Annotated in this window: 54 protein-coding genes, 1 tRNA gene and 5 pseudogenes (2 of these 60 running past the window's edge); 44 read left to right on the forward strand and 16 right to left on the reverse strand. The window is 59.3% G+C overall.

Annotated elements, in window-relative coordinates; genetic code table 11:
* From G7066_RS15730 to der, 18 genes and pseudogenes are all read left to right on the forward strand, one after another.
* Window positions 1-1,039, forward strand: the 3' portion of a protein-coding gene (locus G7066_RS15730; protein ID WP_244303279.1) for a hypothetical protein. 851 nt of this gene lie to the left of the window's left edge; the window shows 1,039 of its 1,890 coding nt (coding positions 852-1,890); the start codon falls outside the window, past its left edge; it ends in the stop codon at window positions 1,037-1,039.
* Window positions 1,039-2,070 (forward strand): HAD-IIA family hydrolase, encoded by a 1,032-nt coding sequence (locus G7066_RS04240; protein WP_166329315.1) that lies wholly within the window; start codon window positions 1,039-1,041, stop codon window positions 2,068-2,070. Before G7066_RS15730 ends, G7066_RS04240 begins: the two co-directional genes overlap by 1 nt.
* 77 nt (window positions 2,071-2,147) lie before the next feature.
* Window positions 2,148-2,342 (forward strand): hypothetical protein, encoded by a 195-nt coding sequence (locus G7066_RS04245; protein WP_166329317.1) that lies wholly within the window; start codon window positions 2,148-2,150, stop codon window positions 2,340-2,342.
* Entirely contained in the window at window positions 2,329-3,228 is a 900-nt protein-coding gene (locus G7066_RS04250) for a TlyA family RNA methyltransferase (protein ID WP_166329319.1), read from the forward strand. The genes G7066_RS04245 and G7066_RS04250 overlap by 14 nt, the downstream gene beginning before the upstream one ends.
* Window positions 3,225-4,156: pseudogene (locus tag G7066_RS04255) on the forward strand (NAD kinase). The gene G7066_RS04250 and the pseudogene G7066_RS04255 overlap by 4 nt, the downstream one beginning before the upstream one ends.
* On the forward strand, window positions 4,153-5,838 hold the full coding sequence (gene recN / locus G7066_RS04260) for a DNA repair protein RecN (RefSeq protein ID WP_166329321.1): 1,686 nt from the start codon (window positions 4,153-4,155) through the stop codon (window positions 5,836-5,838). The pseudogene G7066_RS04255 and the gene recN overlap by 4 nt, the downstream one beginning before the upstream one ends.
* A 48-nt stretch (window positions 5,839-5,886) precedes the next feature.
* Entirely contained in the window at window positions 5,887-7,143 is a 1,257-nt protein-coding gene (locus G7066_RS04265) for an AI-2E family transporter (RefSeq protein ID WP_166329323.1), read from the forward strand.
* 29 nt (window positions 7,144-7,172) lie between these two features.
* Window positions 7,173-8,885, forward strand: a complete 1,713-nt coding sequence (locus G7066_RS04270; RefSeq protein WP_425280762.1) for a CTP synthase — start codon at window positions 7,173-7,175, stop codon at window positions 8,883-8,885.
* A complete protein-coding gene (locus G7066_RS04275; protein WP_166329325.1) occupies window positions 8,875-9,534 on the forward strand; it encodes an NUDIX domain-containing protein in 660 nt (219 codons plus the stop codon). Before G7066_RS04270 ends, G7066_RS04275 begins: the two co-directional genes overlap by 11 nt.
* Window positions 9,534-10,487, forward strand: a complete 954-nt coding sequence (gene xerD / locus G7066_RS04280; RefSeq protein ID WP_166329327.1) for a site-specific tyrosine recombinase XerD — start codon at window positions 9,534-9,536, stop codon at window positions 10,485-10,487. Before G7066_RS04275 ends, xerD begins: the two co-directional genes overlap by 1 nt.
* Before the next feature lie 221 nt (window positions 10,488-10,708).
* On the forward strand, window positions 10,709-13,333 hold the full coding sequence (locus G7066_RS04285; RefSeq protein WP_166329329.1) for an Ig-like domain repeat protein: 2,625 nt from the start codon (window positions 10,709-10,711) through the stop codon (window positions 13,331-13,333).
* A gap of 148 nt (window positions 13,334-13,481) precedes the next feature.
* Window positions 13,482-14,336: a ParA family protein gene (locus tag G7066_RS04290; RefSeq protein ID WP_166329331.1), complete on the forward strand. Its 855-nt coding sequence runs from the start codon at window positions 13,482-13,484 to the stop codon at window positions 14,334-14,336.
* An 11-nt stretch (window positions 14,337-14,347) separates the two neighbouring features.
* Window positions 14,348-15,181 carry a segregation and condensation protein A gene (locus tag G7066_RS04295; RefSeq protein WP_166329333.1) on the forward strand — a complete coding sequence of 278 codons (834 nt, stop codon included), beginning with the start codon at window positions 14,348-14,350 and terminating at the stop codon, window positions 15,179-15,181.
* Between the two features lie 37 nt (window positions 15,182-15,218).
* Window positions 15,219-15,832, forward strand: a pseudogene (gene scpB, locus G7066_RS04300) (SMC-Scp complex subunit ScpB).
* Between the two features lie 121 nt (window positions 15,833-15,953).
* Window positions 15,954-16,697 (forward strand): annotated as a pseudogene (locus G7066_RS15735) (pseudouridine synthase); the annotation flags it as partial.
* A gap of 244 nt (window positions 16,698-16,941) precedes the next feature.
* Window positions 16,942-18,090, forward strand: a complete 1,149-nt coding sequence (locus tag G7066_RS04310) for a prephenate dehydrogenase (RefSeq protein ID WP_166329337.1) — start codon at window positions 16,942-16,944, stop codon at window positions 18,088-18,090.
* Complete coding sequence (gene cmk, locus G7066_RS04315) at window positions 18,075-18,833, forward strand: (d)CMP kinase (RefSeq protein WP_166329339.1); 759 nt, start codon at window positions 18,075-18,077, stop codon at window positions 18,831-18,833. The genes G7066_RS04310 and cmk overlap by 16 nt, the downstream gene beginning before the upstream one ends.
* The gene (gene der, locus G7066_RS04320) at window positions 18,830-20,422 is read left to right on the forward strand and encodes a ribosome biogenesis GTPase Der (RefSeq protein ID WP_166329341.1); all 1,593 of its coding nucleotides are present in this window, start codon (window positions 18,830-18,832) and stop codon (window positions 20,420-20,422) included. Before cmk ends, der begins: the two co-directional genes overlap by 4 nt.
* A 104-nt stretch (window positions 20,423-20,526) precedes the next feature.
* On the opposite strand, the gene G7066_RS15220 is transcribed toward der, so the two are convergent.
* The 4 genes from G7066_RS15220 to G7066_RS04335 all read right to left on the reverse strand — a co-directional run bounded on the left by G7066_RS15220 (window position 20,527) and on the right by G7066_RS04335 (window position 23,261).
* On the reverse strand, window positions 20,527-20,937 hold the full coding sequence (locus G7066_RS15220) for a DUF4190 domain-containing protein (RefSeq protein ID WP_205881524.1): 411 nt from the start codon (window positions 20,935-20,937) through the stop codon (window positions 20,527-20,529).
* A gap of 141 nt (window positions 20,938-21,078) precedes the next feature.
* Window positions 21,079-21,948: an MFS transporter gene (locus tag G7066_RS17335; RefSeq protein WP_341873855.1), complete on the reverse strand. Its 870-nt coding sequence runs from the start codon at window positions 21,946-21,948 to the stop codon at window positions 21,079-21,081.
* Window positions 21,949-21,979: 31 nt separating this feature from the next.
* Window positions 21,980-22,636, reverse strand: coding sequence for an MFS transporter (locus tag G7066_RS17340; protein WP_341873856.1), 657 nt, complete (start codon window positions 22,634-22,636; stop codon window positions 21,980-21,982).
* A gap of 55 nt (window positions 22,637-22,691) precedes the next feature.
* Window positions 22,692-23,261 carry a TetR/AcrR family transcriptional regulator gene (locus G7066_RS04335; RefSeq protein ID WP_244303280.1) on the reverse strand — a complete coding sequence of 190 codons (570 nt, stop codon included), beginning with the start codon at window positions 23,259-23,261 and terminating at the stop codon, window positions 22,692-22,694.
* Window positions 23,262-23,454: 193 nt separating this feature from the next.
* Between G7066_RS04335 and rraA the strand changes: the two genes are divergently transcribed.
* Window positions 23,455-23,925, forward strand: coding sequence for a ribonuclease E activity regulator RraA (rraA, locus tag G7066_RS04340; protein WP_166329345.1), 471 nt, complete (start codon window positions 23,455-23,457; stop codon window positions 23,923-23,925).
* Window positions 23,926-24,107: 182 nt separating this feature from the next.
* On the opposite strand, the gene G7066_RS04345 is transcribed toward rraA, so the two are convergent.
* Both G7066_RS04345 and G7066_RS04350 read right to left on the reverse strand, forming a co-directional pair.
* Window positions 24,108-25,043: an NUDIX domain-containing protein gene (locus G7066_RS04345; protein ID WP_166329347.1), complete on the reverse strand. Its 936-nt coding sequence runs from the start codon at window positions 25,041-25,043 to the stop codon at window positions 24,108-24,110.
* 40 nt (window positions 25,044-25,083) lie between these two features.
* Complete coding sequence (locus G7066_RS04350) at window positions 25,084-25,434, reverse strand: zinc ribbon domain-containing protein YjdM (protein ID WP_166329349.1); 351 nt, start codon at window positions 25,432-25,434, stop codon at window positions 25,084-25,086.
* Between the two features lie 62 nt (window positions 25,435-25,496).
* On the opposite strand from G7066_RS04350, the pseudogene G7066_RS04355 reads away from it, so the two are divergent.
* The 6 genes and pseudogenes from G7066_RS04355 to G7066_RS15745 all read left to right on the forward strand — a co-directional run bounded on the left by G7066_RS04355 (window position 25,497) and on the right by G7066_RS15745 (window position 28,547).
* Window positions 25,497-25,933 (forward strand): annotated as a pseudogene (locus G7066_RS04355) (pyridoxamine 5'-phosphate oxidase family protein).
* Between the two features lie 970 nt (window positions 25,934-26,903).
* A tRNA-OTHER gene (locus G7066_RS04360) sits at window positions 26,904-26,979 on the forward strand.
* Between the two features lie 474 nt (window positions 26,980-27,453).
* Window positions 27,454-27,636, forward strand: coding sequence for a hypothetical protein (locus tag G7066_RS15740; protein WP_244303281.1), 183 nt, complete (start codon window positions 27,454-27,456; stop codon window positions 27,634-27,636).
* Complete coding sequence (locus tag G7066_RS17750) at window positions 27,612-27,953, forward strand: IS3 family transposase (protein WP_166329353.1); 342 nt, start codon at window positions 27,612-27,614, stop codon at window positions 27,951-27,953. The genes G7066_RS15740 and G7066_RS17750 overlap by 25 nt, the downstream gene beginning before the upstream one ends.
* A 7-nt stretch (window positions 27,954-27,960) precedes the next feature.
* Window positions 27,961-28,350, forward strand: a pseudogene (locus G7066_RS17755) (DDE-type integrase/transposase/recombinase); the annotation flags it as partial.
* 59 nt (window positions 28,351-28,409) lie between these two features.
* On the forward strand, window positions 28,410-28,547 hold the full coding sequence (locus tag G7066_RS15745) for an IS3 family transposase (RefSeq protein WP_244303282.1): 138 nt from the start codon (window positions 28,410-28,412) through the stop codon (window positions 28,545-28,547).
* A gap of 220 nt (window positions 28,548-28,767) precedes the next feature.
* On the opposite strand, the gene G7066_RS04380 is transcribed toward G7066_RS15745, so the two are convergent.
* Complete coding sequence (locus G7066_RS04380; protein ID WP_166329355.1) at window positions 28,768-28,977, reverse strand: hypothetical protein; 210 nt, start codon at window positions 28,975-28,977, stop codon at window positions 28,768-28,770.
* Window positions 28,978-29,044: 67 nt separating this feature from the next.
* Between G7066_RS04380 and G7066_RS04385 the strand changes: the two genes are divergently transcribed.
* Both G7066_RS04385 and G7066_RS04390 read left to right on the forward strand, forming a co-directional pair.
* Window positions 29,045-29,203 carry a helix-turn-helix domain-containing protein gene (locus G7066_RS04385; protein WP_166329357.1) on the forward strand — a complete coding sequence of 53 codons (159 nt, stop codon included), beginning with the start codon at window positions 29,045-29,047 and terminating at the stop codon, window positions 29,201-29,203.
* Window positions 29,204-29,205: 2 nt separating this feature from the next.
* Window positions 29,206-29,607 (forward strand): hypothetical protein, encoded by a 402-nt coding sequence (locus tag G7066_RS04390; RefSeq protein WP_166329359.1) that lies wholly within the window; start codon window positions 29,206-29,208, stop codon window positions 29,605-29,607.
* 26 nt (window positions 29,608-29,633) lie between these two features.
* On the opposite strand, the gene G7066_RS04395 is transcribed toward G7066_RS04390, so the two are convergent.
* Window positions 29,634-30,314: a hypothetical protein gene (locus tag G7066_RS04395; RefSeq protein WP_166329361.1), complete on the reverse strand. Its 681-nt coding sequence runs from the start codon at window positions 30,312-30,314 to the stop codon at window positions 29,634-29,636.
* A 543-nt stretch (window positions 30,315-30,857) separates the two neighbouring features.
* On the opposite strand from G7066_RS04395, the gene G7066_RS15750 reads away from it, so the two are divergent.
* Complete coding sequence (locus G7066_RS15750) at window positions 30,858-32,561, forward strand: S-layer homology domain-containing protein (RefSeq protein ID WP_244303283.1); 1,704 nt, start codon at window positions 30,858-30,860, stop codon at window positions 32,559-32,561.
* Between the two features lie 1,335 nt (window positions 32,562-33,896).
* On the opposite strand, the gene G7066_RS04405 is transcribed toward G7066_RS15750, so the two are convergent.
* Together G7066_RS04405 and G7066_RS04410 are read right to left on the reverse strand one after the other, a co-directional pair.
* On the reverse strand, window positions 33,897-34,553 hold the full coding sequence (locus tag G7066_RS04405) for a response regulator (protein WP_166329363.1): 657 nt from the start codon (window positions 34,551-34,553) through the stop codon (window positions 33,897-33,899).
* Window positions 34,550-35,653, reverse strand: coding sequence for a histidine kinase (locus G7066_RS04410; RefSeq protein WP_166329365.1), 1,104 nt, complete (start codon window positions 35,651-35,653; stop codon window positions 34,550-34,552). Before G7066_RS04410 ends, G7066_RS04405 begins: the two co-directional genes overlap by 4 nt.
* A 337-nt stretch (window positions 35,654-35,990) precedes the next feature.
* Between G7066_RS04410 and G7066_RS04415 the strand changes: the two genes are divergently transcribed.
* The 4 genes from G7066_RS04415 to G7066_RS04430 are packed head-to-tail and all read left to right on the forward strand — an operon-like array spanning window position 35,991 to window position 39,653.
* A complete protein-coding gene (locus G7066_RS04415; protein WP_166329367.1) occupies window positions 35,991-36,425 on the forward strand; it encodes a hypothetical protein in 435 nt (144 codons plus the stop codon).
* On the forward strand, window positions 36,368-37,423 hold the full coding sequence (locus G7066_RS04420; RefSeq protein WP_166329369.1) for a hypothetical protein: 1,056 nt from the start codon (window positions 36,368-36,370) through the stop codon (window positions 37,421-37,423). The genes G7066_RS04415 and G7066_RS04420 overlap by 58 nt, the downstream gene beginning before the upstream one ends.
* Window positions 37,420-39,162, forward strand: a complete 1,743-nt coding sequence (locus G7066_RS04425; protein WP_166329371.1) for a DUF7507 domain-containing protein — start codon at window positions 37,420-37,422, stop codon at window positions 39,160-39,162. The genes G7066_RS04420 and G7066_RS04425 overlap by 4 nt, the downstream gene beginning before the upstream one ends.
* Window positions 39,159-39,653: a hypothetical protein gene (locus G7066_RS04430; protein ID WP_166329373.1), complete on the forward strand. Its 495-nt coding sequence runs from the start codon at window positions 39,159-39,161 to the stop codon at window positions 39,651-39,653. The genes G7066_RS04425 and G7066_RS04430 overlap by 4 nt, the downstream gene beginning before the upstream one ends.
* A gap of 1,421 nt (window positions 39,654-41,074) precedes the next feature.
* Here G7066_RS04430 and G7066_RS04435 read toward each other — a convergent pair.
* Entirely contained in the window at window positions 41,075-42,130 is a 1,056-nt protein-coding gene (locus G7066_RS04435; protein ID WP_166329375.1) for a helix-turn-helix domain-containing protein, read from the reverse strand.
* Window positions 42,131-42,741: 611 nt separating this feature from the next.
* Between G7066_RS04435 and G7066_RS04440 the strand changes: the two genes are divergently transcribed.
* A complete protein-coding gene (locus G7066_RS04440) occupies window positions 42,742-42,921 on the forward strand; it encodes a hypothetical protein (protein ID WP_166329377.1) in 180 nt (59 codons plus the stop codon).
* Between the two features lie 44 nt (window positions 42,922-42,965).
* Here G7066_RS04440 and G7066_RS04445 read toward each other — a convergent pair whose 3' ends face one another.
* Window positions 42,966-43,658: an AAA family ATPase gene (locus G7066_RS04445; protein WP_166329379.1), complete on the reverse strand. Its 693-nt coding sequence runs from the start codon at window positions 43,656-43,658 to the stop codon at window positions 42,966-42,968.
* 548 nt (window positions 43,659-44,206) lie between these two features.
* On the opposite strand from G7066_RS04445, the gene G7066_RS04450 reads away from it, so the two are divergent.
* Entirely contained in the window at window positions 44,207-44,638 is a 432-nt protein-coding gene (locus G7066_RS04450; protein ID WP_280116262.1) for an MFS transporter, read from the forward strand.
* A gap of 511 nt (window positions 44,639-45,149) precedes the next feature.
* Here the strand turns inward: G7066_RS04450 and G7066_RS04455 are convergent.
* Entirely contained in the window at window positions 45,150-45,623 is a 474-nt protein-coding gene (locus G7066_RS04455) for an aminoacyl-tRNA deacylase (protein WP_166329381.1), read from the reverse strand.
* A gap of 430 nt (window positions 45,624-46,053) precedes the next feature.
* Between G7066_RS04455 and glsA the strand changes: the two genes are divergently transcribed.
* From glsA to G7066_RS15760, 7 genes are all read left to right on the forward strand, one after another.
* Window positions 46,054-47,079 (forward strand): glutaminase A, encoded by a 1,026-nt coding sequence (gene glsA / locus G7066_RS04460; protein WP_425280763.1) that lies wholly within the window; start codon window positions 46,054-46,056, stop codon window positions 47,077-47,079.
* Window positions 47,076-48,758, forward strand: coding sequence for an MFS transporter (locus tag G7066_RS04465; RefSeq protein WP_244303285.1), 1,683 nt, complete (start codon window positions 47,076-47,078; stop codon window positions 48,756-48,758). The genes glsA and G7066_RS04465 overlap by 4 nt, the downstream gene beginning before the upstream one ends.
* A gap of 342 nt (window positions 48,759-49,100) precedes the next feature.
* The gene (locus G7066_RS04470; protein ID WP_166329385.1) at window positions 49,101-51,365 is read left to right on the forward strand and encodes a DUF7507 domain-containing protein; all 2,265 of its coding nucleotides are present in this window, start codon (window positions 49,101-49,103) and stop codon (window positions 51,363-51,365) included.
* A 10-nt stretch (window positions 51,366-51,375) separates the two neighbouring features.
* Complete coding sequence (locus G7066_RS04475; RefSeq protein ID WP_166329387.1) at window positions 51,376-51,552, forward strand: hypothetical protein; 177 nt, start codon at window positions 51,376-51,378, stop codon at window positions 51,550-51,552.
* A gap of 479 nt (window positions 51,553-52,031) precedes the next feature.
* Window positions 52,032-52,448 (forward strand): hypothetical protein, encoded by a 417-nt coding sequence (locus G7066_RS04480; RefSeq protein WP_166329389.1) that lies wholly within the window; start codon window positions 52,032-52,034, stop codon window positions 52,446-52,448.
* A 14-nt stretch (window positions 52,449-52,462) separates the two neighbouring features.
* Complete coding sequence (locus G7066_RS15755; protein WP_244303286.1) at window positions 52,463-53,332, forward strand: SLC13 family permease; 870 nt, start codon at window positions 52,463-52,465, stop codon at window positions 53,330-53,332.
* Between the two features lie 53 nt (window positions 53,333-53,385).
* Entirely contained in the window at window positions 53,386-54,018 is a 633-nt protein-coding gene (locus tag G7066_RS15760) for an SLC13 family permease (RefSeq protein WP_244303287.1), read from the forward strand.
* 22 nt (window positions 54,019-54,040) lie between these two features.
* On the opposite strand, the gene G7066_RS04490 is transcribed toward G7066_RS15760, so the two are convergent.
* Together G7066_RS04490 and G7066_RS04495 are read right to left on the reverse strand one after the other, a co-directional pair.
* Entirely contained in the window at window positions 54,041-54,334 is a 294-nt protein-coding gene (locus tag G7066_RS04490; RefSeq protein WP_166329391.1) for an SHOCT domain-containing protein, read from the reverse strand.
* Window positions 54,331-54,771, reverse strand: coding sequence for a DUF6325 family protein (locus G7066_RS04495; RefSeq protein WP_166329393.1), 441 nt, complete (start codon window positions 54,769-54,771; stop codon window positions 54,331-54,333). Before G7066_RS04495 ends, G7066_RS04490 begins: the two co-directional genes overlap by 4 nt.
* A gap of 77 nt (window positions 54,772-54,848) precedes the next feature.
* Between G7066_RS04495 and G7066_RS04500 the strand changes: the two genes are divergently transcribed.
* The 3 genes from G7066_RS04500 to G7066_RS04510 all read left to right on the forward strand — a co-directional run bounded on the left by G7066_RS04500 (window position 54,849) and on the right by G7066_RS04510 (window position 57,162).
* Window positions 54,849-55,340 (forward strand): DUF805 domain-containing protein, encoded by a 492-nt coding sequence (locus tag G7066_RS04500; RefSeq protein ID WP_166329395.1) that lies wholly within the window; start codon window positions 54,849-54,851, stop codon window positions 55,338-55,340.
* Window positions 55,341-55,461: 121 nt separating this feature from the next.
* The gene (locus tag G7066_RS04505; protein ID WP_166329397.1) at window positions 55,462-56,622 is read left to right on the forward strand and encodes a calcium:cation antiporter; all 1,161 of its coding nucleotides are present in this window, start codon (window positions 55,462-55,464) and stop codon (window positions 56,620-56,622) included.
* 96 nt (window positions 56,623-56,718) lie between these two features.
* Complete coding sequence (locus G7066_RS04510) at window positions 56,719-57,162, forward strand: MarR family transcriptional regulator (RefSeq protein WP_244303288.1); 444 nt, start codon at window positions 56,719-56,721, stop codon at window positions 57,160-57,162.
* Between the two features lie 25 nt (window positions 57,163-57,187).
* Here the strand turns inward: G7066_RS04510 and G7066_RS04515 are convergent, their stop codons facing one another.
* Window positions 57,188-57,671: the 3' portion of a flavin monoamine oxidase family protein gene (locus tag G7066_RS04515; protein WP_166329399.1), read on the reverse strand. The gene runs 848 nt beyond the window's last position; 484 of the gene's 1,332 nt are visible here — the last part of the coding sequence; its start codon lies beyond the right edge, outside the window; it ends in the stop codon at window positions 57,188-57,190.

Below are 57,671 nucleotides of genomic sequence, written 5' to 3' on the forward strand. Positions count from 1 at the left end.
TCGCCCCGTGCGAGCCAGTCACCAAGACCCGGTGATTCCCGAAGAGGTTCAGCCTCGCGACCTGCACCCCGCAGCACGTAACGAACTCAAGACGCTGCAAGCCGATATTCAGGAGCGGGTAGCGCGGCACCTCGCGATGGTCGCGTTCCTTATTGAAGAGGATCCCGAGCTCGCGCACCAGCACGCACTCTCGGCAAGTCGCCGTGCGGGCCGGATCCCGGTCACTCGCGAAACCCTCGCTATCACCGCCTACCGCACCGGCGATTTTGCGCTCGCTCTGCGTGAATTGCGCACCTATCGACGCCTAAGCGGACTCGACAACCACGTTGCGTTGATGGTCGACTGCGAGCGCGGTCTTGGCCGCCCCGAGCGTGCGATCGAGACGGGTCTTGCGGCAGACGCATCGACGCTGGATACCGAGCAGCGTGTGCACCTCGCAATTGCGATGTCCGGTGCGCGTCTCGACTTGGGCCAGACTCAGCAGGCACTCTTCGAACTGGAGATTCCTGAGCTCAACCCCGCGAAGGCCTTCTCCTGGAGCTCACACCTGTTTGGCGCCTATGCCGCGGTGCTCGAGGATCTTGGACGTGAGAGCGAAGCCGCAGAGTGGGAGGCTCGTTCGGAGCAAGCCGCAAACGCGGTGCAGAACCTTGTCGGGGCACACGACGAGCTTGAGGTCTTTGAGATCTATGAGACAGAGTACGATGCGGTCGAAGAAACTGACGAAGACTTCAGCGACGACACCGATGCTGCGCAGGACGCAGACCCAACCGGCGACGCGGATGTTTCCAAAGACACAGGCCTTTCTCAAGACACAGACGCTGCCGACGAGGGGGACGACTCTGTTGGCGAGGCGATCCTCGAAGATTCGGCGTTCGCTGACAGCGCGGATGAGTCTGCAGGAAATGATGCAGAGCCTGCGGTCGCCGACATTTCGATCGAAGACGAGGTCGATGAGTTGCTTGCCGAGGCTGGAATCATTGACAGTGATGAGCTGAGCGCAGAAAACCAGGACGGAAACGAACAGGAGGCTAAATAATGGCCTTCTGGAACAAGAGCTCGGCGTTTGATCCCGCTCCAATCGAGGGGAGGCAACTGCTCCTCACCGACCTTGACGGAGTTGTGTACCGCGGGCCGGGCGCGATCCCGAACGCTGTGGAGCAGCTGAACCGGGCAGAGATCCGCCTCGGGTATCTCACAAACAACGCCTCCCGTAGCGACCGCGCAGTGGCCGAACAGCTGCGCGGGTTCGGTCTGCGGGCCGAGGCGTCTGACGTGGTGACCTCACCTCAGGCCGCGGTTGCGTTGCTCGCGGAAACGATCCAGCGCGGTTCTCGTGTGCTCGTGGTTGGTGGTGAGGGCCTCACCGATGAACTCAGCAAAGCTGGCTTCGAGATCACGCGGAGCGCCGACGACAATCCTGCTGCGGTAGTGCAGGGGTTTGATCCCTCCGTCGGTTGGGAACATCTCGCAGAGGCTGCCTTTGCACTTGCTGAGGAGTCGGGCCGCGATCCGCTTCCCTGGATCGCTACCAATACCGACTGGACGATTCCGGTTGCTCGTGGCCTTGCGCCGGGCAACGGCACGCTCGTGTCAGCTGTGCACACTGCTGTGCAGCGCCTGCCTGTTTTTGCGGGCAAACCTGAGACGCCGATCTACGAGGCCGCATTTGAGCGATTTGGCACCCGAAACGCGTTGATGATCGGCGATCGTCTCGATACCGACATTAAGGGAGCGCGCGCCGCGGGCATCGCCTCCGTGCATGTGCTCACCGGTGTGGACCGGCCGAAGCAGCTTGTTGCGGCATCGAAAGATATGCAGCCCGACTACATCGTCGCGTCGCTTGCTGAACTGCACGAACCATACCCATCGGTGGAGACGCTGAAAGACGGGTCAGTGCGGGTCGGCAGCGCGCGCGTGCGCATGGACGGCCATATCGCTTCGGTGGTTGCCGAGGGGGACTCGCAGATCAACCTGCTGCGTGCAGGTTGTGCGGCGATTTGGGCTTCGGGGCTCGCGATCTATGGACTTCAGGTTCCTGAGATTCTCTATGAGGATCACTGGCGCTAAAAGGATTCAGCTGGGACTTCTGAGCGCAGCTTGTGGAAAACCCCGTCCGTGTCGGAGGGGATGACTAGGCTTGAACCATGAGCAGAATCGAGGACCAGTTGACCGAGACTGAGGCGAGCAAGCCTGCAGCTGCGCGACCCTCTGAAGACGGTTTGCTCGGTCGTATCGAGCTCATCGAAGCTCAACCACTCGAACAGCGCGCGGCGCAGTTCGAGCAGGTCCACGACGAACTGCTCGCTGAGTTGCAGCGGGGTGACCATGGTGGCGCCTGATACCTGGCAAGAGGCGAACCCAGAAACTCAGCGCTCGGCCGTGTGGGACGGGGAAACCGAGCGGCTTGACCGTGCGCTGCCTGAGTTAGGTCTTGCCAGGTCCCGTAGCCAAGCCAGCGAAATGATCCTCGCGGGAAAGGTGGCGCTCAATGGTGCCATCGTGATGAAGGCCGGGGCGAAGACGGTTCATGGATCCCGAGTTGAGGTCAGCCTCAGTGACCACTACGTGAGCCGGGCCGCTCACAAGCTTCTTCGAGCACTCGACGAGTTTCCAGTGGACCCGGCGGGTAAGCTCGCGCTTGACCTCGGTGCCTCTACGGGAGGCTTCACCCAGGTGCTGCTTGAGCGTGGCGCCAGAGCCGTACAGGCGATTGATGTGGGGCACGCGCAGCTCGTTTCAGAGCTGCGTAAAGACGACCGTGTGCGTGTGGTCGAGGGCTGCAACGCGCGGGAGCTGACGGCTGAGAGCCTGACCGAACTGACGGGAATCGCGGATGCGCCGGAGTTGGTGGTTGCTGACCTGTCTTTCATTTCTTTGGGTCTGATTCTGCCCGCAATTGCCCGGGTGGTGGGCTCGCAAGCCGACGTTGTGCTGCTCATTAAGCCTCAGTTCGAGGTTGGACGGGTGCGCGATGGGGTCGTCACCGACCCTCAGCTGCGTGCCGAAGCGATCAGGATCGTGCTCCGCGCCGCTGCAGAGAATGGGTTCGCCGCAAGTGCCCTCGCTCGCTCCCCGATTCTTGGTGGGCAGGGCAACCAAGAATACCTGGGACACTTCACGCGCACGGGCGGGCTCGATCCGGCAGAATGGGAAGCGCGGATTACGGAACTGGCTGCGGGCCACTTCGAACCCGACACTAAATCCAAAACGAACGGAGCGGCATGACCACGGTGCATGGTGAGCGGGCACGACGAATTCTTGTCGTCTCCCACACGCACCGCGAAGAAGCGGTCGCTGCCACGATTGAGGTAGTTTCTGCGCTGCACGAGGCCGGGGTGGATCTGGTGCTTGAAGCGCAGGATCGCGAAGACTTCGGCTCGTACTTTGACACTTCTGGTACAGCAGAACTCGGTAATGACGTTGCCGTTGAAGACTTAGAAATTGCCCTTGTGCTTGGCGGTGACGGCACCATCTTGCGCGCTGCCGAACTGATTCGCGGCTCAGAATGCCCCATCGTGGGCGTCAATCTCGGGCACGTCGGATTTCTCGCCGAGATGGAGAGCTACGATCTTGCCTCCACGATTGACCGAGTGCTACGACGCGATTACACGGTCGAGGAGCGGCTCACAATCGAGGTACGCGCCACGCTCGACGGTGAAGTGATCGCAGAGACCTGGGCGCTGAATGAAGCGAGCGTTGAAAAGCGTCGGCGCATGCTTGAGGTCGCTGTGGGCGTCGACGATCGTCCGCTCTCGTCTTTCGCCTGCGATGGTGTGGTCTTGGCGACTCCAACAGGTTCAACCGCGTACGCGTTCTCTGCCGGAGGGCCGGTTGTATGGCCCGGAGTGCAAGCGATGCTGCTCGTGCCGATTGCCGCGCACGCACTGTTTAACAAGCCTCTGGTCACAGGTCCCGATTCTGAATTGACCGTGCGAATTCTGCCGGAAAACGTCGGACCGGGGTTCTCTGGTGCGATGGGCGTCGCCGCACGGAACTGCCTGCGGGCTCCGTGGTGAGTGTTCGACGCTCCCAGCATTCGGTGCGGCTCGCTCGGCTGAACGAGGCGGTGTTCTCCGACAGGTTGGTTCGTAAGTTCCACTTGCCCGTTGACGGCTGGCGAGGCACACGTAGGGGCACAGGGAGTGTCGCATGATTGAAGAACTGAGGATCAGAGACCTCGGCGTGATCGTCGACACAACGCTGGCGCTGGGGCCAGGATTTACTGCGATCACCGGTGAGACTGGCGCTGGCAAGACCATGGTCGTCAGTGCGCTTGGACTGCTCATGGGAGCGCGCGCGGACGCCAGTGCCGTGCGAAACGGGGCTGCTCAGGCTCGAGTGAGTGGTATTGTTCGCACTAGCGATCCGCAGGTCGCCGAGATCGTCGACGAGCTCGGTGGAGACGTCGAGGAGGGCGAACTGCTGATGGGTCGCAGTGTGAGCTCTGAGGGGCGAAGCCGGGCGAGTGTCGGCGGCGCCAATGCTCCCGCGGGCAGCCTGGTGCGTCTTGCAGAACGCCTCTTTGCGGTGCATGGCCAGTCTGAACAGCTGCGGCTCCGATCCCTCGCCGCGCAGCGTGACACCCTCGACCGGTTCGGCGGCGAAGAGATTTCGCGCGTGCTCAGCACCTACCGCGAGGTTCACCGGGAACGACAGACACTTGCCGCCCAAGTTTCAGGCCTTCGTGATGCGCTCGAAGAACGCATCATCGAAGCCACCCGTTTGCGAGCCGAGCTCGACGAGATCGCCGGCATTGATCCGCAACCTGACGAAGAGACAGAGCTGGCCGAGCGGATCGAGCTACTGAATAACGTCGAGGCTTTGCGGGCAGCCACCTCGACGGCTCACGAGGCACTTGCAACGGAGTCAGATGATCCACTGAGCCGCGATGCCGGAGGGCTGGTGGACTCCGCGATTCGTGAGATTGAACGCGTCGCAGGGTTTGATCGACGGCTTGAAGCCACCCTTGAGACCCTGCGCAGCGCAAGCTTTCAAATAGCTGACGCGGCACGTGAGCTCGCCGCCTACGCGGGAGACCTCGACCAAGAAGGACCCGGTGAACTTGCGCGGGCCAACGAGCGTTTTGCGATGCTCGGAGTGCTGTTTCGACAGTACGGCCCGAACTCCGCCGCCGTGATCGATTACGCCGAGACAGGCGCGCGACGCCTCGCCGAGCTTGACGGTGACGACGCAACCATCGAGGAGCTCGAATCGCGACTCGCTGCGGCAACTCAACACGAGGCCGACCTTGCTGCCGAACTCACGCGGTTGCGCACGGACGCGGCCGTGGAACTTTCGGAGCGTGTGACAGCCGAACTGCGACAGCTCGCACTTCCTGACGCCGAGTTTGTTGGCGAGGTGAAACCACTCGACGAGTTCGGCGGGTCAGGGGCAGACGAGGTGCAGTTTTTGCTGAGCCCGCACCCCGGAACATCGCCGCGGCCAATCGCAAAGAGTGCCTCTGGTGGTGAGCTCTCGCGTGTCATGTTGGCGCTTGAGGTTGTTGTTGCTGCGGTTGACCCCGTGCCAACATTTGTCTTCGACGAGGTTGATTCTGGTGTTGGTGGTGCCGCCGCCATTGAGATAGGTCGAAGGTTGGCGCGGCTGGCCCGAACGTCGCAAGTCATAGTGGTGACGCACCTCGCCCAAGTCGCTGCCTTTGCGAATAATCACCTGCGTGTGGTGAAAGATTCGAGCGGTGGGTTTACGGAGAGCAGCTGTCGCAGGCTTGATGGTGACGAACGCCTTGCAGAGATGGCGCGCCTGCTCTCGGGGCTCAGTGATTCAGCGAGCGCGCTCGAGCACGCAGCTGAGTTGCTTGAACTGCCAAAGTAACCCACTCCAGACGACGTAAATGTCCTTGGCGGCTGATACGCTCCATCCATGGTTAAGTTCTGGGGACGACGCGGCAATAAAGTCCAGCCCGACAAAGAAGGTGATAGTGCTGCGCAGGCAGCCTATCTAGACACGCACCCTGATGTCGTGCACGTTGACCTCGAGCAACTCGACGCAGAGACTCGTGCGATGTACCGTGACTCGCGCGAGGCAGCGGCAGATGCGCAAGAAGAACGCGCGAAGGCTCCCGTAAAGGAGTTTTTGGTCCGTAGCCCATTCCAGCTTGGATTCACCGTCACTCTGGGTGTACTGGTCGCCCTGTTGTTTGGCACCATGGTTGGGCAGCTCAGCTCAATCATTATGTATGTGGTAGCCGCCCTGTTTGTTGCGCTCGGACTCGATCCCGTCGTGCGTTGGCTGGAGCGCAAGGGGCTCAAACGACCACTTGGGATAGGGGTGGTGTTTGCGAGCTTTGTGCTTGTTATTGCGGGGTTGCTCGCGATTATTATCCCGATGATTGCGAACCAGGTTACCCAGCTCATTAAGAGTGCACCAACCCTCGTCAGGGATATCACAAACCAACCCTGGTTTTCCGACCTTAATGACCGCTTTGGGCAGTTCATTGATTTCGATGGTCTCCTCAAGATGGGGCAGGATCTCGTAAGCAAGCCAGAAAACTGGGCGCAGGTTGCTGGCGGAGTGTGGCAAGCAGGTATCGGCATCGCCAACGGACTTACCGCGGGTTTGATCGTGCTGATCCTGACCCTCTATTTCCTCGCGTCGTTGAAGACCATTAAGCGGGCGTTCTACACGCTTGTGCCGCGCTCAGGGCGCTCGAAGGTCATCGACATTACCGAGCAAGTCACGAAGTCCGTCGGCGGTTACATCAGTGGCATGGTCACACTCGCGTTTATTAACTCAGTGCTCGGCTTCATCATGATGACGATTGTTGGTGTGCCGTTCGCTGGCCTAGTGGCGGTCGGCGTGTTTATGCTCGCGCTGATCCCCCTGATCGGTTCCCTGATGGCAACCGTGCTCGTGGCACTGGTCGGGTTGTTCGACTCGCCGACGACGGCCCTCGTCGCCGCAATTTATTACTTGATCTACATGCAGATCGAAGCGTACTTGCTCACACCGCGCATCATGAATCGGGTGGTTTCTGTGCCGGGTGCCCTTGTTGTTATTGGCGCGCTTGCGGGTGGCACACTGCTCGGGTTGCTTGGTGCGCTCATCTCCATCCCAGTGACGGCTATGGTGCTGATGATCATCAAACAGGTGTGGGTGCCCAGACAAGAGCTTCGGTAACACAAACGCTTACACGACACGTGAGTTCACTGATAGGATTGAAGCCCGTGGGAGTAGACAAGAACGCGGACCAGGCCGGTATCACCAAACACATCTTTGTGACCGGGGGTGTTGTCTCATCGCTCGGTAAGGGTCTTACCGCTGCGAGCCTCGGAAATCTGTTGACTGCGCGCGGCTTGAGGGTCGTTATGCAGAAGCTTGATCCCTATCTCAATGTTGATCCTGGAACAATGAACCCGTTCCAGCACGGTGAGGTGTTTGTCACCGACGATGGGGCCGAGACAGATCTCGATATTGGTCACTATGAGCGATTCCTTGGCATTAATCTGTCGCAGGCCGCCAACGTGACGACGGGGCAGATTTACTCCACCGTTATCGCGAAGGAACGCCGTGGTGAGTACCTGGGAGACACCGTTCAGGTGATCCCACACATCACTAACGAGATCAAGCGTCGTATGCGCCTGCAGGCTTCCGAGACCCCGCAGCCTGACGTGATCATTACCGAGGTGGGCGGCACCGTCGGTGACATTGAATCGCAGCCCTTCCTTGAGGCTGCGCGTCAGGTACGCCACGAACTCGGCCGCAACAACGTCTTTTTTGTGCACGTTTCGCTTGTGCCATTTATGGGTGCTTCCGGCGAGCAGAAGACCAAACCAACCCAGCACTCAGTTGCGGCCCTGCGCTCCATCGGCATCCAGCCCGACGCGCTTGTGCTTCGCAGTGATCGCCCGGTGACCAGCGACAACCTTCGTAAGATCGCGCTCATGTGCGATGTTGACGAGAGCGCCGTAGTTAATGCGATCGACGTCAAGAGCATCTACGACCTCCCGAAGCTGCTGAACAGCCAGAAGCTGGACCAGACCATCGTTGAGAACCTGCAGCTCGACGATCGTGCGACCGAGGTTGTCTGGTCCGGATGGCAGCCGGTGCTCGACGCTGTTCACCACCCCAAGGGGGAAGTGACGCTCGCGCTCGTCGGCAAGTACATAGATCTGCCAGACGCATACCTTTCGGTTACCGAAGCGCTGCGTGCTGGCGGTTTTGCTCACTCGACGAAGGTCAACATTAAGTGGGTCGCCTCCGATGACTGCGAGACGCCAGAGGGCGCGTTCGAAGCGCTGGGCGACGTCAACGGCATTTGCGTGCCCGGTGGGTTTGGAGTGCGAGGCATCGAGGGCAAGCTCGGTGCACTGCGATTCGCTCGTGAGAACGGTATTCCGACCCTGGGCCTGTGCCTCGGCTTGCAGTGCATGGTGATCGAGTACGCACGAAACGCTGCAGGCCTCGAGGGGGCCTCCTCAACCGAGTTTGATCCAGAGACCCCGGTTCCCGTCATCGCTACGATGGACGAGCAAGTCGACATCATCGATGGCGGCGACCTGGGCGGTACCATGCGCCTCGGCATCTACGAGGCGAAGCTCGCCGAGGGATCCCTCGCGGCCAGCCTCTACGGCGCAAACACGTCGAAGGAACGGCATCGTCACCGCTATGAGGTCAACAACCGCTACCGCGATCAGATTGGCGAGGCAGGACTCTCGTTCTCCGGCACCAGCCCAGACGGCCAGCTCGTTGAGTACGTAGAGCTGCCCACAACGGTGCACCCCTTCTACATCGCTACCCAGGCGCACCCCGAGCTGCGGTCGCGCCCGGGCCGCCCGCACCCGCTGTTTGCGGGGCTCGTGGAAGCCGCAATCGAACGTCGTGAGGCCGCACGCCTCTTCGAGGTAGAGAGTGGCGACTAACAACTCAGACGTGGGCTCGTCGCTTATCGACGAGCCGGCTGCGCCGCGAGTACTCGACACCGAAGTGCTCGTGCGCGGCCATGTCTGGGATATTCGTCGCGACAGGTTTGAATTTGGTGGGGTCACGCTCGAGCGTGACTACATGGATCATCCGGGGGCCGTCGCGGTGCTCGCGCTCGACACTGAAGATCGTGTGCTGCTGATCAAACAGTATCGGCACCCCATTGCACATCGCGACTGGGAGATCCCCGCTGGCCTTATGGACATGCCCGGCGAATCCGGTTTGCGGACCGCCCAACGGGAACTGGCCGAGGAAGTGGACCTGGGGGCCGAACGCTGGGATTTGTTGCTAGATCTCTTTCTCTCGCCTGGAGGATCCAGCGAGGCAATGCGCGTGTTTCTTGCTCGCGATCTCCACACGGTCGACCACGATTACGCGCGTAGTGAAGAGGAGGCCGAGTTTGTGCCGCACTGGGTGCCGCTCGAAGACGCCGTTGCTGCGGTGCTTGATGGCAGCGTCAAGAACGCGGTTACGGCGAGTGCCGTGCTCGCCGCCCTGGCGGCAAAAGGCAGGGGTTGGAAGACGCTGCGCGATCCCCAGTTGCCCTGGACCGCCCGCGAGTCCTCGCGGGGAGAACGTTCGGCCTAATGGACCTGACCGCATCGCAGGGAGCGCAACGGTACCTGCGCTATGTCGCCATAGAACGTGGGCTTTCTGCAAACAGTCAGGCTGCCTATCGCAGAGATCTTGAGGCGTATACCGCGTGGCTGGAAACACGGGAGCTCGAGAACCTTGCCGAGGTCACTCAAGACACCCTCGCAAGCTATGTGGCAGAACTCGCGGCGCAGGGCTTGGCCTCGGCATCGATCACTCGTCGTCTGTCGACGGTGCGGGGAATGCACCGGTTTCTTTTCGACGAGGGGCTGCTCCCGGAGAATGTGGCGACGACCGTGCGCACGCCAAGGCGGGCCCAGCGCCTGCCAAAGGCACTACCAATCGAAGAGGTTGAGGCCCTGCTTGCCGCTGCCGGGGGCGAGGATCCCGTTGCTCTGCGAAACCGTGCGCTTCTTGAGCTGCTTTACGCGAGTGGTGCACGCGTGAGTGAGGTCACCGCGCTTGACGTTGACGACCTGCTTGCTGCGCCCGATCAGGATGACGCCTGGGGAGATCCTGAACACGCACTAGAGGAGGGCGGGTTCTTGCGGGTCACGGGCAAAGGAGCGAAACAGCGAATCGTGCCCTACGGTAGTTACGCCGGGCGTGCGCTCGCCGCCTATCTGGTCAGGGCGCGTCCCGCGATGGTGGCTCACGGACGAGGAACCCCCGCGCTGTTCGTGGGGCCGCGTGGCGCGAGACTTTCGCGGCAGAGCGCCTGGCTTGTGATTCGTGCGGCTGCAAAGCGCGCCGGCATTACGGACGAGGTGTCGCCGCACACGCTTCGCCATTCTTTTGCGACCCACCTGCTTGCCGGTGGGGCAGACGTGCGCACGGTGCAGGAGCTGCTGGGCCACGCATCCGTGACCACAACGCAGATCTACACTCAGGTGACGGCAGACACGCTGCGAGAACGCTATCTCGAGGCGCACCCGCGCGCAAAGTAGCCCGCGACTTTATCTCCCAGGAAAGTGTGCGAGGATTGATGCCTCGGTGACATCAGTCTTTGAGTTGACACATGGTGCCGGGCGGATTGACTGGGGAGTCTCCATCTATGGAAGCGATGATTCGCTGTGCCATGGCTGTCTTCCTGTCTTGTCTGCTTGTTTGGGAAACGCGCGCCATGCTTTCGTCGCCGAGGCAAACTCTTTTGGGGGGAAGTTTAATTTTGAGTGCACATTTTGCGACCGCTCACTCGAGCCGATTTGTGTTCACCTCGGCTGTGTTGATTGCGGGGCTGGCTTTTGGTGCGGTAGCGCCGGTTGGTAGTGTGGCGCCTGCAAACGCCGTTGGCCAGGAAGCTTTTGATGCCGCGGTGCCGACGAAGACCCCTGGTCTCGTGGGAAACATTCCGCTTGACCATAACGATCTTGCCGCCGCGACTACCAATGCGCCTCCGGCTCAGCAGACCCGATCGAGTCGTGCCGCACTCCCAGACGACAACGAACTGGTGGATATGCCGGATGCTGCGCTGAGATCAGCGGTGCGTGCTCAAGTTGGCGGCTCCGGTGCCTTGACGAGAGGGGATCTGCGCAAGCTCGACGTGCTAAAACCAAAGAGTGCTGGGATAACCGACCTTACTGGTCTTGAGTATGCGTCGAAGCTACGGTTAGTGGACCTGAGTGGAAACCCAATCGCAACGATTGAACCAATGCGGGGTCTGTCTGCGGTCCAGCAACTTAATCTCTCGAGCACACTGATCAGTGACATTGATCCTGTGTCAACAATGCCACTCATCGACTACCTCCAGTTTAACTGGACAGAGGTTGCTGACCTTGAGCCGCTACGTGGAAAAACTCTTCTGTGGCGCATTGAGCTTGCGGGAACAAAAGTCGCTGACCTCGACCCTGTGAGCGGCATCACCAATCTCATTGAACTGTATTTCCAAGAGACTCCGGTAAGTGACTTGAGCCCGCTGGCTACCCGCACCAAACTCATTACGCTCTCAGCCCCAAACACCGAGGTCTCCGACCTCTCTCCAGTCGCGGGATTCCAAAACCTTGAGATTGTGAATGTTAACGGGGCGAGGGTGTCTGATCTCACTATGATCGACACCTGGCCTGCTCTCAGGCAGGTCGGGTTTCTCAACCAGCGTGTTGCTGGCGCACCCGCAGTAGCGTCTGTGACTGAAACGACGTACCGCAGGGCAGTGGCGACAGCTGAGCCGTTTAGGATGCTTGAGGGTGTGGTGCTCACCACATCATCTGGAGCCACTACGACTCCTGAGGGAGTTACCGTGTGGTCGGGCCTCGCCGACGGCGCGACAGCGCTGACGACTAAGGTCGCGGGTGATCCGTGGCCGGGATCGGGTGCCACCTACTCGGCGACGCTCACCTACTCCCTGTCGCGAGCTGACTTCGTCGAAGCTCCGCCAACAGCATCTTTGGATCGGGCCTACAATTTTCAGTTGAGCGTCACTGATGGTTTTCTTGATGGGCCCTTTGCGCTGACGAGTGGAGAGGTGCCCGGACTTACGGTGGACGCCACCGGAAAGATTTCCGGGACACCAACTGAACTGGGAACGTTCCCGATCACCGTGACCCGCACGGATGCGTTCGGCAACGTGATCACGGGAACATTCACGTTTACTGTCGCAGAACCGGTCGACGTAACAATCACCGGAAATGATGTTGAAGTGACTTACGGTCAGGCCACGACGATTGACGTCAGCGTGGTTGACCCTCCGGATCCTGTGAGCGCAGTTGTTGAGATTGATGGGGCCACCTATGGCCCGATCGCCCTTGAGGGCAATTCTGTCGAGCTGAGCTTTCCAATTCCTGCTGCCGCGCACTCCGCGGGAGAGCACTCCGTGTCGATGTCTGTTGTTGACACCGAGACTGGGAAGCTCGTATTTGCATCGGGCTCGGCGAAACTGACGGTGAAGCAGGCATCGACCACGACTGCTGTTGCCCTCAACAAGGATCAGAAGTCTGTCGCTGGCAAGGTAACGGGTCAACACGGCACTATCCCAACTGGCGCTGTCACGCTCACGTCTGCGGGCAAGAGTATTGGCACCGCAACGGTCGCGAACGACGGTAGTTACAGTGCAACGCTTACGAACTGGTCGATCCCCAAGGCTAAAGAGACCCGAACAATTGTGGCTGAGTACGCGGGAGATAAGAACCACGCGGCCTCGAAAGTGTCGGTCAAGGTGACGGTCGCGCCAACTGCAGTGAACCCGGGTCCCTGCGCTGCTCCTCGCAAGGTGCCCGTGTTCGCCGATACGTCGCTGTCGCACAAGTTCTACAAAGAGATCGACTGGATGGAGTGCATGAAGTACTCCACCGGATGGCGTCAGCCGGTGGGTAAGCCGCTCTACAAGCCTCAGAATAACCTGGAGCGTCAAGCAATGGCGGCGTTCATCTATCGCATGGAAGCTCCCAAGAACTACAAAGCTCCCAAAGTCTCTCCGTTCGCTGACGTGAAGCCAGGCGATTCTTTCTACAAAGAGATCGCGTGGATGTACGAGGCTGGTCTCTCCACTGGCTGGAAAGAGCCTTCTGGTAAGCCGACGTTCCGCCCCTACAACTCACTCTCGCGTGAGGCCATGGCAGCGTTCATTTACCGCATGGAGGCCCCGAAGGGATATAAGGCTCCTGTAGTGTCGCCTATGACGGATATGAAACCCGGCATGTCGTTCTACAAGGAGATCTCGTGGATGTATGACGAGGGGCTCTCAACGGGCAACCGAGTTGGTGCGACGAAGGAATACTGGCCGAAGGACGAACTTTCGCGACAGGCGATGGCGGCGTTTATTTACCGGCTTGTGCTGAACTATAGGCCCAGCAAGTAATTCGCGTTTCGGTAACAACTGCGCGGGCCGGGGGAGAAGAGTGCTTGCGCGGTATTTACTCGCCTCGCCCGCTCACTTGTTGGGGCAGCTGGGTGCCATTCCCCACGATAGGATGGAGCGTCGGAGAACGTAACGAAAGGGGGCCGGGATGGCGAAAGACCAGGTAGTGCTGGGGCCAACCGGTCGACCCGAAACGATTATTCCCGCGCCAAAGCCACTCGCGCAGCACGGGCCAGCCCGCATCATCGCGATGTGTAACCAAAAAGGTGGCGTCGGCAAGACCACAACGACCATCAACCTGGGTGCCGCTCTCGCGCGTTACGGACGTCGTGTGTTGCTCGTTGATTTTGATCCGCAGGGCGCGCTCTCTGCCGGGCTTGGGGTACAGGCACACGATGTGCCCACCATCTACGACCTCATTCTTGGCAAAGAGAAGGATCCCCAAGAGGTGATCCAGCACACCGAGACCAAAAACCTCGATGTGATCCCCGCCAATATTGACCTGTCTGCCGCCGAAGTTCACCTCGTGACCGAGGTCGCCCGCGAGCAGATTCTCGCGGGTGTGCTGCGCAAGGTCGCGGCCGACTACGACGTGATTCTGATCGATTGCCAGCCGTCACTCGGCCTGCTCACGGTCAACGCTCTGACCGCAAGTCACGGCGTGCTGATCCCGCTTGCCTGCGAATTCTTCGCCTTGCGCGGCGTCGCGCTGCTGATCGAAACGGTCGAGAAGGTTCGGGATCGTCTCAACCCCCAGATCGAGGTCGACGGAATTATCGCGACCATGTATGACTCCCGCACGCTGCACGCACGCGAGGTGCTTGAGCGCGTGGTCGATACCTTCGGCGACACGGTCTTCGACACCGTCATCAGCCGTACCGTGAAACTGCCTGATGCCTCGGTCGCCGCGAAGTCAATCTTCGATTACGCGCCTACGAACCTCGCCTCTGAGGCTTATCTGAAGCTCGCCCGTGAGGTCGTGCAGCGGGGCGTTGTCGCTTAACGCGGGTCGCAATGGACGAAAACGTGGGCAACGCAGACAGCGTCGCCACTGTGGAGGACGGCGCAGGGTTTCACGTCACACTTGAGGTGTTCGACGGCCCTTTTGACCTACTTCTAAATCTCATCGGCAAGCACGAGCTAGACATCACCGAAGTCGCACTGAGCCTTGTGACCGATGAGTTTATTGCCTATCTGGCAACGCTCGAGGGGGAGGGGATCGAACTGCTCGACCGCGCCTCCGAGTTTCTGGTGGTCGCAGCGACACTGCTCGACCTGAAGATTGCAAGCCTGCTGCCGCAGGGCGAAGTGGTGGATGCCGAAGATATTGCTCTGCTCGAAGCGCGGGATCTGCTTTTTGCACGCCTGCTGCAGTATCGAGCCTTCAAACAGGCGAGCGATTGGTTCAAACGGCAGCTTGAAGCCGAGGAGACCCGGCACCCGCGATTGGTGCCGCTCGATGCAAAGTATCGAGAACAAACTCCCGAGCTGGTGTGGAGCCTGTCCGCAGAAGACTTTGCGGCGATCGCGATGCTGGCGTTTGCGCCGCGCGAGATCCCGACCGTGGGCCTTGACCACCTGCACGCGCCGCTTGTGTCGATTCGCGAGCAGGCGGCCATAGTGGTGTCGGCGCTGCGCTCTGGCGGCGTGCATCGCTTTCGGGAGCTGATCGCTGGTGTCTCGGAGCGAGGAGTGATCGTGGCGAGGTTTCTTGCAATCCTCGAGCTGTATCGACGCGCCGCGGTGAGTTTCGAGCAGGCTGAACCGCTGGGAGAACTGAGCGTGCAATGGGTCGGCGAAAGCTGGTCTGACGACGAACTTGCAACACTGGGGAGCGACTATGACTAGTGGAAACGTGACTGATGTGAACAGCGCCACTGACGTGCTGGAAAACGAATCTGAAGAATTCGAAGAGCCTTCGACCGAGCTAAGTCGTGCCCGCGAGGCCCACTCGCTCGCTCAGCAGCTCGAAGCGCTGCTTATCGTCGCCGACGAGCCCTTAGCGCCGTGACGCTGGCGACAGCCACTGACCGCCCCGTGCGTGAAGTGCGCGCCGCACTCAAGTCGCTGATCGCTGATTTTGAGGGCACGGAAACGGGATCCCCGCGTGGATTTGAGCTGCGCGAGGTCGCGGGTGGTTACCGCTTCTACGTGCGCGAGAGCCTCGACCCTGTTGTTGCGGACTTCGTGCAGCAGCAGACGCCGTCAAAGCTGTCGCAGGCTGCACTCGAGACGCTCGCCGTGATCGCGTACCGGCAACCTATCTCGCGCGGTGCGATCGCATCGGTTCGCGCGGTGAACGTTGACTCGGTTGTGCGCACCCTGCTGGGTCGCGGGCTGATCACGGAGGTTGGGCAGGATCCCGAAACTACCGCAACACTGTATGGAACCTCCGAGGCTCTGCTGGGGCACTTGGGCATTGGCGATGTTTCCGAGCTGCCGCCTATTGCGCCACTGCTCGACGACGGATCGGAAGGATTCGATAATGAACAGTTCTAGGGAAGATTTCGGGGGCTCATTCTCCGTCGACGGTGAAACCGTTGAGGTGGATCTCGCCGAGTTCGGGTGGGATCGACCGAGCGCTGCCTCGGCCAAACCCGACCACAATGACGACGGTCGAATTCGCCTGCAGAAAGCCCTCGCCACCGCGGGAGTGGCCTCGCGTCGCGCCTGTGAAACGCTGATTACCAGTGGTCGGGTTGAGGTAAACGGCGAGGTGCAGCGCGAGCTGGGGTCGCGCATCAACCCCGAAACCGACACCGTGCGTGTTGACGGCGTTGTTGTGCAGATGGACGTTTCCAAGCGATACTTTGTGCTCAATAAACCACGCGGAGTGGTCTCGACGATGCGCGATGAAGGCGGACGACCCGACCTGCGTGAGTTCACGGAGGAGATTGAAGACCGGCTCTACAATGTTGGCAGGCTCGATACCGATACGAGCGGCCTGCTGATCCTGACCAACGACGGTGAGCTCGCCCACAAGCTCGCCCACCCGAGCTTCGGTGTGCAGAAAACCTACGTCGCGAAGGTTCGTGGCCGCGTCACCGGCGAAACGCTGCAGCGCCTGCGAGAAGGCGTTGAGCTGAAAGACGGTCCGATCCGGGCGGATCGTGCGAAGCTGCTGCCTGGCGGTTCCAGTAAGACCCACTCGTTGATTGAGGTGACCCTGCACTCGGGACGCAACCGCATCGTGCGGCGCATGCTCGCCGAGGTGGGGCACCCGGTCGAAGAGCTGGTGCGTCGGCAGTTTGGGCCACTGCACTTGGGCACGCTGCGGGTTGGTGAAATGCGCGAGCTGTCCGCTGGCGAGCGCGGCGCGCTGCTGTCTGCGGCTGACGAGGATGGTCAGTATCCAGAGCAGCCAGGTGGCGGTGACCGCGGGCAGGACCGCGGCGCCCAGGGCGGGCGGCAGGATCGTGGACGCGGCGCCGTGACGGGTGGCCGACCGGGCGATGGCAAGGGCGCTCGTGGCATGCGCGGGATTGCCGCGAAAGGCAACCCCCACAACCGTCGCGGCGCGAGTGGGGCAGGCGGCGGCTTACAGGGACGCGGTGGCCGCAGTTCGGACGACGGCGGGTACCGCGGTAAGCCGAGACAGGGGGATCACGATGAGCGCAGCAGGTAGTCAATTCTTGAAAGCGCCGAACAGCACGCTCGATGAGAGCGCTCCGAGCGCACTCGCCGCGCGCGTTCGTAGCGCGGTGCACGTGATCGGTGCCGGACTTCTCGGTGCGAGCGTTGGGCTCGGGCTGCGTGAGCGCGGTGTTGACGTGACGCTTGAGGATCAGTCACCAACGACCGTGGCGCTCGCCGCCGATTATGGGGCTGGGCGACTGCGCACCGCGCAGGATCCCGAACCGGCGCTTGTCGTTGTTGCGACCCCACCCGATGTCACCGCCGACGTGATTGAGCGTGCGCTGACCACGTACCCGAACGCCGTTGTCACGGACGTTGCCAGCGTCAAACTCGCCCCGTACCTGGAACTGTTGCGACGCGGACTCGACCTCAAGAACTACGTCGGCTCACACCCGATGGCCGGCCGGGAACGTGGCGGGGCGATCATGGCACGCGCCGATCTGTTTGTGGCGCGCCCCTGGGTCATTTGCCGAGACCACGAGACCCCCGCCGAGGCGCTGGCACTCGTGGAAGACGTTGCCCTCGATCTTGGCGCGACCCCGCTTGAAATGACCCCGGAGGAGCACGACCGGTCGGTCGGTCTGGTATCGCACCTGCCGCAGGTGATTTCGAGTCTGCTGGCGGCACGGTTGATTCCCGCGAGCGAGCAAGCGGTTGGCCTGGCCGGTGCCGGCCTGCGCGATACGACCCGCATTGCGTCGAGCGACCCCGAGCTGTGGGTGCAGATTCTCGGCGCGAATCGCGCGCCGGTGGTAGACCTGCTCGACGCGTTTGGAAAAGACCTTGCCAGCTTTGCCGATGCACTGCGCGACCCCGAGCAGACTGGAGCGAAGCGGCGCATTGCCGACTTGCTGTCTTCGGGGAACCGGGGCGTTGCGCGCATTCCCGGTAAGCACGGATCTTCTGAGCGATTCACCTCGATCATGGTGTTGATCGACGATACGCCGGGCCAGCTTGGCCGCCTGCTCACCGAACTCGGAGAACTGGGCATTAATATGGAAGACTTGCGTCTTGAGCACTCGCCAGGTGCGCAAATCGGCTTCGCGGAGATCGCGGTGCTGCCGGAGGTCGCCGAACGTGCGGTTACGGATCTCGTCGAACGCGGATGGAGGACGCTGTGAGTGATGCTGTGAACACTGGCGGTTCTGGCGCGGCCGCGCCGATCCTCGTCGCTATTGACGGACCGGCTGGCAGCGGCAAATCGAGTGTGTCTCGTGCCGCCGCTGAGCGGCTCGGGTTTGGGCTCCTCGACACCGGTGCCGCGTACCGCGCGCTTGCTTGGGCGGCGCTCGAAAATGAACTCGATCTCGACGACGAGGTTCTGGTTGCGGAACTCGTCGAAAGCTGGGGATACGTGACAACACTGGTCGGAGAGCCCGCCATAGAGGTGGTGCTTCCGGCCGCTATCGGGGTCAAGGGTCACGATGTGACCGATGCAATTCGGGATCCTGCGATCAGCGGTCAGGTGTCGCGGGTGTCGAAGCACCCCGTCGTTCGGGCCCGGTTGAACGAGATGTTTCGTCGCATCGTCGCTGAATCAGAGTTGCCCGGTGTGATCATCGAGGGGCGCGACATTACTACCGTGGTGGCGCCAGACGCGCCGGTGCGGATCTTGATGACGGCCTCGCCTGAGGTGCGTGCCGCGCGCCGCGCTGGTGAGCTGCAGGGAGCAGACCACGAGCAGGTGCTGGCAGACATCATGGCGCGGGACGCAAAAGATGTGTTGGTCGTCGACTTTATGAACCCCGCTCCCGGGGTGACGCTCATTGACACGAGCGATTTGGATTTTGGGCAGTCAGTTCAGGCTGTCATCGATGTGGTGCAGGCGGCGCAATCGACCGCTGCGGAAGAGAGTGGAAAATGAGCGAGCAGAAGCCTGGAACGGGTGCCGAGCAAGATGGGCCCGAGGTTATTGTTGCATCGGGTGATAGCGAAGGGTTCATCTTCAATGGTCAGGTTCTCGTAAATGAGGACGGCGATGTGATCGCAGGTGAGGGAGTCGACGACTCGGTGACCGATGAGGAGCGCCTGCGTGCGATGCGCTCGAACCTCGACGCGTTTGAACTTGAGGACGATGACATCGCGATCATCGGTGAAGACGGCGAGTTTTTGGGCTTCCGCGAGCCGACCTCTGAGGCCCTGCCGGTTGTCGCCATTGTTGGTCGCCCGAACGTTGGTAAGTCGGCGCTGGTCAACCGTATCCTCGGACGCCGCGAAGCCGTAGTTGAAGACGTGCCTGGGGTCACGCGCGATCGTGTGACTTACCCTGCCGAGTGGAATGGCATCCGTTTCTCTTTGGTCGATACCGGCGGCTGGGAGCCTGATGCGAAAGGCATCGATGCTTCGGTCGCGCTGCAGGCTGAGGTTGCCATCGAGCTGTGCGATGTCGTGATGTTTGTGGTCGACTCGCGTGTAGGCCCGACCGCCACTGACGAGCGTGTCGTACAGCTGCTGCGCCGCACGAACAAGCCGGTCTTCCTGGTCGCGAACAAGGTTGACGACGCTGTGCTCGACCCCGAGGCCGCACAACTGTGGTCGCTCGGGCTGGGCGAGCCGCACGCCGTGTCGGCGCTGCACGGTCGCGGTGTCGCCGACCTGCTCGACCAGGTCATCGCCGCTCTTCCTGAAGAGTCGGCGGTTGCACAGCCGAAGCTGCTTGGGCCACGCCGAGTGGCGCTGCTTGGGCGCCCAAACGTCGGCAAGTCAAGCCTTCTGAACAAGGCCGCAGGTGAAGAGCGTGCGGTTGTCAGCGATATTGCCGGCACCACGCGTGATCCCGTCGATGAGCAAGTGGAGATTGCTGGCCGAGTGTGGACCTTTGTCGACACCGCCGGTATTCGTCGACGTGTGCACATGCAGAAGGGCGCTGATTTCTACGCCTCGCTGCGCACCGCCGCCGCCCTCGAAAAGGCCGAGGTCGCTGTTGTGCTGATCGATGTAACCGAGTCGATTAGCGACCAGGATCTGCGCATCATCGACCTGGTGCTTGAGTCGGGCCGTGCGCTCGTGCTGGCGTTCAACAAGTGGGATCTGCTTGACGACGAGCGCCGACGTTATCTCGAGCGCGAGATTGAACAGGATCTGGCCCACGTGGAGTGGGCTCCACGTGTTAACATCTCGGCTCGCACCGGACGTCACCTTGAGAAGCTGGTGCCCGCGCTGGAGATGGCTCTCGATTCGTGGGATACGCGGATCCCGACTGCCAAATTCAACGGCTTTGTTGCCGAGTTGGTGCAGGAGTTCCCTCACCCGCTGCGTGGTGGCAAGCAGCCGCGCATTCTGTTTGGTACTCAGGTGCAAAACCGTCCGCCAACATTTGTGCTGTTCACCTCGGGATTCCTTGACCCAGGCTACCGCCGCTTTATCACGCGCCGCTTGCGCGAAACCTACGGTTTCGAGGGCAGCCCCATCGTGATCAACATGCGCATCCGCGAGAAGCGCCTGCGCCGCTAGTCTTAGGCGGATCTGGCTGGCCTTCGCACCGAGAGAGCCCACTTTTACATCGTTCGTTTGAACTGAATGATGTAAAAGTGGGCTCTCTCGGTGTTTTGGGAGGACTACGCCAGAACGAAGGGGAGCGCGAAGATGCCAGCGGCGATGGCCATCGAAATGACGAGGATCCCCACCGCGGTGATTGCCAGGATAACGCCGTTGATCCAGACACCCCAGAGAGCGAGTGTGCGCTCGGAGGTGCCGCGGCGCAGCGCGAGCATGCCAAGAACGAAGCCTATGATCGGGGCGACGAACGTCCAGCCGGCGACCACAGACGCGATCCCGAGCACAAAGCTCGTGATAGCAAAGCCACGGTTCGAAGTCGCGCTTGGCCCGGGCGCTGATGTGGCTGCGGGAGTCGGTGTTGCAGTGTTTTCTGAGTCCGGAACGGTGAACTCAGTGGGCTCAGTGCTCTGCGTAGGCACGGTGCCGGTGTTTGCCGGGGCCTCGATTGCTGCGAAAGTGGTGGTGGTCATGATGATCCTCCCTGTTGATGGTCTTGGATCGCCTTGAGTGGTTCGACCCTGATACCAACAAAGTTACGCGCGATCGGCGGTACCGCACGTCCTGCTGCGGTACCGCCCCGTCGTACCTCGGTACCGGTTTCGCGCCGATAGCTAGTGCGAACCAGTGAGGGTGGTGCCCTTCGGAGCAATGAGGAACACGACGGCTGCAACCGCGAGCATGAGGCCACCACCCACGAGCCCGGTGACCTGTAGTGCATGGGTGAACGCGATACCCGCGCCCTGGGCAAGGTCAGGTAGCCCAAGGTCAGCGGCGATTGCCATCGCCGCTCCGAGAGACTCCCGTGACTGGTCAGCGAGTTCGGGTTTGAGGCCGTCGAGTAGTCCCGAAGCAGTGAACTCTGATCGATACAGCAGCGCTGAAATGCTGCCGAGGATCGCGACTCCGAGCACAGCTCCCAGCTCATAAGAGGTTTCTTCGAGCGCGCCTGCGTTGCCTGCCTTCTCTTCCGGGGAGCCCTGCATGATCATGGCAGAACCAATCGCGAGGGAACCTGTACCCGCTCCCACGAGGGCCAGCGCGATCAATACAGTGGTGCTGTTGAGTTGTCCCGGTTGAAGGCCTACGGCCAGCATGCCAATACCCGCGAGTCCAACGCCGCCTGCAAGCACCGCACGGGCACCAATCACTCGGGCGAGAGGCGGTGCCGTGAGCGAAGCAACTGCCCCTGCAATCGCCACAGGGAAGAGCCGGATACCGGCCTCGACGGGAGAGGCGCCATCGACGAGCTGCATCCACTGCGCGATCAGTAACAGTGCGGCAACCATCGCAAATGTCGAGCCGAGGGCGGCGATGATACCCGCTGAGAACTCGCGATTGCGGAAAAGCTGCAGATCGAGCAGCGGCTCGGGGCTGCGCAGGCATCGCACAATGAACCATGCAAGAAGTGCAGCGCCGACCCCAAAGCCGACGAGCGCGGGGAGGCGAAAGTTGCTTCTTTGCCGAAGGTCTTCACTGCCCACACCACCAGAGTCATGCCCACGAGTGAGAGCATCACCGCGAGTGGATCCAGTTTGCCTGGTTTCGCGACTCTTGATTCGGGTAGTATCCAGATCCCTGCGATAACACCCGCGAGCATGAGGGGAACGTTGATAAGGAAAGCCGCGTGCCAGGAGAAGTGCTCGAGCAATACCCCGCCAACGAGGGGCCAACGGCAGCGCCAAGGCCCGATACTGCCGCCCAGATGCTGAGGGCGGTGGCGCGTTCTTTGGGGTCGACGAAGATGATGCGGATGAGTGAGAGCGTCACCGGCATAATCATCGCGCCGCCAACACCGAGGATCGCGCGGATTGCGATGACACCCTCTGCGCTTGTGGCAAAAAGCACGAGCAATGATGCCGCGGCAAAAATCGAGTAACCAACCATCAGCATGCGCTTGCGGCCCCAGCGGTCCGCGATGGCGGCGAAGGAAACGAGCAAACCCGCAAGCACGAGCGAGTAGATGTCGACGATCCATAGCTGCTGGTCTGAAGTTGGGTGGAGCTCTGCAGCCATCTCAGGAAGCGCAATATTCAGGATTGTCATGTCCATGGTGATGACGAGCAGGCTCGCGGTGAGCACAGCGAGCGCGGCCCAGCGCCTTGCTGGGGCCAGTGAAACGGACGATGCGCCGAGGGTGTTTACAGGCGACTGATCGGAGCTGGCGGACATACGTTGAGGCCTTTCGGAACTGTTCTGGTGTGTGGCAGTTGAGAAGCGATCGCGTCTACTCGGGTAGGGGCATAGTTGCCAAGGCACGAATTGTTGCGGCGAGCTCGACCGCGCCCAGTGGGGTATCGTGCAGTCCCGCGTGGATGGTCGCCCCGTCGAGATAGACGGAGATAGCGGTCGCTCGTGTTCGCCCGATTTGCTCGGCCAGCATGTCAGTGAGCCGATCTCCCCAGCGAAGAGCCAGCTCACGGAGCCGAGGATCGGTGGTGCCCGCTGTGGTGAGGGCAATTTCTGCCTGCACTGCCCTCGAATCGCAAAGGAACTCTGAAAGTTCGGCCACGATCCTCTCTGGGGCTGTTTCGATATCGGCCACGTAGCTCTTTACCTTTTCGAGCTCGTGGTCAATTTCGGTTGCGAGTTGCTGGAGCGCCGCTTCGCGGAGTTCATCGATGGAACTGAAGTACTGCGTGGTCGAGCCGAGCGGGACTTCTGCACGCGCAGCAATCGCGCGGTGCGTTACTGCTGCGGCGCCGGTTTCGATGATCAGCTCGGCCGCTGCCGCGAGGATTTCGCGGCGGCGCGCCTCGGGATCGCGGCGGCGGCGAGCGGCGGGTGTTGACGACATGGCGATTCCTTGTAGGGTGGCGTGACTGCGTGAGGGTGCCTCACTGAGTGTACATTCGTACATGTACTTTTGTACATTAAGTTTGAATGTGACGCAACTTTTCAACACGACACTGCCGAATGTCTGGGGCAACGGGTAGCGTGGGTTCTGCCCCGGAGCCAGTCGGCTGTGGGATCAGAAGGGGAGACAAGACATGGCCCAGATCAGTACCGCAGACCTGTACGATGAGCGCGGCGAAGAACTAGAATCGGTTGCGCTGCAGTTTCAGAACATTGGTGGTGTAACCGGGTTTAGTGGCACGGTGCGCACGGTGAAGTGCTTTCAAGACAACGCGCTGCTGAAGAGTCTGCTTTCAACGCCGGGAGACGGTGCGGTGCTGGTTATTGATGGAGGTGGCTCGCTGCAGACGGCCCTTGTCGGTGACATTATCGCGGCGCTTGCGGTCGACAATGGTTGGGCCGGGCTCATCGTGAATGGTGCGATTCGGGATCGGGTGGCCATCGGGACCCTTCCCTTCGGAGTGAAAGCCCTCGGGTCTAATCCCGCAAAGTCGACCAAAACCGGAGAGGGTGAGGTAGACGTGCCGGTCGAGATTGGTGGGGTGCAGTTTTTGCCCGGTGCCACGGTGTGGTGCGACGAAGACGGAATACTTGTCGGTTTTTGATAGCAACGGCTGCGTGGGGCGGTAACGTGTGAGGGTGAGTTCACCGCTGAACGGAGAGAGAATCGTGCCTGCTTCGATGCGGCCATGGGTTGTGTTCGCGACGTGCATTTTAGTGTCGGCTGTGCACGTGGTTGCTCGGTTTTTGGAGCTTCCGCTGGACGCCCCAAGGTAACCGCTGTTGTCTATGGTTTGTTGCTCGTCGGCACGGCCGCGGTCGCCTCGGAAATCTCGGGAAGCACCAGCAGCAGCTTGCTAACGCTGCGGGTTGTGGCTGCCCCCGCTGCGAGGCAGCGTGTTTTGAGTTCGACGTCACTCGTGACAACGGTCGATGTTGCGCCGGCTGACGAGAGGCGCTCGACCTGTGCGACGATCTCGTCGTCACCAAGCTCAGGGGCAGAGACAACTCGCACGTGGTCGCCGTCTGCAACGCCGCGCGCGACTCCCTCAACCACCATCACCCAGTCCGGATAAGCGAGATCGAGCCCAGGGATGACCGTCTCGGGGAGATTAAAGAACCCCGAGCGCATCCCGCGCCCGCTCAGAGCGAGCGACTCGATGCGATCGCGCAGGCCCTCGGCGGCGGCACGACGATCTTTCCACCAACCGTTGGGCACACTGCCGATAACGTTCGCGGCGTCGACCACCACCACCGGGGTCGCGCGAAGCAGGGGGCGCAGGATCGGCCAACTCGCTGCAAACGCTGGGTGCAGTGGATGCCGATCAACCTGATCGAGCGAAACCCAAGCGAGAGCGTGGCTCTCGGCATCGGTGATTTCTGGTTCGAAGGGAGTGGTGACTTCTGCGATGAGGGTGGTGTACTTCCAGCCGCCGCGATCGAGTACGTGTGTGTAGCGAGGGATAACCGCGTTATTGGGCACGCCGGCTTCCTCTTGAGCCTCGCGGATTGCCGCGTCTACCGTGGATTCGTGTTCGTGAAGAGCGCCGCCGGGAATGCCCCAGGTGTCACCGTGGTCGCTCCAGGTAACGCGGTGCTGCAGCAGAATCGCATCGCGAGAGCGATCGTAGGCCAGCAGGCCGGCCGCGCCGAAGCGCCCCCAGTACCGCGCGCCATCGGCAGCGGTGACCCACGCATCACCGAGGTTTCGAAGGTCGCTCATGGCACTAGCGTAACTGGCGGTGTTGCAAAGCGAGAAGGAATTACGCCTTCTTTACGACGCTCGATTTGAGTTGCATCGGACCAAACCCGTCGACTTTGCAGTCGATGTCGTGGCCGTCGACACCATCGATCAGACGGATGCTCTTGACCTTGGTGCCAGCCTTGAGTGTGCCGCCGCCTTTTACCTTGAGATCTTTTGCAATGGTGACTGCATCGCCGTCTTGCAGAACGTTGCCAACAGCGTCCCGGATTGGAGCGTCGGCTTCTTCCGTTTCAGCCGCTGCCGATTCGGGTGACCACTCGTGCGCGCACTCGGGGCAAATGAGCAGTGCGCCCATCTCGTAACTGTAAACGCTGCCGCACTTGGGGCAGGGCGGGAGTTCTTCGCTCATGTCTCAATCCTAGCTGTCGGACAGCTCTTCCCAATCAGGGCGGATCGCGCAAGAATATGAACATGAATCCCAATTCATCCCCCATAGCAGTTCTCAGTGACGCAGAGTGTTGGGAGCACCTATCGACGCAGCGTGTCGGAAGGCTCGTAACCCGAGTCGGTGACGTGGTCGATATTGTGCCCATCAACTTTGTTGTTGATGGCAACACCGTCGTGTTTCGAACTGCCCCGGCAGCAAGCTCAGCGAGTTGACCGTGAACAGTTCTGTGCTGTTTGAAACGGACGCCTTTGGTGAGAGTTCTGGCTGGAGTGTGGTGCTGCGTGGTAAGGCCCGCGCACTTGAGACCGAGGCTGAGATCGCCGAGGCCGAGCAACTGCCGCTGAAGACCTTTGTTCCGACGGTGAAACGCGTGTTTGTGCGGATCGAAGAAGCAACCGTTACAGGGAGGGGTTTCGTGTTTGGTGCGGAGCCGGATCACGCCGCCATACATACTGAGTAGTTCAAGCCGGAGCTAAGAGGGTGCGTTGGCTCGAGCTTCCTTAGAGAGGAGTGGGTGGCGAGTAGGATCTCGTGGCGGTGCTGCGGGGGTACCCTCAACGGAGTGGCTTCACTCTTGAAGGGCTTGCGGAGCGCTTGGCAGTTTCGTTCCGCGCAGTCAGCAACGTCGAATGGGATGTGTGGCGCAGCTCGCATCGCCGCACGATCGGAGCCTTCGAGAGGGCGCAGGAACTCAAACCGCACCAGACTCAGACCCTGCCCAGTGCTATCTGAAAGCTGGAACCGCTCAATCACTTGGAACAGTCGGGTCGCTGCCGCCGCCACGCTTGATTGCCGATTGCACTGGGAGAACGTCGGAACCGCAACGGGCAACCCACCCAGGTGCTCACGGAGACCGAGGGCCCGATCCCTCATCGCGTGTGATGACGCGGAGGGTGAGGCTCAGATTCGACCGCTGCTTCCGGTCCACGGTGAATTGGCATTGGTGCTGGCGAGTCATTTGCACCGGTTCACCCGTTTGTGGCCCGACCCCCCATACCTGGGACAGATTGTGGGAAGTGGTAAGAGGCTTCCAGGAGCCACTGGATGAACCGCGGTCTTTGGGCTGGAATCTTTTTCTGAGCGCGCGGTGAGAGTCGGAAACGGGGAGCATCTGCGGGCACTCGGTCACTGCGACGAAGCATTGAAGACTCTGGAGGAGGCAGTTCGCAAGTGCGCGGAATTCAGTTCTCTCGCGCCGCACCTGCGTGAGTTTGCGAGAGTCAACGTGGCGAGGATCGCTAGCCCTGCTTATCGGGCGAGCGGGGATCTGACCACCGCGACCGTAGTGATATTGACGCAGTGGATCGTGCCCTGCGTGACGCAGCACACAGCTTTCCGTCGGTGGTCAAATGAGTCTCCAAGATGTGGGTAAGATAGAGGGGTTGCTTCAGCGAGGAACTCACTCCGGTGGGTGTCGAACTGAATAACAACGGGCTGTGGCGCAGCTTGGTAGCGCACTTGACTGGGGTCAAGGGGTCGCAGGTTCAAATCCTGTCAGCCCGACCATTGTGATGTCTCAGGACATCACGGACACCTGAACCCGCGGAAACGCGGGTTCAGGTGTTTTTTCGTTGGTAGTCCTTTCGCGGGTCGATCATGGCTTATAGGCCAAAAGAGGCTTCGGACTGTTTTCCGTACCATTTGGAGAACATCATGAGAGTGTCTTACACGCCAGCCCAACGCGAGACAGCGATCGCAACCTATCGACGCCTGGGATCGTACGCGCAAACACAACGCGCGCTCGGGTATCCCTCTCGCCATGTCTTGCACGACTGGGTGAGAGAAGGCCCGCCGAGCTCGCATCCCAGGCCCCCAGCACGGCCGCCACGTCACTACTCGTGGGAGTTCAAAGCCCGCGCGGTTGAACGTGTACTTGCTGGCGAAGCAGTAAAAGAAGTCGCCGCTGATCTGCGTATGACCACGCATGTCCAAATCTATAAATGGGTGCAGAATTGGCGTACGCATGGTGAGCGAGGGGTGATGAGTAGAGCAGAGAAAGCGAAAGCAGACGGGTTTCCCACTCGTGCGAGCCTGGAGCGTGGTTTGCCCGATGACGTTGACGAGTTGAAACGCTTAGCGGCTGATCTGATGGTGCAGCGGGCGGTGCTCGAACGCGAACTGGAGCTTGTAAAAAAGACGTGGGCGTCATCCCGGGACAACTGACAAACCTGCACAAGACACAGATCGTTGACGCGTTACGAACGAGCTACCCGTTGCAGGCGCTGCTGCGCCTGCTTGATCTGCGCCCGAGCAGTTACCAGTACTGCAGGAAAGTCTTGGAACGCCCCGTCCCGCATTGGGAGCTACGCGCTCAGATCAGGCAGATCTCGCGTGACAGCATGCACACCTACGGGTCGCCCAGGATCTGGTTTGCGTTGCGCAACATCGGTGTACGAGTCTCGGAGAAAGTGGTGCGGAGACTCATGAAGGAAGAACGCATCCCGGTGTACTACGCGCGAACGAAAGTACACAAGTTATGAGGGTGAGATCACCCCTGCCCCGGTCGACCATGTGAAACGGAAGTTTCGGGCAGAGAATCCGAACGAAGTATGGGTCACTGACGTGACCGAGTTCGCAGGGCCTGACGGGAAGGTGTACTTGAGTCCCATGATCGATTGCTTCGACGGGAAAGTCGTGGCGTGGAACACGCTGCGGTCTCCAAGTAAGGCCCTCACGCAAGGAATGCTCGCAGATGCTATTAGTACCCTTCCTGCCGCCTATCGGGAAGAGTTACGCGATGATGCAACGGCTGCGATGCTTGCGGTTCATACCGACCGAGGTGGGCATTATCGCGGGGCCGAATGGATCGAAAAGATGAATAGTGCAGGGCTCACTCGTTCCATGGGCAGGAAAGGAAAGAGCGGGGATAACGCGGCGTGTGAAGGATTCTTCGGGCGCATGAAAACAGAAATGTTCTACGGTCGAGTTTGGGGAACGTGGCCCAGATCGAAGCCGCGATCGAGCAGTACATGCATTTTTATAACAACGAACGCATCAAGACCAGGCTTGGTGGTGCCACCATCGCCGAGTATCGTGCCACAGTAGAGACAGAATCGTCCAAGAAACAGTCCTAACCCCTTCTGGCCTATAACCCGTCTTTTCGCGGGTCGATCATGAACTCGGCGAGGACGTCTCTGTCGTGGGTGATCACGGTGGCAGTAGTTCCGTGGACGAGACAGATTAACTTCGACGTGGGCGTGTGCGCGGCCGATGCCGAGGTGTTTCAGTTTTCCGGCATAGTGGAGAGTGATCGTGGGGTTATGTCGCAAAACGTGGGGATGAGGTCGGGCGTGTCTAGCCGCGACCGACCCATCCCGTGCGGTTCCAGAGCCCTTCTCCCGCGTCGAGTCCTGTGTCGTAGAGTGCCGGCGCATCTGGTGCGTCGTCGATTATCGCTCGTTGCTTGCGGGTTACGGGGGTTGCGGTCTGTGTTGCTTGATGGAGCGGGCGTTCGTGGAGCGTGAGGAACCATTCGGCTGCGCGTCTGCGGTGTTCTTCACGCATTCCCCGATGACGTCGCAGAAGGTCACGAAGCCCAGCGTTGACACCGCCTCGCACTATCTATCGAGTTATGGCAGAGCCACGAGAGGCTTACGAAGCGCGGGCCATTGCTCGTCATGAGCGTATTCGTGAGCTCCGCTCAGAGGGCAAAAGCTACCGTGCGATCGCGGCCGAGCTCAACGTGTCGATCGGCACCGTCCACTACGCACTCAACAAAGCCGCAGCGTAAGCATGACCACCCGCCCACGACTCACTGTTACCCAGGCGGTCGCAGCATTCAACGTCACCAAACGAACCCTGCAACGCGGCCTCGCAGCAGGCGATTTAGACGGTGCAACCAAAGACAATTCCAGGCAATGGCCAATCCCCGTTGAAGCGCTCCACGCACTTGGTTTTGTTGCGCGACAAGCCACGCCAAACGGTGCGTCACCCACGCCAGATGGCGCGTCAGAGATCACGTCACTACGCTCCATCCTGCACGACACCCAACAACAGCTCGAAACAGAACGACGCCTCAGAGAAGCCGCAGAAACGAACGCCAACGATCTCAGGACCGCCATGCGAATGCTCAAAGCCACAGCAGCGACTCCGGCACCGCTTCGCACAAATAGGCGCCGCTGGTGGCAGGGCTGACTCATCACCTACGCCACACAGAGTGTCTAGTCCTCAGATTTTCGGTTACCTGCGTACCGTGCACGAACAAAAAGCCCCGCGCCTAAAGCCCCAGCAACAACGGAACCCCACAACAGCACCAGCAAAGCGGCACCACCAGTCTCAGCAAGCTCCTCGGGTGGAGCCGTCGCCTCCGGCGTGACTGTGGTCGAAGTTGTCGGCGGCGGCGTTGTCGGCGGCACCGTAGGAACCTCACCCAGCACTGTAAAATTAGACTCTGATTTCCCACTATAAAAAGCCTGATCATCGCTAGCGCAATGAAAAGTTATGCTGTAGCTCCCTGGATACGCTTCGGACGGGATGGTCACCTTCTCGGAAGATTTTCCTTCATCATCAAAGGTCAAACTTTTCGAAAATTGCCAATAGAACTCTTGCTCTTCAAAATTGAGATAGTAAAAGTAAATATCCACATCAGTGAGATGAACCCTGGGATCTGAGCACTGCCCCGTGACCGTCACCGACTCACCCGGATGAGCTTGGAGTGGAGCAACCGTATACCCATTGACCGAACTCTCATCTACCTCTGAGGCATCGGAAGACACGGCCTCTTCAACCTGTGCTGTGCTGTTCGAGCCAACACCACTCTCAGTACCCGCTGAAGTGTCTTCTTCCGCGTGCGATTCTACCCCCAGAACGCTACGAGCGCCACTGCTAACACGCTGGCGCATGCTAGTTGCCAGATAACAAATTTGAGGGTGGAAAGCTTCGTCGTGAGATCGAACATACAAGCAAATCTACACACCTGCTGACCAAAACACATATCAGCGCAACCTTTACCCCAACAACACTCACGGGAAAGTATGCATGCCTGGGCGTTAAGAACAATAATTAGATTTGATTTTCTGTGTTTTTCAACCAATGATTATCATTGGAATAGACAACAGCGTCTATCCAATGACTGGAGAAATTATGCGCAAAAGAATTCCCCCTATCCTTGCCACAGTGCTCGCATTCAGTTTGAGCTTCACTGCCGCTTCCCCAGCCCTGGCGGAAGAGTCCAACACAGATACCGAACCCACTACCGAAGTCACCCCGACCCCGAAAACGGGGAAGAAGGAAGCGACCCCGCCACACCCAGCACCGAGGCTCCAGCTCCACTCGGGGACACTGAAACTCCGTGGTTTAACGAAGAGCCCCCGCCCTTCGAAGTTGAAGAGCTCGTCGAAGCTGCTGCGGAGGTTGCCCCGGAAGATTCCATTCAGGAACGAATCGTGTCTCTCGACACCAATTCAGCACTCACCTCGCTAGTCTCGCCTGAAACTCTTTTAGAAGCAGTTCCTGGTGAACGCATCATCGTAGACGCGCAGCAAATCGAGCTCGCCCTCAAACTCTTCGGCGACGAAACCGATGTCATTGATATCGAAGAAGTCGCAATCACCCTCCCACACGACAACGACCTTCCCACCGTTGAGGTCCTCGGCGCAAAAACCGAGAATGGTGACGCGCAAGCTAGTGCCTCGTTTGTGTTCTTGCCCGATGACACCGGAAGCTTTGTTCTGACTGGTGGAGTTCAAGAGCCTGGCGAACCCGATGTTATGGTCCAAGAAGTCGCAGAGGACGTGTACCGCATCGATCAGGTCTCCGCCAGTGACGTGCTTCCTGACGAAGGCTTCGACGACACAGTTGCAGATCTACCTGCATCATCTACCCTGTCTCCGGATTTCCCAGTCGCAGCTGCACCAGCATCTGGGATCATGACAGTGGAACTCGTGGCAGGGTTCGCGAACGGCACCGGAACACTGAGCGCGATGCGCACCGAGATCAACACCCGCGTTGCGCAAACCAACCAAGCACTCGCCCACTCACAAGCCAAAACACGCATCGCACTCATCGGGACCAAGGCTGTCCCCTACACCCAAACCAACAAATTCAAGACCGACATAGATAACTTTTATGACGGAAAGTTCGGCACCAAAACTCTTCTGGATTATCGGGATTCGACTGGCGCGGATCTTGCCGCACTCATCGTGCCAAACATGACCAACGCATGTGGCATCGGACATCTCCCTGATGCTATTGGAAAATCGCCTTCAGCGTCGCTCACCGTCACAGCAAAACCTTGCTTCAACAACTACACGTTTACACACGAGGTTGGCCACAACCTCGGCGCGAACCACGACCCTGACGGCCTAGCACGGAACGGCAAGAAACCATACCCGTATGCCTATAGCCAGGGAATCGCGATCCCCGGCGCAGCTAGCGACGTAATGGGGTACGCCTGCACCCCCATCTGCCCCAGGGCGCTTCAGTTCTCAAACCCAAGAATCCCTCTCATCGGGTTCCCCTCAATCCCATCCGGCGTCACAAACAAACAAGACAACGTCCGCAGCATGGACGAACAAGCCTCTCGTATCGCGAGCTACCGCCAATCCGCAATCGCCACGGACGTCCCCAAAACACACCGGTTCTACACCGAGATCACCTGGCTCGTGAATCGTGGCATCACCACCGGCTACGCAGACGGCACCTTCCGTCCCAGCGAAGACCTCGACCGTGGCGCTATGGCCGCATTCCTCTACCGAATGAGCGGCAAGCCTGCATTCACACCACCAGCCACGTCACCATTCACAGACGTGCCTAAAACCCACAAGTTCTACAAAGAGATCACCTGGATGAAAGCCAAGGGAATCACCTCGGGCTACGCGGACGGAACATTTAAACCGCTCGATAACGTCTCGCGGTCTGCCATGTCAGCGTTCCTCTACCGGTTTAACGGCAAGCCAGCGTTCACGCCACCCAGCACGTCACCATTCAGTGATGTGCCTAAAACCCATCAGTTCTACAAAGAGATCACCTGGATGAAAGCCAAGGGAATCAGCACCGGAAACGCCGACGGAACATTCGCTCCAAGTAGCGCAGTCACCCGCGAAGCAATGGCCGCATTCCTCTACCGATACGACCAAAAACTCGGCTAACCACAACAATGAGCACGGCGTGGGGGTCCAGCAACTCAACGTTGCTGGACCCCCCCCACGTTTTTCCACACCGGCTCATCAGCTACCTGCCCTTTCTTGCTCACTCACCACAAGCAAACCCACACCCTTTCACTCCACGAACTCGCAACCTTTCACACCGCAAACACCACACTTCACCCACCCCAACTTTCGCCGGAGTTTTACCCATACACGACTGGCATTTGACGGTTCCCGCGTCCCGCGTTCCGTGACATCGATTTTGAACTCTTCCGAGTATCTCGCCATGGTCTACCTCCTCTCAGTCAGCCCCGCAGAACCAACGGATAATAGTCAATCAAACCAACAGCAGGCCCTTTGAGGGGGGGCAGAGACGCCCGGAGAATCAAGGACCTGGGCTGAACCGTCTACCTGGGGGTCAATGGGTCGCAGGTTCAGATCCTGTTATCCCGACCAATGTGATGTCTCAGGACATCACGGACACCTGAACCCGCGGAAACGCGGGTTCAGGTGTTTTTTCGTTGGTAGTCCTTTTCGGGGTTGATCACGAATTCGGGTTACCGGCCAAAAATAGGGATTGCCCCGCGCGTGTTCACGTGCGACCGGCCCATTCGGCGCGGATCCAGAGTCCTTCTTCTGCACTGGTGCCAGTGTCGTAGGCGCTGACAGGTGGGGGATCTTTTCTAGGTCTGGGGTTTCGGGGTCTGATGTTGATGCGTTCGTGACGATGAATTTGTCGACAGGTTCGATGGGGAGTTCGCGGAGTGTAAAAACCATTCGGCAGCGCGGGCCCGGTCATGCCCCGATGACTGCGGAGCACATGCCTGATACCGTTGTTGATGCCGCCTTCCAACGGGTGAAGTGGTGCGAACGTTGCCGTAATCAATATGCGTGAACGGGGTGCCGTCTCGGATGTGTTTCGCGAGGAGTTACTAGGCTTTGCGAAGCCTGTCGTGCGTGAACCAAGAAGTACAGCCGTCGTAGGTGCGTTCTTGCGCGAGGGTGCCGTAGGCCTGCCATCATGATTTCAAGCTTGAGACGCCACTTGATAGCGTCATCGGGTTCATAGATGTCCGAGAGGGCACGGAGTCTTCGGGCTGCGTCACTTCGTTTGCAGACGCTTGATGTTTCGCAGTTGGGACACCACTGCCTTTGGGCACCTGCTGCGTGGGTATGCGGCTAGCTCAGTTTCCCATCCAAACGTTCTGACCGCCCCCCAATTACGAAGAGCCACTTTTACATGATCTGGCTCGACAGAATCATGTAAAAGCACGCTCTCGGCGGGGCGGAGTAAGGGGAAGGAAGATCCGGATACTATCAGACCCAAACATCCAACACCTACCGCGTGAGCCCAGCCTCGTACCCAATAATGGCCGCCTGGGTGCGGTTGGTCACGGCGAGTTTGGTCATGATCGCGGTGACATGGGTCTTGACGGTTCCCACGGCCAGGTGAAGCGTGCGCGCGATTTCCGCGTTTGTCAGGCCGTTTGTGAGGCACTCCAAAACGTCTCGTTCGCGGTCCGTGAGCGCGCCGACCTGCTCCCTTGCTTCCCCCGTGTTGCCTAGCTGGGGTCCCATCACCTCAAGCAGCCTGCGCGTGACCGCGGGGGCGAGTGTGGTGTTGCCGTCGCGCGCGGCTCGAACGGCTCCGTGCAGTTCTTCGAGGGTGCAGTCCTTCAGTAGGTACCCGGCGGCTCCGAGTTTGATAGCGGGTAACAGGTACTCATCGAACTGAAAGGCGGTGAGGATCACCACGGCGATGTCGGGTGAGGTTCGGCGAATTTCAGCGAGGGCCTCAAGCCCGTTCATTCGAGGCATCTGCATGTCAAGCAGCACAACATCGGGTCGGTGCTCGCTGATCAGGCGAAGCGCCATCTGGCCGTCCTCAGCTTGCGCAACCACGCTGATGTCGGGTGCGGCCTGCAGCATCTGCGTGATCCCGGCGCGAGCCAGTGGTTCGTCGTCGGTGAGCAAAACTCGAATCTGATCAGTCATGATGCCCTCCCTGGTAACTCGGCGTGAACAGTAAAGCCACCGTCTGAGGTGGTCTCTGCAACAAACGTGCCACCCAAGAGATCAACGCGCTCGCGCATACCCCGCAGCCCCTGGCCTCCCGTGGTGAGCGCCGAGAGAGGCCGCGCCGCTGGCCGGTTGCTGACGGTTACGGTGAGCGCGGTCTGATCACCGTGCACGGTGACGGTGGTAGTGGCTCCCGGGGCATGCCGCACCGCATTTGTCAGCGCCTCGCGAATCAGCCTCACCGCGGTTCGCTCAGCGATGTCGAAGCCCGCGGGGTAGTTGGCCACATCAATACTCACCTGCACCGGTTGCCCCACCGCTCGCGCATCGGCAGCGAGGCTCTCGATGGTGGAGAGACTGAATTCGTCAGCCGGTTCTTGCCGACCGGTCAGTTGCAGTACCTCTCGCATCTCATCGAGCGTTTGGCGGCCCTGGGCTGAGAGATCCTCAAGTCCCGTCAATAGTTCGGTATCGCTGGTTTGTGTCCGCAGTACCTGCGTTCCCATGACCAGCAGCGTCAGCCGGTGGGCGACAACGTCGTGCATCTCGCGCACCAGCCGCGCGCGCTCAACCTCGCGGGCTGATTCCTCTGCGGCTGCCACCCGTGCCTGCGCGGCGGCGCGCTCTACTTCCAGCTGAGACCTGCGCGTGCGCCCGACTAACCACGGCACCAAGACCGCCACAAGTAACTGGGCCAACAACAATACGGTGCTGCGGTCGAAAAGGTTCCACCAGATCGGAACCACCGCGATTGTCGCGACCGTTACTAATGCCGCTGATGCCCACCGGTTGGCCACAAACCGGCCGACGGCGTGGAGTGCTGTCACGGCAGCAACAACAGGGGACAAAAAGCTGAGCCCGATCAGTGCGATGGCGATCACGGCAGGGAAGCGGCTTCGCCAGTAACTTATGAGCGCGGCAAACAACTGGACCATGATGTCGAGTGCAATGTTGGTTTCGTACCCATCCCAGGCTCGGTAGAGAACGTATCCCACGCCCAGGGCGCCAGAAGAGCACGCGAGCACCACCTCGGTTCGGCGCTTCGCCTCTGTGTCAACACTGAACAGTGACCCCACATGCACAAGTGTACGGTTTCATGCACCACAATTTCTGGCGCAAAGCCATCCAATATGAACCCCCATTGAGGACCGCAGTTCCCCACCTGATTCTGTCAGTCGCTTTTGGTCCGCCCAAGGGTCAAAGGTCTTTGAGGCCCTACGACTTAAGTGCTACTCGGCGACAACAATGCGAGACAAGTTGCGACCTTTGGCCGATGTGCCGAGTTGCGATTCTGCGCCATTCTTGAAGGGCAACATACGAGATTTTCGTCGGTGTGACCGACCCTCGGTTGCTTGACGTAAGCGGTTCTGATGGGAATTTCGCTTATGCACTTCGTACTTCGATGGGGGATAGATGTATCGTTCACGCAAACGTCCGCGTGCTCTGGCTGTTTCGACGGGTGATGTTCTGCGGCGTTTGTTCGTGAGGATCGCCGCGTTTGCCGTTGTGGCTGCGGTGGCGACCGGGGCAGGGCTCGTTGCTGGATTGACTCCCGCGTCCGCTGCAACCGGTGAGTACACGGTTGAACTGAGCGCGCCTGAGTCGATTGCCGTTCGTCAGGGTTTCTCCTACAACGTCACCGTGCTGACACCCGAGGCCGATGCCACCTTGCCCGCAACCGGGATTGTGCTGACCGCACAGCTGCCCAAGGGGTTGCGCTTTGATTCCGTGCCCTACGGCGGTACAAACGTTGTAGCAAGCGCCCCCTATACGATGAGGCCACCAACCTGGTGCAGCTGGCCCTTCGCGACCTCACCGAGGGGATCAGCGCGATCGTCTTCACCGTGACGCAGGTGGATACCGCGGTTATGGACGCCTCGACGGTGTTTGACACGACGATTACGGCTACCGCCACGAGCTCGGGCATTGTGCCCACCGATTCCGCCTCGACTCGTGTGGTGGGCGATCTAAGCTACCGTCCGGTCAAGGCGCACTCCACCGTTATTGGCAGCTCAAACCGTGACGTCACTTATACCTTTGATGTGGTGACGAACGACGCCACGCAGACCGGCCAAACCTTCACCTCGTGGGGTCAGCGCTTTACCGACAAGCTTCCCGCGGGTGCGGTGGTCACCGACAGCTTCTCCACAATTGGGGGAACCTGGACAACCTCCGGTGATCCTGCCACTGGGCAGACGATGACGTGGGAGCGGACCGGCACAGCTTATGGCCCTTCGACGGTCAGCATGGTGCCTGGCAACCAGCGAGTTGGGATAACCGTGCACTATCCGGCCGATGCTTTTCCCGAGGGATCCCGTCCCCCGACCAACACTGTGCATCTTGACGTGAGCGACCACAGCGGTCAGTGGGAATCACGCACGAACGCGCAGACACAGGGCCCCGCGTTTGGGCCAGGTACCAATGGCCAGCAGGTAGCGATTGAAACCAACGCACACTTTGCGACGGGCCAAGACACCGCCCTGTGGGGCAACGCGCAGTGGTTGGCGCAGTACGGCGTCAAAGCGTCGTACCTGAGCTCTGCTGATAATGAAGCGCTGAACACCATGGTGGTTGAGAACTCCTCGGCACTTGATGCGGACACCGCCGTGTTTTTTGAGCACAGCGACATTCGACGGCTCGCGGTGCTGTTCAACCCGACGCTGAAGGCCGCGAATGTGCCCTACTCGGTGGAATACACCACCACGGCTGGGTCGCAGTGGAAGACATACGGCACGGGACTCACCACCGCTAACGATCTGCGTATGAACTTTGTGCCGCAGGGGTCGACCGGCTGGTCCTCAGATAACTACAACCTCACGCAGTTTCTTCCCTGGGCGAGACCGTGACCGGGTGGCGCATTAACGTCTCATCGGGTGCCGGGCAGGCCAGAATTCCGAGCGGTGCTCAACTGCAGGTTGCTCCCTCGTACGTCCCCCTGTACACCGGTGCCGCCGGTGGAAGCAACACCTACAAGAACACCGCGGTTGTCAACGCGACGGCCCAAAACGGCGCAGCGCTGAACGAGGCGGCCGACAGTGCAACGCCGAGCGTCGTTGACCGTGTCCCGATCGTGAGTCACGTGCTGCAGACACCCTCAACTCTCACGGTGGGTGAGTCGTCGAACTACCTCGTCAATATTTCGAATCAGGATCCCGCGCGTTCCTACAGCGACTCGGTCATGAAGGTCGTGCTGCCCGTTGGGGTCTTCTACGACGCCACCGCTGGCGTAACTCCGGCCTACGCGAAGACGCCGACCTCGGGTGTCACTGTACTGACACCGGGCAACGGGCTGACCGTGACGACCGAGACCGTGACGGACACCGATGGCGAGCACCAGGTTGTGGTGTTTGTCTTTGATTCGCTTGAGAGCTTGAGGATCTCAGGGCAGCCGCAGGAACGAAACGACTCGTACGGCTTCAGGTACTACGTGCCGGTGCAGGTTTTGCCGCAAGCGTATGATCCGAAGACGACCTCGGTAGACGTGCGCAACTACGCCTACACCAACGACGCCACTCACACCGCGACAACCATGGGCTTCTTCCCCTCGTATTATGCCGCCGACAAGTTCGACTTCAACCCAAACCTGGCGAACATCGCGCTAGCAAGCCAAACCTCTCGCGTGGCAACCTCGGGCGGGTTGCTCATTGGCAAGCTGGTGCGCTCTGAAACCGACGCCGACTGGGCGCTGTCTGCCAAGACGGCGACCCCGGGCAGCGCGCAGTGGCAGGTCTATGTCTCGAACGTGCTCGCTGACCCCGTCACTGATCTGGAGCTTTTTGATCGCATGCCGTACCGCGGCGACGACCGCGGTTCGGCCTTCGACGAGAAACTGGCGGGGCCCGTCACCGGAAACCCGGAGGGTTCCACCATTGAGTATTCGAAGGATGCCACCACAGCTGCTAACGGTACGTGGTCTAGTGATCCAATTGGAGCAACCGCAGTGCGAGTGCGCTTGGACACTCTCGCACCGGGGGAGCGCTTCACGCTTGTGATTAGCTCTGTGACCGATGCCTCCGCTCTGCGGGCGGGTTCTAGCGCTACGAACAGCGTCAGCGCGAGCGCGATCTACCACGGCGCGGTTCGCGAGTTCTCCTCGAACGATGCGGTGCTTGCCGTCGAGGCTGCTCCGTCCATGTCGCTCGTCAAGAAGACCAACGGTGTCGCCTACAACCAGGCTCCGGGTGCCCGCGTGGTCACAGGCAGTGATGTCGTTTGGACGTACGAGGTGGCTAACACGGGCAACGCGCCGCTGGATCAGGTTGCCGTCGACGATGAGTTCACTGATGGTTCGGGCGTTGCAGGTGTGTTCAGCGCAACCTCACCTGAAAAGGGTACTTTGCAACCGGGTGAAACACGCACGTTTACTGCCACCGCGGTTGCCGTCGAGGGGCAGTACCACAACGTCGCAACGGCGACTGCTGTGGCCGTTGACGATGCTGGGGTACCGCTTGCCGAACGGGTCGAACCGGCTTCAGATCAGTCGTGGTATCTGGGTGGTACCAGCGGCCTGGCGGTGGTCAAGACCACCAACGGTGAACGAGTGGTGTCGGCCCCGGACTCAAGCTCCAACCTGGCAGCAAAGTGACCTGGACCTACTCTGTGTCCAACCCCGGAACCGCCGCGCTCAACAGTGTGTTGGTTGAGGATCACGACGCCGACGGCAAGCTGGTTTTCTCACACACGATTCCCTCTCTCGCGGCCGGTGCATCGGTCACACTAGAGGCAGATGGTGTCGCGATCGCGGGCCAGTATCGCAACACCGTGACGGTCACTGCGGCAGACCCCATCGCCGCGGGTGAGCTCGTGGCGGCCGATGACTCCTACTACTTTGGGGTGGCTGCTGGTATCACACCCATCCCTGGCCCTGAAAAAACACTGTCACGCATGATTGATGGCACAACCACCGTAGAAGAGACGGGAGCGACTCCCACTGCGAAAGGGATCGCGACTCAGTCTGCAGACTTGGCCCGCACCGGAGCCAGTTCAGGGAGTCCGTTTGTGCTCACGCTGGTGTTTGTGCTGCTTGTGGGTGCAGGATCGCTGCTGCTGATGCGCCGGATGCCTAGCCGGGCCTGATGCGTTCAAAGACAAAGCGAGATCGCCTCCTTCGACAGTGATAGCTGCAGAGACGTTGTCGACCACCGGTGGTGCTGGATCGCTCTCGCTGATCGGGGCAGGAAGGCCTAGCGACACTAGCCGGTGCCGCCATTGTGGTGTTCCGAAAGCGTCGACTGCAGCTGCCCGTAAACACGCAGACGAGATGCTTGCCGCGTGTGTGAAATGGGCACAAGACCGCAAGTCTGCTGGGGACCCCACGTACGGTGGAGTTAACTCCGGTTGTGGGTAGCACGCCTGCATGAGTCGATGTTTCAGGAGAGGTTGTCACCGGGGTGGTGAGAGGCGCAACCGGGGTGACGGGAGGGGCCGCGGGGTTAGCGCCGTTACCACTACCGTTTCCGCCCGCATCCTAGCGCTGAGCCTCACCCGATACCTCGGTCGCAGCGCGACCAGTCAACGTGATCGTCCCATAATTTACGTACTCAGCCAAGGAAGAATCAGTCACGACCGTGTCAATAATCATGGTGATGGGGTTTCGTTGCTGGTTTCGCGGTGGATGTGTCTCCCGATTTAGATCCATCAGGCACCGCCCATGTGCAGTCAAATGCAACTCGGTCATACATTGCTACGTTGCCCGTTAAGCTCGTGGTCACCGAAGTGATCGTGTTTGGGATCTCAACTGCGTTGGTTGGGAGTGCTGACCCGTTCAGATCAGCGGTGATGGTAACAGCTAGCGCAATTGGCGAAGCAAGACCAAACTTTTTGGCACGGCTGGGAAGGGAGACGGTGTGAGTCAGGCAAAAGTACCTATTATCTTGAAGCGAGGGACGGTGCGGTTGTAACGAAGAAGTAGAAGAACACGCGGATGCGCAGAGGCAACGGAAACGCCTAATCTTTGCAGAACCTCTTTTTGCCCCGCGTAAAGGCTGTTCCCCAGAACTAGATTGAAGGACAATGCCGCGCACCATCCCGCAACCGGCTAGGCAATCTTGTTCCAATTTTCTAGTGCAGGGCAGGAACTTCAACTGAAAATTAGCAACAAACATGGTTGATGGCATCAACGACTAGGGCATGCTACTGAAGAGATCGCGGGTCTTGGGATAGAATAGTAGCCTCATGCTGGATGCGAACGTGATCGTTTTTCTCTCGGGTGGTTTTGTGCTGGTTTGCCACGGCCGATACAAGTGGAGCTCCTTCCGTGTTACCGAAAGAGCCCTTCGCAGTGAAATCGCCCTCACTTCGTCCTAGATCACATCACGCGACACGACATCCAGATTCAAGCGCAAATCATCCGGTCGGATTTAGTAACATACCAAACACACCACTCGTGAGGCGCGGTCCTAGGGAGCCTCGTTCGAATCATGAGACAGGGCGTGCATTATTGCGGGTTCGTGTACACAAGCCGCCGGAAGATAGGAAGCAGCCTCGGTGGCCAAGGCTCAAGAATTCCAGTCCCAGTTCAGGTCGAGAAGATCGGCGCGGTTTCGAATGCCGAGCTTACGGTAGGCATGTGAGAGATGAGCCTCAACTGTGCGGAAACTGATGGTGAGATGTTCCGCGATAGCGGGATTGCTCAGGCCTTTTGCCGCGAGACGGGTGATTTCCTTTTCACGATCCGAGAGGCCGGCCGTGACCTGAAAATGTTTTCCGTGCAGCCAATTTGCTGCAGAGACGTCGATGTCATCACGAAGTCGAACAATGCGTTCGGTCAGACTATCCGCTCGTCTGATTCCCGCCTCATCTTGGTTTGCGAGACACAATCGACGGAGCTCAGCAGCGCAGTATTGAGCCGAAGCGAGTCTGCCCGCTTCGATCAGGTGGTTAGTGCTGCTCTCCAACGCAGGAACGTCGGACTGCGCCATCGCCATGATGTAGCCGAGGAAGTGGGTACGCCAGGACCCCTCCATTGCTGGTAGTAAGGGGTAGACCTCTGGCAACAAATCGCCCGTTCTCATAAGCGCGCTGCAGATCAAAGCCCCATCAACGGCTGAGAGAACATAACCGAGCTGTGTGAGTTGATCAAACGACTGACGCAATGACTGTAGGGCAGCCGCACGATCGCCAGCGAGATGGTGCAGGTTCGCGCGGGCTACGGAGGAAGTTGCCGCGGGAAGCGGACACGGCGAGAGCTGCGGTCGCTCTGCTTCTTTCGTGAGAGACTCAGCAAGGCTGAAGTGCCCTCCAAGGCTGCTGAAGACTGCCGCATAACTCAGTAGTGCAACATGCGTGCGTTCCTGTCCGACGGCTGGTGGCCCGAGCGTCAACACTGCTCCAAGCAGCGATTCGCCAGCTCCATAATGGCCAACTGCTTGTAAGCAGGTTGCTGCGGGCAGAGCATATGCGTGAGTGAGGGGGAGATCAAAGCGTTCGAGAGCCCTATTGAGGAGCTTCATCGACCTTTCAAAACCCCAGGTGACCTCTCCATTGCCCATTCTGGCCCACAGGTGCATCAGCTCGTGCGCGGAGGCGAGCTCGCTGTGAGGAGGTGGCGTCATTTGGTTCAGTATGCCCAGTGCGGAAACCGGTTTGCCTTGCACAATACAAACGTAGGACGCTGTCACCTCTGCCCATCCCGAAATAGCCTGATCTGGGCGACGCATGTTTGCAAGCTGATCATCGACGTCGTCGGGGATTCCGCACATATCAATCTGGATCTGTAGCGCAACCGCAAGGAGATACTCGGAATAGGGGAGGAGCGCTGGGGGATTGTGTGTGCGAGCTCGATTGCTTCGGTCGCTCGATCGAGCCGATAGGCGAGCCAACGCATTCTCAGCTGACGGAATCTGGCTCTGTCGCGGGGGCTGTCGTCGTTGTTTTCTCGCATTTGCGCGTAGACAGCTTCGATTTCATCGGGATTTGCGGGGAAAGAATGAAGCTCGGTAAGGAGCGCCAAGCCGCTAGTGAAGCTCAGCTGTTTAGCCCAGGAATCCCTGGCCGCTGTTAGTCTCGCCATTCGTTCGTCAGCGACAGCACCGCTCAATGCAGAATTTGCAGTGGAAAGCGCGCTATCGACTCTTGAGTTTGCGGTGGTGCTTGAGAAATTCGAAACGGGGAGCTTTCCGCGTAGAGCTTCAGTGACTCGTCTGCGGCGTAGAGAGGTGGGTTCATGGCGTACCCACTCCCCAATGAGAGGGGGATCGAGTGCGACTTTGGGGTGTGCATCGGTAGAGACAATCGCGATGGTTTCAGCGGCTTCAAGAGACTCAAGGTCTTCTTCGCCGATGAGGTCGACTGCGATGGTGAGGTCCAGTGCCCCGTGGATGCCAAGCGCATCTATGAGATCTAGCTGGCTACGCGTCAGTCCTTGGAGCAGATACTTCACTGATCCCGTCAATTTTTCGTCCCAGAATTCACCAGACATAGACCAGACCCCATCTCTGGGGTGAGGCGGCCCGACATTGTTGCAGCGTCAGCAATCGCTGTCACAAGGCTTGGTATCCCGCCAGACAAGCGATAGATGTTTGACAAAACATCTAACTCGGCAGGTCCACCGAGCCGATGGAGAAGTAGCGCCGTCGTTGCTTCGAACGTAAGGGGCCCGAGCTTAAGCATGATCCCCGAAGGCGTAATAGACGGGATAGAACGCTCTGAGGGCGAAGCTGTGTCCGCTGCGAAGTTGGCCCGAGAAATAACAAGGGGCGTCTTGGTTTCTGCGTGAATTGATGCCAGTACGGTCCAAGAGTCGTCATCAAGAAAGTGTGCGTCATCTACGATAAGGACGCTGGGGTATCCGGACACTGAAGCGATCAGCGCTGACGCGGGGTCGTTGCTTGTCGCCGTGTCTGACTGTCCAAGAGCAGTCCCGAATCCCGCGAGTTCAAGCGCCCGCAGGGGCATGTGCGACGTTGCGGGATAGCCTGAGATTGTGATGACCTTGCGTCCAGCATCAAGCAGTTCTACTGCGATTGCTTTGAGGAGTTTGGAACGACCGCTGCCGACCCGCCCTACAACGTCGACAGAGATGTTCTTGAGGATGGCGCTCTTGCAAGCCTTCAGTTCTTCTGGGCGTGCGTGAAATACCATCGAAATCTCCATACTTGCTATCTGGGTTTATAGAAGCATATTGCGCGGCTAATGCGTATGCCGATCGAAAACATAAATTAGAGCGAGTTTGCTGAGTGTCGAAAGAGTAGTCCTTACCGAGGACTAACACTAGGGCCGCACCCACTTACCCGCCCAAGTCGATGTCCACTGGGTGACCAGAAGTAGACGCTACGACTGTTGCGTCGAAGTTCAACGTATCGATCCAGTGGGGTGCATTTGCGTACGGGCCTGTCTCACCGCAGCCACAAACGGATTGTGCCGCGCGACCCGGTTCAGCGCTAGCGAAAGAGACATCATTGCAAGGGTCACGACAGCAACGAGAGTCACTGCCTTGCGCAGTAGCGGCACTCGCTCCGATCTCTCTGATTACTGCGGAAATGAGCATCCGTGAGTTGGTCTCCGTGCCCAGATCTAGTCCGCTTGAGCGTGTGCCATTTGCCGCACTGGGGCGCGGATTGCGGCCGCGCGTTGAGCCAGTGGGGCCTTTGCCGAAAAGTACGCCAGCTGTGTAGGATCTGCTGCTCATCATCGTTGTCTACACCGTGTTTGTGGTGGTTGCCTCGGTAGTCGCAGGACTGGTTTCGGATCGCCTGCAGCGTCGACGGGTACTCACGGTGGCGGCGGCCCTGGTACAAGCGATTTCGGGGATCCTGATCACTGTTTCACCGACCTTCACCATGACGATGGTGGCGGCCGCCCTCATGGGAGTCGGCTACGGTGCCTTCATGACGGTGGGATTGGCCTTCGCCACCGACCTGCTGCCGAGCGGCCGAAACAATGCCCGTGATCTCGGCGTTGTTAACGTGATCGCGGCACTCGGGCAACTCCTTGGTCCGACTATCGGTGCGGGGCTGGTTGCCCTAGTCGGAGGATTTTGGCTTGTATTCGCCGCTGCCTCGGCGCTTTCGCTTGTTGGCGCGGTGCTGACGGCGCTGGCTCGAGAACGCAACGCCGCCTGAGCCCCGAACGCAGCGGCTATTCCGTGAGTTCCCAGCCTGGGGTGCTGTCGTCCTCTGGAGTGGCTGGGTGGGATTGCTGTCGGGATTCGATCAGTACGGATGCAACGAGCCCTGTGCTCAGTGCCATTGTGATGAGCGACCCGAACCGTCGACGGTGGCCCTCACCTCGTTTGGGCGTGAAGCTAGTTTTCTTCAGCAATGCAGTCCCTAACCTATTGTTCCAATAATGGTGCGCGCGCAGCACTGTGACGGCGCGCGATGGCACCGTCGCTGCGCGACAGCTCAGCATTAAGAGATCCGAACACCCGTGACCCATTACAGAAGTTCTTCAACGAATTTCGCAGTCGGATAAGATCGTTGCCCCTACCCCGGACCAACGCGAGAACGCAACTGTGCATTTCCAGATGCGCTCGCAAAAGAATGCTCCGGCCAGCAGTAGGTGCCGCTGTGAGGGGCGGCTCAAACGTGGTGAGGCGCGGAAGTTGGGATGCGAATCAATCGGTCGTCGTGACTAAGTGGGGTCCGTTACGTCTGCCACCTGAGCGTTCAAAACGCTGACGATGTCGCTCGCAGCGAGCGTCGCGGCGACACCGTGTTCACCAGCTCCGATTGAGACGGCTGTCCCCGTCACACGAGCATCCACGATCACTGGCCATGCTCTTGATGAGCCAAATGGAGTGATGGTGCCGCGCTCATAACCGGTAACCTCTTGCGCGACATCTTTGTTGGGCAGCGATAACCGGGTGACACCGAGCAGTGTGCGCAGCTTAGGCCAAGATATTTGTCGGTCCCCGGGAATGAGTACAAACAGAAAATCGTCGTCGGCTCTGCGCACTACGAGGGTTTTGATAATTTGTGAGGGTGCGACGCCCCTGGCCTGGGCAGCATCTTCAAGTGACCTCACTTGCCCGTGCCGCGTGATAGTGAACGAAACGCCAGAAGCTTCAAACGCTTCTGCCGCCCGCCGCTCAGATTCTTCACTCATGAGGCTGACTATAGTCGGCCCCGGGTTCTCCTAACTTAGAATCCCGGGCCGAAGTGGGTGTCATGCGGCTAAGCCGGAAACAACAACCGCGGCTCCCAAAAAGACGACCGAAGCGACAAAAGAGAAAGCCGCTCAAGGCACTGAGAAGGACCCATACCCGATTGGTAGCCCGGTTCGAAATGGGGATTGGGAAGTTACCGTCAACTCCTGTCAGTCAAGTATCAATGACGCGGTTGTTGCCGCTGGTGGAGATCTGTCAATGCTGCCCGCGGTAGGCGCAGGAAGTACCACCGGAAAGTTCATGTGGTACCCACCCAACACGGAGATACCGCTGTATATTGCTGCGCAATAATGATGGTGGCCCTGTGCTAAACGCTAGGATTGCAATGTTCATAATGTATTGAACTCCCGGGGAGGGGTAGTGGATACGCTGCACATTGAGGGGGACAACGCGCCGACCGCGTTTCAAGCGGCGGCGGTTTCGACTGGCACCCTGCCCGATGCCGAACGGGTGCGGTCATTCTTAAATGAAGCTCACGTGCGCTACGCGGGAGATTTGAGCGGTGAAGTTGCCGATTACATTCCCGCTCTTGCTGGTGTAGACCCCGAACTCTTTGGGCTGAGTTTGGCCGGTGTCAACGGAGCTGTTACTTCGAGCGGCGATGCGCGGGTCGAATTCTCAATACAGTCAATTTCTAAGGCGTTTGTGTTCGCGCTGATCGACCAGTTGGTCGGGCACGACACGATTCGCCGTAGCGTTGGTGTGAACAACACTGGGCTGCCGTTCAACTCGATCATGGCGATTGAGCTGAATGATGGAAGCCCGATGAATGCCATGGTGAACGCTGGGGCGATCACCGCCACAAGCTTTGCGCCGGGCAACAACGTTGAATCTCGTTGGGAGTTTGTCCTCGACGGGCTCTCGAGATTTGCCGGACGCGACCTCGTTATCGACGACGAGGTCTATCGCTCAGAGTCAGCGAACAACGGACGCAATCGGGCGATCGCGGGGCTACTGAACAGTTACGGTGCGTTCTCCGCTGATCCAGAGGAGACAGTTGACGTGTATACACGGCAGTGCTCCGTGCGAGTTACCGCCGAGGATCTTGCGGTTATGGGGGCCACTCTTGCCGACGGCGGCGTCAACCCAGTCACGGGTGATCAAGTAGTCAATGCTTCAGTCTGTCGGGACACTCTGGCGGCACTAGCTGCAGCAGGACTCTACGAACGTTCAGGGGACTGGCTTTACGAAATTGGCATGCCCGGCAAGAGCGGTGTCTCTGGAGGGCTTGTGACGATCTCACCCGGTAAGGGAGCACTCGGTTCTTACGCCCCACGGCTTGACCCGGCAGGTAACTCGGTGCGTGGTCAGCGAGCCGCACACTTTCTCTCAGGTGCGCTGGGACTGAATCTTTTCTCATCACTTCCACACCCCGCTGATAGGAGCACATTGTGAGCAAGGAAAACGCAGCGCAGTCTCAAACGACGGCTGATCCGCTCACGCCTGGCGAGGGGACGCGGGCTTCATGGGTGCCGATGATCGGGCTGTTTCTCGCCCAAATTCTGATGTCTTACAACGTGTCTGCCCTGCCCGTGTCTCTCGGCGGGATGGTGAACACCTTTGGTGTTCCTCCAACCGACGTAAGCACCGCAATCGTCACTTACGGTCTCGTTGTGGCGGCGCTTGTGATGGTCGGCGCGAAGATCGGGCAGCGCGTTGGCTGGGTGATTGTGTTTCGGGTCGTCGTGGCCCTGTTTGCAGTCTCGGCGATCCTGATGATCGCAGCGCAATCGGTGGGATTTGTGATTCTCGCTCAGGCACTCGCTGGCGCTTCTGCTGCGATCATTGTTCCCTCGCTCGTTGCACTTATTGCTGAGAACTACCGCGGCGACCAGCAGGCCACCGCCATCGGATCACTCGGGTCCGCGAGAGCTGTCGCAGGGGTCAGCGCGTTTCTGATCGGTGGCACCCTAGCGACGCTCGTCGGATGGCGGCAAGTGTTTGTCGTTGTGCTAATCCTGGCCATCGCAGTGTTTGTGTTGAGCTTCAAGCTGCGCAGCGCACCAGGCAATCGCTTGGTCAAGATCGATCTGTTCGCCGCCGTGCTCATCGGCCTCGGTATTGTTTCTCTGACGCTCGGCGTCAATAACCTCAACAACTGGGGCTTGCTGGTTGCCCGACCAGATGCGCCGTTTGAGATTCTGGGGCTCTCACCAGCACCCGTGCTGATCTTGATTGGTCTGGTGCTTGTGCAACTCTTCTTCCTCTGGACGAGGCGTCGCACCAGGACAGGCAAAACCCCGCTTGTGAGCCTGTCGGTTTTCAAGTCGTCGCGCGAAAGGGCCGCCGTCTACGCAATGTTTATTGTCGTAGCGCTGGAAGCCTCTCTCAACTTCACGATCCCGCTCTACATTCAGATTGTGCAGGGTCGTACTCCCTTTGACACTTCTCTGGCGATGTTGCCGTTCAACCTCACAGTTTTCTTTACTGCAATGCTCGTAGTGCGGTTCTACCGCCGCTTCTCGCCGCGAACGATCGGCATGTTCTCGTTCTCCCTGACCACGATCGCGCTGGTCTGGTTGGCGTTTGTTGTCACCAATAACTGGGAGACGCTGCCCACTATTCTCGGACTGTTTGTTTTCGGTGTCGGGCAGGGAGCGCTTGTCACCCTGGTGTTTAACGTTCTCGTGACTGCCTCGCCAAAAGAGCTCGCAGGCGATGTAGGCTCAGTCCGTGGCACTACCCAGAACCTCGCCTCTGCTGTTGGCACCGCCGTTGCGGGTGCGCTGCTGGTTGGAATTCTGAGCGTGAGTGTTGTGTCGGCGGTGGCCGAGCATCCTGAGCTGTCACCAGAACTTGTGTCGCAGGTGGATCTTGACCGTACAAACTTTGTGAGCAACCCCCAGCTAAAAGACATGCTTTCGCAGACAAACGCGAGCTCCGCAGCGGTTGATGCGGCGGTTGTCATTAACGAAGAAGCAAGGCTCAGCGCGCTGAAGCTCGGGCTGCTCATCCTTGCTGCAATCAGTGCTGTCGCCATTGTTCCTGCGAGTCGGTTGCCGCAGTTCAAGCCAGGGGAAATTCCGGAGTCGGTGGCGACTGGTGGATCACCGGATCCTGATCCGATTGTCTGAAATGAATCACACACGCTATTTGGCGCCTGAGTATCCGGTGCGAAGTTGTGCTGCAGTTGAGTTACTACGTGGTGTCTAGCGTACAATCAATAGGGATCAGCCTATGAGCGTGGCGTGTCGAATCTAGCTACGTATTTCGGCCCGAGGAATGGGGATTTCGGGGCCAGCTGTTGATCTGCAACCCGAATGGGTGTGCTCTGGGAGCTCGCTCATCTTGCGTGTGCCTTTTGGGAGTCACCGCGATCGTATTCAAACTTGGGGAGCCAATATAAGATGCCACGTCATTCAACGCGGAAAACTTTGTTCGCTTGCGCCGCGATTCTAGCGGTAGGGGTGACGGGGGTGAGCCTTCCTGCCGTTGCTGAAGCGACGGTCGTGAACCCTCTCGAACCAGTGTTTTCTGACGTGGTGTTTGGGCAGGTGCACTCGATTGGCAATGCAAATCTGCGCTGTCCCGTGGCGTCTGACGGTGTGAACCTGCGGGCGAACACAAGTTATGACGCTTGCGCCGCAGCGCAGGCCGGAACGGTGCCGGCGGGCCCACTGACGAACAACAACGAATACTCGATGCGACAGAACGACACCGATGGTCGTGCTGACACTTTCAACAATTCGTCAGCGGCAATCGAGATTCCCGAAGGAGCGACAGTGCTCTACGCTGGCCTTGAATGGGGTGGTCACACGGGCGAGTTCCGATTGGCCAACGGAAACACCTCAGGGATTCGGGCCTGCAACGTTATTGGCCAGCAGTACTCCACCCAGTTTCCGACCGCACTGCCGCCCGCTCCTGCCGCGGCGACACCCGAGGCGCAGTCACCCGGTCTGCAGATTAACGGTGGAGAACCCACCTGGGTTACGCCTAACGTAACGAGGGACAGCCTTGCTGCCTGGCCCAACAGCAGCGACCGTTTGTACACTGGTTGGGCCGATGTAACCGAGGCTTTTCAAAACGCGTCCCTATCGGGCGACACCACCGTGACAGTCTCGAACATTTGGGCCCCGTCCGGCGTGAACTGCACCGCGGGCTGGGGGCTCACCGTGGTTTGGGGATTCGACGAGGCAGTACCAGGCGTCATCGAGCATCAGAACTCGATCGACATTTATCGCGGTCACGTGCGGCAGGGAGCTGCCGATGCCCCTACAAACGTGACCTTCACGGGATTTGAAGCAGTTTCGTCTCACAATCGAATTGGCATTGTGGCCTACGAGGGGGATCGTGGTTCTGTCGGTGACCGGTTCTCAATCAACGGAACGGACGTTGCTGAGCCCACGGGCTACGGGACTCTCAACGATTTCTTTGTCTCCGCTGCAAACGGCAGTAGCGATCCGGCGTGGCCTGTGAACTTTAGTGTCGACGTGAATGAGCTCGGCACAACTTTGATTCCTGTGGGCAGCACGGAAGCGACCCTGGGCTTCCGCACGAATGGAGACGGGTATTGGTTGCAGTCGATCTGGCTTGAAGCTCCGGTAGCGAGCGTCGAGATCACCAAGACCGCCAACATCACAATGGGTAGGCCGGGGGATCCTGTGGTCTGGACGATCACGGTGTCGAACCCAAGCCCCGCCGAGATTCACGACGTTGTAGTCAACGATCCGCTGGAACCATCGTGCAACAGAGAAATCCCATCTGCCTCATTGATCGCGGGCAGTTTCACCTACACCTGTGAGGGTGTGCTGCCCGACAAAACCATCACAAACACCGCGACTGTTTCGGCGCTCACCGAGCTTGGTACACCACTTGTTGACGAGGCGAGCGCGACCGTAGAGGTTATCCACCCAGCGCTCTCTGTCACCAAAACGCGTGACAGAACTCTATATCTTGACGGTGAATCAATCGACTTTACGCTGGTCGTTAAGAACGAGGGTGATGTGGAACTCACCGAGGTCGAACTGATTGATGAGGTGGTTCCTGCCTGCTCGGCCGCAATTGGCACGATGGCACCGGGGCAGACTCAGACTTTCACCTGTTCTGCAACGGCCCCAATTGAGGGAAACCGCAACACCGCGTCGGTGCACGGACTCGATCCTGTCGGACGTGATGTTGAAGACTCCGACTCGGTTGATGTGCAGATCGCAAAGCCGGATCTGACTATTGACAAGAGTGTCTCAAGCTCGCGAACCAAACCGGGCAAGACCGTCACGTTCACGGTCACCGTCACCAATACCGGCAACGTGCGCCTCGATGACGTACAGCTGAGTGACCCAAAGCTTGAAACCTGCTCTGCTGAAATCGGTGCACTGCTACCGGGCAAATCTCACACCTCGAGCTGCGAGTGGAAATCCGACACGGCCCAAACCTTCGTCAACAGCGCGCAAGTAACCGGACTCGCGATGCGGTGCACGGGGGAAGAAGCCTCTGGCTCTTGCAACGAGGAGCTTGGCATTGACCGTCTACAGGCCGAAGACGAGGCGACAGTTACCGTCCAGCTTGATGACGACCAGGTTGGTCCCGTCGATCCCGGTGCTGCAGCAGGATCAGGGCCAGCTCAACTGAGTGAAACGGGCGGAGACGGCTTTGCAAAGCTTGGTGCGGGTGCCCTGGTAACTCTGCTGCTGGGGCTGGGAATTTGGGCTGCCGCCCGCCGAGGTTCACGCATCGCAGAGTAAGCTTCGGTCCGTGGCCATCAGGCTAGAGGCCATCGGTATTGTTGGTCGTGACGTCGAGGTCGCCCGTGGTAACAAAAGCTATGGGCATATCACCGTTGGTAATACCGGATACGCGTCTCTGCGGGACGTCTTTGATGCTCGGTGGAAGGGGCGCTGTGGAAACGGCGTCGTGTGGCTGCAACGCTGAAGCTGTCCTCTTAAACCATACCTTTTGCTTGAGACATCGCTGAGCTCGACGAAGATGAACTGCTTGCTCTGCGCAAACGTGTGAGACGTGCTCCGAACAAACACGTGACGACCTACTCACCGAGACGCTTTGGGTTGCGTTGCAGGCCCGGGGCGACGTAGACGCCCCGGGCCTGATCGCGAGTATCAGCAGACGAGCGGGGTAAGAAGAGAGGCGCCTCGAGCGTTGCGCAAGGCGCAAAACGGTAAGCAAAACGGGACTCTTGATCCTTCACCAGGCTGTGATTGCAGCAGCATTTTTTAGCTGGAACGGAGGTCCATTTGCTGTGAGCGCTACTGGCCGCAGTCGATGCGCACAAAACAGTTGTGGTGTCGCGTTCTGAGACTCTATGATTCGAATTAGCCACAACAGATGGGATCTGTAGGGTTTCGGGCGGGGCGCGCGCCCGCCGAATGGGAGGCAAACGTTAGGAATTGCTCATGGCAATCAAGGAAGCTAATTGGGTCTCACCTGTTCGTGAAAACATGCCTGCGTTGCGGTCCGACCTTGAACGCCTCATGCGTGTTCCATCGATGGCGATTCCCGGGTTTCCAGAAGAGCCCGTTCTCGAAACAGCCGACGAGGTCGAGCGTCTGCTTCGAGGGGTTGGTATCGAGAAGGTAAGCCAGCTTAACTTTCCGCCGTTCGCCGCTGTCGGCTGTGACCTCACGGTTGCAACCTGGAATGCCGACGCACGCTGGATGAGTATCTGGAGGCCAACCAGCGACCTGCCCAGGGGAGATCTTGCCATTGCCGCGGTTGGTTACAACAAGTACATCAAGTTCATCTTGCCTCTGACGGCCGCTCTGCTTGTCGCCGCTCTGGGTGTGCTGCTACTCGCAACAGCACTCGGCTAGTAAGGAGTACCATCGTGTCCCCGATCGTTATCACATTCCTCATTCTTGGCGGTGCGGTTGCCGCGTTCATCTGGAACAAGATACCGGTCGGGGTTGTCGCGATCGGCGTCTCGCTTGCACTGTATCTGACTGGAGTCCTGTCGTTTGAGCAGTCACTCGCGGGCTTTGGGGATCCGGTCGTGATTTACATCGCAGCGCTCTTTGTCGTGAGCGAAGCACTCGATATGACCGGCGTAACCGTCTGGGCCGGACAACAGGTGATTCAGCGGGCGGGTAAACGCGTGACCGTTGTGTTGGTCTGGCTGATGCTCCTCGTTGCGCTTGTCACGGCCCTCATCAGTGTTAATGGGGCAGTTGCCGCGCTGATCCCGGTTGGTGTTGTTCTCGCGATTCGTGTGGGCAGCTCGCCCTCGCGCATGTTGATGCCGCTTGCGTTTGCGGCACACGCGGGTTCTCTATTGACGCTGACCGGAACGCCTGTCAACCTGCTGGTCTCAGAGATCTCGGAGAACGCAGGGTATCGTCCCTTTGGGTTCCTTGAGTTCGGGCTGGTGGGCCTCCCTCTCTTAGTAGGAACTGTGATCATTGTTCTCTTGCTCGGCCCGCGAGTGCTGCCTGAACGATTGCCCGAGTTCGCCCCTCGTAACCTCAGCAGGCACGCGGAAACCCTCGCACGGCACTACTCACTTGAACCGGATTCGGTGCGGCTTGACCGAGCCGATGGTCTCACCGAGATTGTGATCCCGCCTCGTTCGACGTTTGTAGGAGACACCGTGTTTCCTGGCATGCGCACGGAGACCGGAGAACTTGTGATTGTTGCGGTGCAGCGCAGCGGTGAAGATATCGGACGCACTCGCTTAAAGGAGGGGATCTGCTTCTTCTGAGAGGAACTTGGGATGCACTAGATCGACGCGCGAGTGACCCAGACCTTGTCGTCGTGGACGCCCCGCCGGTTGTGCGGCGACAAACAGTCGCTCTCGGCCCCCGCTCGACCATTGCGATTGTGGTGCTTGCCGTGATGCTCGTGCTGCTCGCAACGGGAATCGTGCAACCCGCCATTGCGGCCCTTGGTGCGGCTGCTGCCATGGTGTTGTTCCGCACTCTTTCCGTACAGCAGGCCCATCGTTCAATCTCGATCACGACGTTGCTGGTGGTTGCAGGAATGATCCCACTTTCGACAGCAATTCAGGTCTCCGGAGCGGCTGACCTTATCTCAAACGCGTTACTCTCAGCTCTTGGAGGAGGGAACCCGCAGCTGCTGCTACTGGGGCTCGTAGTAGTTGTGGCGGTGCTCGGCCAGTTCATCAGCAACATGGCAACGGTGCTTATTGTGGCACCCATCGCGACGACGATCGCCGAGGTTGCACATATCTCGCCGCTTCCACTGCTCATGGGCATTGCCGTTGCGGGGGCGGCAGCTTTTTTGACTCCGGTGGCAACACCCGCCAACACCATGATCCTTGGGCCTGGAGCCTACCGGTTCGGGGACTACTGGAAATTGGGTTTGCCGCTGATCATATTGTTTGTTGCGGTGGCAACACTGTTAGTGCCGATTATTTGGCCGTTTTAAGCGAAGCGCAGGCACTCGCTCATCAAGATGCTGCGAGAATGCGCTGCTTCTGCTGCTCGAACTCTGCCGGAGTGAGCACACCAGCGTCGCGAAGCTGTGCGAGTTGCTGAAGCTGGGCGATAATCGGATCTGCCGTGGGTGGGGCTGAGGGAAGAGCCGCTTCCGCTGGTGCCGCCACTGGCACAGTTACGGGTGGCTGTTGAACAGGAGCGGCAGCCGCATCCTCAGCTGCCCAGCGCTTTTGCTGGCGGCGGTGAGTGTTGCCAATAACGCGAGTCGCAACTGAAGCTCGCGCAGCGGTACGAAGCAGGCTCATTGCTCTTCTCCTTCCGTTTTGGTGAGTAGTTCTTCCAGGTCATCGATAGCAATGCCTCCAGCGAAGAGTTCCTGGCCTCCAGCGGCTGCGACCTGGTCAGCCAACGAGGCGAGGCAGCGATCTTCAAACACAATGACCACTGCAACTTGGTCGCCAGCGAGTGGTTCGGATGCGACAGCAAGATCATCCTCATCAAGGATGTTGGAGGCAGCACCTTCAAATACGGCCGCGTCGAACCCTCCAAGATCCAGCTCGTTCAGTGTGAGGCGACGGGGGTTGTAGAGATTGTCGCGAGAGACAAACTCAAGGTCAAGTAGTTCTATGCTGCCGGTCGCGATTCGTTCGTGCAGCGTCCGCAAAGTGTCTCCAAGACCGCGGCCCTGGGGCACCGCAAACACGGCGTAATCGACCGGACCCGCAAACTTCTCAGTAGCCATATTGTTATCTTACCCAGGCACGGGTCTCAGCTGTAGGCGGTTTTGGCGCTAGATTGTTCGAGCCTTACAATCTGAACATGAGCAATGTCGCCACATTCCGGCAGGCGGCCGCCTATTCACGGCGTTTGTGGTCGCGGGTTATGTGGTCATTCTTTGAGAATGCGTACAGGTTTCGCGGTAGAGCCAGTCGTTCCGAATACTGGGTCTGGATGGCGACAAACGCGCTGGTGCTTCTTTTGCTCTGGATCGTGATTCCCCTGTTGAGTGGCGCATCTGTCGATAGACCACTCAGAATTGGCCCCTTTGGATCCGTAATTTTCGCGGACCTCAATCTTGTTGAGGTGGTGACTCAACCTGGAGTCCACACTCTGGCCGGTGACATCTGCATCTGGGTTTCCGCGGCGTGGGTCATTATGACGCTAGTCCCAGGCATCACTGTACTGGTTCGTCGTCTTCACGACTCAAACCTCTCTGGTTATTTGGGCTGGCTCGCGATCCTGCCGCTTGGGCAGGCTGTGGTGCTGATCCTCGCGATGCGGCGATCCCGCCCAGGTTATTATCGAACCTGATGAAGGTGATCAGGCGGCACCCAGCATAGGTTGTTAGAGTTTCGCATCATATGTGTGGGCGGGACGACTCGCTCGTGTCACTATATAGCGGGGACGACCCAGCAGATTTAGGTCCTTGGTCATGCCAATTCAAACCTCACTCCGTTCCATCTTTACACCATCAGCTCTTGTTCGACTGGTGCTCGGTTGGGGATCCTTTGGGCTCCTTCTGTTGCTGCAGCCGATGCTGGCTGGCGCACATGATCTGCCTGCACCGATCCTCTTTGGTGCGCTCACCGCAATCGTCGCGGTCATTATTGTGTGTGCGTTTGGTGTGGTGATTGAGGCAGAACACCTTGCGCACCGGCTTGGTGACCCCTACGGCACCCTCGTGCTGACACTCTCGATCGTGATGATTGAGGTGATCCTCATAGCGGCGGTCATGCTCGGGCCGGGTGAGCACCACACAATCGCGCGTGACTCGGTGATGGCCGTTTCGATGATCATTCTGAACCTCGTGATTGGCGTTGCGCTTGTGGTCGGCGGGCTGAAACGTGGCGGTCTTCGCCACAATCGCACGGGAACTTCGACCTATCTCGCGCTGCTCATTGTGTTGCTGGCTCTTGCGCTGGCCATCCCCGCTGTGATTGGCGTTGACGGCGCCTACACGATGGGCCAAGCGATCCCGATCGCCGCGCTCACCGTTGTGTTCTACGTGTTCTTTCTGGTGCGCCAGGTGGGGGAGCAGAAAGCCGATTTTCAAGAGGTTGTTGTGCAGCAAACTGGCCGCGATAGCGCAGAAGCCAGCTCAGGATCGCGTGCGCCGATCGCCGAGGTCCTTCGTCAGTATCGGGGCGAGCTCGTTGCCCGTACCTTGCTGCTCATCGCAACGGTCATCCCGATCGTGCTGCTCTCCCATGACATGGCTTCGCTGCTCGACACGGGGCTCGAGCGCCTTGGCGCTCCAGTAGCGCTTTCGGGGTTGCTCATCGCCATGATCGTATTTCTTCCGGAAACTATCACGACGATCCGCGCTGCGGCAATGGGAGAGGCGCAGCGGGTCAGTAACCTCTGCCATGGTGCATTGGTGTCGACGGTTGGGCTCACGATTCCCGCGGTGCTGGTCATCGGTCTTGTGACCGGGAAGACCGTTCTGCTTGCCGAGTCCCCGGTGAATCTTGTATTGCTCGGTGTCACCCTGTTGCTTTCTGTGGCGACCTTCTCGAACAAACGCACGACCGTGCTGCACGGTGCGGCCCACCTGATGGTGTTTCTCCTCTACTGCCTCACCGTGTTTGTATAGCCGAGTGGGTGAGTGTTTTCCTGCTGGGCAAGAACTCAGGCCACTTGGTTTGGTATCGGGGATAATGGAGTGTTGAACGAGTGGAAGGAGCGCGACGTGGCCCAGACGACGCCTTCTTCGGAGCGCATGGCGCAAGAGATGCAGCTTCTACGCGCGGTGCGCAGTTTCAGCGATGCACAGGACCGCATGCACGGTGGTATGAAACACGGCATGAAGATGAATGCCACTGACCTTGCCGCGCTGCGCCTCATCATTATTCGAGAGGAGCAGCAGCGCTCGGTCAGTCCGCACGAGATCGCGAGTCATTTGCGCATCTCAACCGCGTCGACAACCAAACTGCTGGACCGCCTCACTAACTCGGGTCATGTTCGACGTGCCCCCACGTCACCGACCGCAGGGCGCGGGTCATTGAGCTCACTGACACCGCCCGCGCCGATTTCTTTAAGTACTTTGGCCCACAGCTCGCTGCGATGCGCTCCGCCTTTGAAGCGTTCACTGACGAGGAACTTGACGCCGCAGCCCGAGTTATCGGCGCGGTGAGTGTGGCCATTGATCCGGGATCGAACTAGGCCACTCGACCCGGCAGCGAGCTGATTAGCACTGCTCGACCGAGTATGTTTTCGGCAGCACGATGCCCCGAGAGCAGTGCCGCCGTCACGGTTGCTGGGTCATCAGTCCAGGTGGCCTCACCAGCGAGATGTAGGACATCACCAACAGGGCTCGCGAGCACGTCGTGATCCTCCGGTGTCGATCCCACGGTCATGTAGGCGTACGATCCGCGTGCGTAGGGGTCTTTCTGCCAGTCAGTCAGATCGACTCGCGTTGGCTGCTCAACCTTGTCTCCGTAGAGCCGCGTGAGCGCCGCCATCACCGAATCGACAACCTTCGACTCTTCCCAGTCCCGCACCGCAATGGCGCAGGGGCCAGCGGCAAATGTGAGCAGTGTTGGCTCTCCGTGCAGTGCAGTGAGGTCGTACCAGGAGTGCCACCACTTACCGGCCTCACCCTGTTGGCGAATCACATAGACACCGTCATCCCAAAACTTCTTC

The sequence above is a fragment of the Leucobacter coleopterorum genome, assembly GCF_011382985.1.
Lineage (GTDB): Bacteria > Actinomycetota > Actinomycetes > Actinomycetales > Microbacteriaceae > Leucobacter > Leucobacter coleopterorum.

Coding starts and splice junctions, on each gene's coding strand:
- cmk (WP_166329339.1), top strand. CDS start 18,075: ATGGAGGACGCTGTGAGTGATGCTGTGAACACTGGCGGTTCTGGCGCG.
- G7066_RS04435 (WP_166329375.1), bottom strand. CDS start 42,130: ATGACGCCACCTCCTCACAGCGAGCTCGCCTCCGCGCACGAGCTGATG.
- recN (WP_166329321.1), top strand. CDS start 4,153: ATGATTGAAGAACTGAGGATCAGAGACCTCGGCGTGATCGTCGACACA.
- G7066_RS04245 (WP_166329317.1), top strand. CDS start 2,148: ATGAGCAGAATCGAGGACCAGTTGACCGAGACTGAGGCGAGCAAGCCT.
- G7066_RS04380 (WP_166329355.1), bottom strand. CDS start 28,977: ATGCGTGAAGAACACCGCAGACGCGCAGCCGAATGGTTCCTCACGCTC.
- G7066_RS04490 (WP_166329391.1), bottom strand. CDS start 54,334: ATGAGCCTGCTTCGTACCGCTGCGCGAGCTTCAGTTGCGACTCGCGTT.
- G7066_RS15220 (WP_205881524.1), bottom strand. CDS start 20,937: ATGACCACCACCACTTTCGCAGCAATCGAGGCCCCGGCAAACACCGGC.
- G7066_RS04480 (WP_166329389.1), top strand. CDS start 52,032: ATGGCAATCAAGGAAGCTAATTGGGTCTCACCTGTTCGTGAAAACATG.
- G7066_RS04500 (WP_166329395.1), top strand. CDS start 54,849: ATGAGCAATGTCGCCACATTCCGGCAGGCGGCCGCCTATTCACGGCGT.
- G7066_RS04405 (WP_166329363.1), bottom strand. CDS start 34,553: ATGACTGATCAGATTCGAGTTTTGCTCACCGACGACGAACCACTGGCT.
- G7066_RS04295 (WP_166329333.1), top strand. CDS start 14,348: ATGGACGAAAACGTGGGCAACGCAGACAGCGTCGCCACTGTGGAGGAC.
- G7066_RS04250 (WP_166329319.1), top strand. CDS start 2,329: ATGGTGGCGCCTGATACCTGGCAAGAGGCGAACCCAGAAACTCAGCGC.
- G7066_RS04390 (WP_166329359.1), top strand. CDS start 29,206: ATGACCACCCGCCCACGACTCACTGTTACCCAGGCGGTCGCAGCATTC.
- rraA (WP_166329345.1), top strand. CDS start 23,455: ATGGCCCAGATCAGTACCGCAGACCTGTACGATGAGCGCGGCGAAGAA.
- G7066_RS17340 (WP_341873856.1), bottom strand. CDS start 22,636: ATGTCCGCCAGCTCCGATCAGTCGCCTGTAAACACCCTCGGCGCATCG.
- G7066_RS15740 (WP_244303281.1), top strand. CDS start 27,454: ATGAGTAGAGCAGAGAAAGCGAAAGCAGACGGGTTTCCCACTCGTGCG.
- G7066_RS04385 (WP_166329357.1), top strand. CDS start 29,045: ATGGCAGAGCCACGAGAGGCTTACGAAGCGCGGGCCATTGCTCGTCAT.
- xerD (WP_166329327.1), top strand. CDS start 9,534: ATGGACCTGACCGCATCGCAGGGAGCGCAACGGTACCTGCGCTATGTC.
- G7066_RS04310 (WP_166329337.1), top strand. CDS start 16,942: ATGAGCGCAGCAGGTAGTCAATTCTTGAAAGCGCCGAACAGCACGCTC.
- der (WP_166329341.1), top strand. CDS start 18,830: ATGAGCGAGCAGAAGCCTGGAACGGGTGCCGAGCAAGATGGGCCCGAG.
- G7066_RS04240 (WP_166329315.1), top strand. CDS start 1,039: ATGGCCTTCTGGAACAAGAGCTCGGCGTTTGATCCCGCTCCAATCGAG.
- G7066_RS04335 (WP_244303280.1), bottom strand. CDS start 23,261: ATGTCGTCAACACCCGCCGCTCGCCGCCGCCGCGATCCCGAGGCGCGC.
- G7066_RS04395 (WP_166329361.1), bottom strand. CDS start 30,314: ATGCGCCAGCGTGTTAGCAGTGGCGCTCGTAGCGTTCTGGGGGTAGAA.
- G7066_RS04290 (WP_166329331.1), top strand. CDS start 13,482: ATGGCGAAAGACCAGGTAGTGCTGGGGCCAACCGGTCGACCCGAAACG.
- G7066_RS04495 (WP_166329393.1), bottom strand. CDS start 54,771: ATGGCTACTGAGAAGTTTGCGGGTCCGGTCGATTACGCCGTGTTTGCG.
- G7066_RS04265 (WP_166329323.1), top strand. CDS start 5,887: ATGGTTAAGTTCTGGGGACGACGCGGCAATAAAGTCCAGCCCGACAAA.
- G7066_RS04445 (WP_166329379.1), bottom strand. CDS start 43,658: ATGGTATTTCACGCACGCCCAGAAGAACTGAAGGCTTGCAAGAGCGCC.
- G7066_RS04455 (WP_166329381.1), bottom strand. CDS start 45,623: ATGAGTGAAGAATCTGAGCGGCGGGCGGCAGAAGCGTTTGAAGCTTCT.
- G7066_RS04415 (WP_166329367.1), top strand. CDS start 35,991: ATGTATCGTTCACGCAAACGTCCGCGTGCTCTGGCTGTTTCGACGGGT.
- G7066_RS04350 (WP_166329349.1), bottom strand. CDS start 25,434: ATGAGCGAAGAACTCCCGCCCTGCCCCAAGTGCGGCAGCGTTTACAGT.
- G7066_RS04440 (WP_166329377.1), top strand. CDS start 42,742: ATGGCGTACCCACTCCCCAATGAGAGGGGGATCGAGTGCGACTTTGGG.
- G7066_RS04505 (WP_166329397.1), top strand. CDS start 55,462: ATGCCAATTCAAACCTCACTCCGTTCCATCTTTACACCATCAGCTCTT.
- G7066_RS04345 (WP_166329347.1), bottom strand. CDS start 25,043: ATGAGCGACCTTCGAAACCTCGGTGATGCGTGGGTCACCGCTGCCGAT.